The organism is Algoriphagus sp. (genome assembly GCF_039969895.1).
GTDB lineage: Bacteria > Bacteroidota > Bacteroidia > Cytophagales > Cyclobacteriaceae > Algoriphagus.
Map to the genome: position 1 here is coordinate 173,014 of NZ_JBDVMZ010000003.1, position 57,671 is coordinate 230,684.

Sequence of the window (57,671 nt, forward strand, 5' to 3'; positions counted from 1 at the left end):
CCTAAAATCTCACAAAGGCCCATTATTTCTAGTAAGTCCCACGACAGATTTGATTGAAGGCTTTGGCGGAATGAAAAGCCAGGAACTCGAAAGAGCCTACAGAAACGCAGTACCGCTTACCTCAAACGAGCGACACATTTTAGCGGATATGTGGGATATCTACAAGCGAGGAGATGTGTCGGAGGCCATGACCCTATCCTATCAAGTTCAGCCTGAAATGCCCTTTTTGTATCCTGCAGTGGTGGCCTGGAAGGAATCAATTCCTCGAGGCAGCAACCCTGGAAAACCAAAAGTGGCACTGAAGGAAATCGCAGAACAACTCGACACCGATGATTTTGGCAAAATATTCCGGGCTTTTCACATCAAATATCCCATCTATGGATATGGGGATTTACAAGTCAAGCGACTTTGGGAGGAACTGAAAAAAGAAGAATTGGAAAATTAAAGATAAAGGAGCTGCTCAACACAGCTCCTTTTCATTTACTCCATTTCTTGAAGCATTTTTTCAGAAGAAGCGATTACTTTTTTATATTTTTTCAGCACCCAACGACTCAGTACATACATCAATACCGGACCTGTGGGGATAAAAATAATCCAAAACAAAGGATCTGAGACACTATCCGAACCAGTCAATTCCGCATAAGGTGGCAACATGGTGAACATAAGAATTGCTCCGAAGATGATGGCATAGTGCTGTGATTTGAGAAAGCGAATTTTACTATCCGTAAACTTTTGCAACAAAACCTTCGGTGGATGCAAATCCAGACGCAATCTCCTCATATGTCTGATCGCAGTAAGACTAGACACAGGAAGTACTATCATGATGAGCACACTTATCAATGCAAAAATCTGATTGTACCAAAGCTCCAACTCCGAAAAATGTGACAACAAATACATTGCGTAACCTATACAGACTAGTGAGCCTATAATTTCAGGAATCCTTATCCCATCTAACTTATTCCTGAATTTCTGCTTAGTGATCTGCAACAGAATTTCCTTTTGAATTTTATCTTGTTTTTCGACTTGCACACTGAGATCTGCCCAGAGGGATTTCATTTCATCGAGTTCCATATTCCATTGATTTAGGATTCATTTCTGATTTAAGTTTTTGCCTGATTCTGGACATTCTTGTTCCTACATTGCTCACCGAGATTCCGGATATCTCAGCGATCTCTTCGTAGGATTTATCTTCCAGAAAGAGAAAAATGATGCCTCGATCCAACAGATTCAGTTTCCTGATCTGGGTGTAAAGCAGTTGGATTTTCTCTTCAAGTTCAGAATCAGTTGACTCGGAAAACTGTATAGTCACCTGGTCAAAAGGCAGGGTATTCAACTGTTTCTTGGATTTATTCAAATGAGTAATAGCCGTATTCATCCCTACCCTATAGAGCCAGGTGCTTGGCTTGGAAGCTTTCTTGAAATGATCAAAAGACTTCCAGGTCTGATACACGATCTCCTGATACAGATCATCCTGTTCGGCTTTTTCCTTCGCATAGATCGTGGCGACTTTATAGATCAGCCCTTGATTGGCATGGATTAGATTGACGAACTCTTCCTCTTTACTCATTTGATTTCATTTAGCTCATTAGTCTCTGATCTAGGAGAAAAATCACAGAATTGCCGGAAAATTTTTATAAAAGTTGACAAAAATAGCGGATTAGCCGTTCGTGATGACATAAACGACGGCAAAGCACTGTAGCCTATCCTATTCTATTGCTAAAGTGCAGCTTATGGAGGGACAGAACAGCTACATAGCTATTTTAGACAAATACAAAAAGGACTGCTGTAGGCTCTGCGAATTCCTCCGTACACATTGCGGTAAGAAGATCATTCGATCACAAATTGTTAATTTCGGGGATGCAATGGTCCACCGAATTCACGATTCCAGAATCCAACTTCCCTATCTCCCATCAAAGCAAAATTCTAAGTATGGGTTCCTGTTTTGCGCAGATGATAGGTCAAAAAATGATAGACACAAAGTTCGACTGCCTGGTCAATCCATTCGGCACGATCTTTCATCCTATGATTCTCGGCGACCTGTTGGACCATGCACTTTTTCAAGACAGCATCGAAGAAGATGGAATACTAGAGCGCGACGGTTTGTTTTATTATTTAGGTGCCCATTCTGACCTTTATGCTACTTCACCTGAGGAGCTGGCCCAAAAATATGCTACCCAATTAGCCAAAATAAAAGACTACCTGGATAATGGCACTCACTTGATTTTGACCTTAGGAACTTCGTGGATTTACGAAACTGAGGAATTTGGAAGAGTTGCCAATTGCCACAAACTTCCGCAAAGGCACTTTAGTAAAAAACTCGTTTCTCTGGAAGATATGTACCAGCACTTTAGCCACATTTTTGGCAATTTCTCGCGAGTTTATCCAAACTTAAAAATCATCCTGACTGTCAGTCCTGTCCGACATATCAAAGATGGAATTCCGGAAAATCAACTCAGCAAAAGCCAACTTCGGGTGCTTTGCAGTCAACTGGAAGGTCGTTTCCCTGCCGTTTCGTACTTCCCAGCCTACGAGGTGATGATGGACGAATTACGTGATTACCGTTTTTATAAAAAGGATTTAATCCATCCATCCGAAGAAGCCGAAGATTATATCTGGGAAAAATGGAAAAAGTCATATTTCAGTAAAGAAACACAAACCAAAACGGAAGAACTTCGAAAAATCAAACTCGAACTAACCCATAAACCATTAAATACTCGAAGTGAAAGCCACAGGAAATTTCAACAGAATCTTCTACAGAAGCTGGAACGATTGAACCGAGAATTTGATTTTTCAGAAGAGATCGAGATGGTTCAAAAACAATTTGAAATGTGATCTATTTTCGATTTACGACTTAAAGCTTAGCATTGTCCACAACTTATACCGTCTGCCATTTCTAGCCTAAAAACCTGTGTCTTGCTGAATAAGACTTTACAACCTTGCCACTTTCCAACTGTTCTACAATCCTTTTATAATTTTTCAATCTTCAAATTTTAAAATATTCCAATAAAAAATGTCCAACCGCCTCCTACACTCCCAATCTCCCTACTTACTCCAGCACGCTCACAATCCCGTGGATTGGTTTCCATGGGGAACTGAAGCTCTGGAGAAAGCCAAAACCGAGAACAAGCCGATTTTGGTATCTATTGGCTATTCGGCTTGTCACTGGTGTCACGTGATGGAGCGAGAGAGTTTTGAGGATGAAGCCACTGCAAAAATCATGAATGCACACTTCGTATGTATCAAGATCGACCGAGAAGAGCGTCCTGACATCGATAATATCTACATGGAAGCCGTGCAGGCCATGGGATTGCAAGGTGGATGGCCGCTGAATGTATTCCTGATGCCTAATCAAAAGCCATTTTATGGAGGAACTTATTTTCCGAATCAACAATGGAAGGGACTCTTATCAAACATCGCAGATGCCTTCGAAAAGCATGAGGATCAATTGGCTGAAAGCGCAGAAGGCTTTGGTACAAGTCTGAACAGAAAGGAAACCGATAAATATGGAATCTTAGCCGGGAATCGGGAATTGGATCCAGATGAACTGGCAGAGATTGCTACTAAAGTTATTTCTCAATTCGACAGTGAATGGGGTGGAATGAATCGGGTTCCTAAATTTCCCATGCCTGCGATCTGGCATTTTATGCTTGACTATGCCGTCCTAAGCAAAAATAATGGAATGATGGAAAAAGTCTTTTTCACCTTGAAAAAGATTGGAATGGGTGGAATCTACGATCAGTTGCGAGGTGGATTTGCTCGATATTCGGTGGATGGTGAATGGTTTGCACCGCACTTCGAAAAGATGCTATACGATAATGGGCAGTTGCTTGAATTGTATGCAAAAGCTTATCAACTAAGTGGAGATGAGTTCTTCAAAGAAAAAGTAACCGAAACGGTCGCATGGCTGGAGGCTGAAATGCTCAACGGCGAAGGAGGTTTTCATTCAGCTCAAGACGCAGATTCGGAAGGTGTGGAAGGAAAATTCTACGTTTGGACCTATGAGGAGTTGAAGGATTTGATACCAAATGAAATGCCTTGGTTGAGTAAACTTTACAACCTCAAACCTAGTGGGAACTGGGAAGATGGAGTGAATATTTTGTTTCAAACTGAGCCCGACCAAGCTATTGCTGAAGAATTTGGGATGAACGATGAAGACTTTAAAATAAAGCTGAGAGGAATAAAAAACCTTCTTTTGGAAGTTAGAAACAAGCGAATTTATCCTGGAAAAGACGATAAAATTCTCAGTGGTTGGAATGGGTTAATGAGCGCTGGGTTGATTCAGGCTTATTATGCCACTGGCGAAAAAAGCATGTTGAATTTGGCAATAAAAAACCTGGAATTTCTTGAAGACAGGCTTCTAATTAACGGCGTTTTGCACCGCGCTTATAAAAACGGAAGCGCCTATACTCCTGGGTTTTTAGAAGATTATGCTGCAGTGATTCGAGCGTCTTTGATGGCTTTTGAAGCCACGGGGAATGCCAGATGGTTAGATTTGGCGAGATCACTTACTGACTTCTGCCTGGCAGAATTTTATGATGGATCAGATGGTTTTTTCTTCTTCAATAATCCAAAGGCTGAAAAACTGATCGCGAATAAAAAAGAGCTTTTTGATAATGTAATTCCTGCTTCAAATTCGATCATGGCGAGAAATCTTCACCGGCTATCGCTAGTTACTTACGAGGAAAAATACACGGAAATTGCCAGCAAAATGCTAGGAGGCATGAAGGAACTGATCATTAAAGAACCCGGCTTCCTATGCAATTGGGCGAGTTTATTCATGGAGAAACTAGTCCCAACAGCTGAAATTGCCATAGTTGGAAAGGGGGCTGAGGAAATGGTTAAAAAATTCCAACAGAACTACTCCCCCAATAGGATCTTGGCCTTTTCAGAAAATTTGACAGAAAATGCCCCAATTCTTTCAGACAAGACACCTGATGCGACTGGAAATGCCTTAATTTATGTATGTTTTGACCATGCTTGCAGAAAGCCAGTCAGCACCTACGAAGAAGCCATTTCACAACTCCCCTATTTAGCCTAGTCCTTGGAAAGCCTTTTTTCAGATCAAGATTTATATTCATCCCGAAGCGGAAACAATTTCGCAGATATCATACTGCCCGTTCCCATTCCACGCATGTTTACCTATAGCATCCCCTACTCTATGCAGTCGGAGATCAATCTTGGTGCACGGGTGATTGTGCAGTTTGGAAAGAAAAAAGTCCTCACTGGAATTATAGGGAAAGTTCATAACAAGCCGCCGCAGGCTTATCAAGCCAAGCCAATTCTCGAAGTGCTAGATGATACCCCGAGTGTGAATCCTCTTCAAATCCGCTTTTGGGTATGGATGGCCGAGTACTACTTCTGTCATATCGGAGAAGTGATGCATGCAGCGCTGCCTTCTGGTCTTCGCCTGAGTAGTGAAAGCAAGGTGCAGCTCAATCCCAATTTCGATAGAGAAACAAGTAAATATCCACTGGATGATCGGGAGATTCTGGTTTTAGATGCGTTGGAATCCAAACCTGAGATGTCCTACGATGACTGCGAAAAAGTGCTGTCAATCAAAAGTATTCACCCAATTCTCAAAAGTCTGGTAAAGAAAGAAGCCATCCTGATTTTTGAAAAAGTTCAAGAGAAATATACTCCGAAAGTAGAAACTAGAATCCGCCTAAAGCTTGAAATAGCAAGTGATAAAAATGCTCTACAGGGACTTTTTGAAGGGTTGGCTGGCAAACCAAAACAGGAATCCATCCTACTGAAATACCTCCGCGACGTGCCAGTCTTGAAGTTGCCTAAGTCCAACATCCATGGCGTGGATAAAGCGCGACTTTTAGAAGAAGGCGACTCTGAAAGTTCACTGAAAACGCTGATCAAAAACGAGATTTTCGAATCCTTCAAAGTCGTCGTGAATCGGATCCCAGAAGAAGAACCTGAGTCCGAACGTGCTACACTTTCCACGAGTCAGCAGGCTGCTTTTGAAGAAATCAAGCATCAATTTGAGAACAAGCAATCCGTGCTACTTCATGGTGTCACAGGCAGTGGGAAGACTGAGATTTACATTCAGATGATTCAGGAAGTAATGGATTCTGGTTCTCAGGTCTTGCTTCTTTTACCCGAAATCGCCCTAACTACACAAATTGTTTCCAGGCTGAAAAAGGTTTTTGGTAGCAAAATGGGCGTGTATCATTCGAAGTATTCGGATAATGAACGCGTGGAAGTTTGGAATGGAGTTTTGAGTGGAAGATTCTCTTTTGTAATAGGCGTGAGGTCTTCGATTTTCCTACCGTTTGATAGTTTGGGGCTGATTATCGTGGATGAGGAGCATGAGTCCAGCTATAAGCAATTTGATCCGGCACCGAGATTTCAAGCGAGAGATGCAGCAATTATGCTCGCCTATTTTCATCAGGCCAGGACCTTGTTAGGGTCGGCGACTCCTTCGTTTGAATCCTATTTCAATGCCAGTCAGGGGAAATTCGGATATGTGGAATTGACACACCGATTTGGAGATGCGAGCATGCCTCAGTTTCATTTGGCAGATTTAGCGGGTGACAAACGTAAAAACCTACTCAAATTAGACACTACCCGAGTTTTGCGCGAGCGAATTCAAGAAGCACTTTCTAAGCAAGAGCAGATTTTGATCTTTCAAAACAGAAGAGGCTATTCACCCTACATTCAATGCGAAGACTGTGGCTGGACCGGCCAATGCGTACAATGCGATGTCAGCTTGACTTATCATCAGTTTTCCGAAGAACTCCGCTGTCACTATTGTGGATACAAAGAAAAATCTCCTAGTGCCTGTCCTGCTTGTGGAAGCACGCAACTGACCACGATGGGCATGGGGACTGAGCGAATTGAGGAATCGCTAAGTTTGCTTTTTCCAGAAGCCAGAATCGGCCGAATGGATCTGGATACTACTAGAAACAAACATGGCTATCAGCGTTTGTTGGATGAGTTTGGTTCAGGGAATCTGGATATTTTAGTAGGGACTCAGATGATCACCAAAGGGCTAGATTTTGGTAGAGTCACCGTGGTTGGAATTTGGGATGGAGACCGGATTATGAATTTCCCTGACTTCCGAGCTGGAGAAAGAGCCTACCAACAAATAACGCAAGTGGCTGGACGAGCAGGAAGACGAGAGGCTCAGGGTCAGGTAATTTTGCAGACAAGAGATCCCGAAACGTCCCTTTACAGGCAAGTGATAAAGGGCGACTACTTCGAGTTTTTTAATCAGGAGATTCATGATAGAAAGAAATTCTATTATCCTCCTTTTGTGAAACTGGTGAAAATCACTACCCGACACACCGACTACAAAGTGGCGGAAAAAGCTGCACTCAATCTTCATCATGGAATGGCAGAAATCCCGATCAAGAAAATTGTTTTAGGTCCAGAAAAAGGCATCATCGCAAGAATCAAAAACCAATATCAATTTGAGAGTTTGATCAAGCTAGACCGTGGGAGCAACACCGGGGTGGTCTTCAAGGAAAATCTCTGGAAAATAACTGAGGAGCTTAAATCTAGACCAGAGTTCAGATCAGTGAGATTCGTGGTGGATGTAGATCCGAGTTGATTTTAAATTGGAAGATTGAAAAATTGGAAGATTAGGCGGAAATATCAAAGCTATGTAACCTCATTATATTCATGCGTATAATTTGAATTTCATGCGCATAGAATTATGAAGAAGCGACTCAATATTACGATCGAAGAAAACTTATTAGACAAAGTCAAAACTTACGCGATTCAGAATGAAACAAGCATTTCTAGTCTGGTTGAAGAACATTTTGAGGCATTAGTTAAGCCAAAGCCTAAGTTAAAAAACGGGATGAGTTTGGTGGAATACATGAAATCATTGCCGAAATCAAAAGTAGAATATCCAGAAGGATATGACTGGAAAGAGGAGTATCAAAAGGCAAAAGCATTAAAAATGGGCTATGAAGATCTTCTTTGATGTCGATATTTTACTCGATTTTTTCTTGGAAAGAAGTCCAAAACAGGAGTTAATAAATTCGATTTTTGAGAAATTAGACACGAATCAATTTCAAGGGTATGTGACCATTTCAGTTATTCAGACTTGCGCATATTATCTTAAACAAGCCAAAGAACTGGCTGTTTCTAAAGAAATAATTAGTGTGATTTGTGAGAAATTCACTTTGATTGAGGGAGATGCCAATTCTGTTATTTCAGCAATTCATTCCAATCATACAGACATTGAGGATTCCATTCATTATTACATTTGCCTGAATCATCACATGGATGGCATCCTCACATCAGACAAAGATTTCCTTAAACTCTCCAACCACTATCTGCCAGTGATTACTCCTGAAGAGTTGATAAACAGAATCTAGCACTAATAAATCAGCGCCCATCCGCATATTTTTTAGCGAGAATCTGCGGGAAAACACACCCTCAAATCAATTCTCCTCAATAAACCCCAACACATCCTTATACACTTTTCCTGGTGTCCACAGAAACTGCGTGATCATCGGAATATGCTTCTTCTTAGGGTAAATTTTCACCGTCACGTCTTCTATCCCTTTTTCTTCCACACGCTTCATAAATCGCTCCCGACTGCTTCGAATGCTAGGATAGGTCCGCTCGCCTTCCAAAATCAACATAGGAGCTAATGCATCTGTGAGATAATACATCGCTGAATATTCCTTCCAAATAGCAGGATCATTGGTAAAAGCATCTGTGTACTTTTTACCTTCTCCCTCACTAGTTTCTTGCAAATAGCTATACATATCCAAGCCAGCTGCATCTATCAAAATCGACCCAGCCAACTTTTTATCATTCTTTGAAGGCTCCAACTCATCTTCCTTCACAGCAATCAGAGAAGCCAAATGCCCACCAGCAGAATGCCCTGAAACGAAGATCCGATCTGGATCACCTCCGTATTGCTTGACTTGGTCTTTTGTCCAGTTGACAGCTTCCAAAGCAGCGGCCTGCATGGCTGGAACTTGGTAATCAGGTGACAAGGGATAATCTGCTATGACCACAATTACATCTCTTCTAGCCAATCTATTTCCCAGGAAATGATAGGTCTTCTTTGCGCCGCTTTTCCAACTTCCCCCATAGAAAAAAACCAACACCGGGAGATTCTCAGCTTTTTTGGGTGCATATACATCCAGCTGTTTAAGTGGTAAATCTGCATTGGAATCGGTATAGGTGATGTTTTTGCTTCGATGAACTGATCGAAAAGCACAGCTGCTTGCTGTAAAAAAAATGGCAAGGAAAAGGAATAATTTGCTCATAGAAATCTTGTTTACCCAAGAAACGAAGCTAAAGCCGTAATAGACCAAAACCTAAGGAAATAAACCTAAGGTTATGTTGAAAAGTAGCCGTTCTGTTTAGTCTCATTCCTGAAATCTAGTTAGCAGTTTGCCGAAAAAGTGCTATGGCTAAAAACCCAAGATGCTTTCATGCCATTGCGAGAGAAATCCTTTAATTTCGCAGCAACCCACCAAAATCGCTACCCTTGAAACGACTCGCAATCTTAGCCTCAGGTTCTGGCAGTAATGCAGATAAAATCATGGCACATTTTCAACAGTCAGAAAAAGCTAAAATTGCCTTGGTTGCATCCAATAAGGCTGATGCTTTTGTATTGGAGCGCGCAAAAAAATTCGAGGTTCCGACCTATACCTTCTCCCGAAAGGATATGGAAGCTGGGGTTTTGCTGGAGAAACTAAAAGCAGAAAACATCGATTGGGTAATCCTAGCAGGCTTTTTACTGAAAATCCCCGTAGCGCTCACCAGAGCTTTTCCAGATCGAATGGTCAATATACACCCAGCTCTTTTACCTAAATACGGCGGAAAAGGAATGTACGGAAGCCATGTCCACGAGGCAGTCAAAGCGGCTGGCGAAACCGAAACAGGCATCACCATTCACTTAGTCAATGAAAATTATGACGAAGGAAAGATCGTTTTTCAAGCCTCCACTCCACTCACTTCTGAAGACACACCTGATTCTATTGCGGAGAAAGTGCATGCCTTAGAGCACAAGCATTTTCCAGAAGTGATCGAAGGATTGCTTTAAGCTCTGATAAACTCGCAAATCCTACCTTGTGGACCTGAACTAAGGAAAGACATGTCTAAGAACGTTTTAGCCAAACATATCAACCTATGACTAGCACCAGCCACCACGATGAGAAAATAGCTAAAATGACTTTCGCCTCGGTCTATCCGCACTATGTCACGAAAGTCGAGCGAAAAGGAAGAACAATCGAAGAACTGCATCAAGTCATTACTTGGCTGACTGGATTTGATGAGTCAGAAATACGTCATCAGATCGAAGCAAAGTCAAGCTTTGAACAATTTTTTGCGGAAGCAAAGCTACACCCCAACGCTAGCCTAATTACTGGTTCCATCTGTGGCTATAAGGTGCAGGAAATAGAAAATAAACTAACTCAGAAAGTACGCTACCTCGATAAAGTCGTAGATGAATTAGCGCAAGGCCGCAAAATAGAGAAGATTCTCAGGGAGGGCTAAAATTAACGACGAACACCTAGAGGTCTTTCTATTGATTTCCTTCTCTAAACTCACTTTCACGAATAGGCTTGGTAAGGTGTCACGAGCTATAAGGCGTATTGAGTTTCAAAAAATATTGGTATTTGCGAAGCCAGTCTTTGCCTCTTCAAAACTCTCACGATAACCTTCTGTGTTAACTCTAGCCGAATATAATGCACATTTTTTTATCTCTTGAAGCAGTATCTCACCCCTCAGGTGGGCATTTTTCTATCCCGATTCAAAAATCTATTGACCTTAATTAGATAAAATTGGTATCTTTTTGATATTCAACTCAAACGCAAATTTTTATGTACGTAAAGCGGTATTATAGTTTTTGGATGACTGTTCGCTGGTCAAAATACTCTTTGATTTATGGGCTACTTTATTCATTTATTATAGTTGTCCTCTATGAGCTTACGTCTATCCCATTCTCTCTTCCCTGGCAACCTATATCCGTAATTGGTATTGCAGTTGCTTTTTTTCTTGGCTTCAAAAACAACAGTTCCTACGACAGAACTTGGGAAGCACGAAAAATTTGGGGAGCCATCGTCAATGACAGCAGAACTTTTGCGACAGGGATACTCAGCCTTCCCAGTTCCAATATGCCTTTTGAACGTAAAAAGAGAATAATCTACAGACATTTAGCTTGGCTATTGGCGCTCAAGCATGTGATGCGAAACGAAAAGTCCTGGGAACATAATCTCCCGGTACACAAATTGAATTTTATCCCAAATTTCATCAAAGAATATTCTGATGGGATGTTTGCAGAAATCGAAAAATACCTTTCCCAAGAAGAAATAGCCAGCGTAAAGGAGCTCACTAACATTCCTTCCCAACTACTCAAAAACCAAAGTCAGGAAATAGCCAAGCTGTATGAGCAGCAGTTTATTACCGATTATAAGCAGGTAAGACTTCATGAGTTGATTGGGAAGCTGTACACCAACCAAGGGATGAGTGAACGAATTAAAAATTTCCCCTTCCCCCGGCAATATGCCTCCACAGGACTTTGGATTACCTATATTTTTTGTGCGCTGATCCCATTTGGCTTACTTGATATTTTTGCGCAGAGTACTGCGCTGCATTATTGGTTGACTATCCCTTTTTCGGCGATTATTATCTGGACATTCTTTGTAGTGGATAGAATCGGTGATTATTCTGAGAACCCTTTTGAAGGGGGATACAATGATGTGCCTATATCCTCTATTGCCCGCGCTGTAGAAATTGATTTACTCGAAATGCTGGAGGTAGAGAATGTCCCTGCTCCCTATCAAACAGAAAATGGGTTCTTGATGTAAGGAAGTTGAGAGGTAGGAAAGCGGGAAGGTATAGTGCATTATTCAAGAACTTCAGTTTATCCTTTGATTGAAAAAATCGAATAAAAAAATCCCTCAAACGTTCGCTTGAGGGACAAGAATAAGACTGAGTTCTCTTATCTTTTTGTAATGCTGCTGGAGCCAGAAGTTCTGATATTGCCTAGCTGGGGTGAACCCGTGTACGTCACATCTCCAGATCCTGAAGAGCTCACAGATAATTTACCTAGATCACCCACATTAGTATCGCCAGAGCCAGACTTGCCCACGACTAATTCACCAATTGCAAATTTCTCACCCTCGAAATCCCCCGATCCTGACTGCTTGATCTCCGCTTGGTCAGCTGAACCACTTTTGATCTCCAGATCTGCCGAACCAGAAATTCCAACCGATAGCTTCTTTACTTCCAGGTTTTCCATAAGTATATCTCCAGACCCTGAAATTGCTGCATAAAATGAATCCGTAGCTACCGGTGAAGTAACTTCAATAGTCCCAGAACCAGAGCACTTTATCCCCTCTAGTTTTTTATAGGTGATATGAAATTTCAAGCTCACGTTGTTGTAGTTACCCTTCACCAAGCCTACACTGAGCACGTCTCCGTCTATCTCCGTTTTGACTTTGCTTAGCTCCACTCCTTTCGCCTCGATGAGCACTTCTTCTTTATCACCTTCGGTCAAAATCACTTCCCAGCTTCCGCCAGAGTGTACTTTGGTAAAGTGTCCGATAGATCTTGTCTCTGAAGATTGTGCCTGTACGCAAGATGACATTATGAATGCGGTGAGGGCGAATGTTAGGATTTTAATGTGCGTTTTCATGTTGTTGAAGATTGAAAGATTGTAAAATTATAGGATTGGAAGATTCGGTAGTTGGCAAATTCAATGATGGTAAAGCTGTAAACTGTCAATGTAATCAAATTCAAGCCTCCATTAGTAGATGTAGAAAACGTTCAAATGGTTGCACTTGAAAATTTTAAATCTTGATTCTTGATACTTTCTACGTGCTACTTCCTATTTACTACTTGCGACTTTACTCGTAAAACTCTCTTTATCACTCACTCTTTATACTCTTGACCGGATCCGCCCAGGCGGCTTTTAGAGATTGAGCTGTGACTGTGAATGCAGCGATAGCTCCGGCTATCAAGCCAGCCCACAAAAATACTGTCCAGCTGATCCCTGCGGTATAAGCAAAGTCCGCTAGCCAGCTTGACATCCCAAGCCAAGAAATAGGAATGGCGATGAGAAATCCGATTAGTACTAGTTTTAAAAAGTCTTTTCCTAACAAAATCAAAATGCTAGCTGTCTCCGCTCCCATTACCTTTCGAATGCCAATTTCACGCGTACGCTGGGCTGTCGCAAATGTAACCAAACCTAGTAACCCTAAAACTGAGATCAAAACTGCCAATGCTGAGAAGAAGGTGAAAATGGTTTTGACGCGTTGCTCTGCAGCATATTGCTCGTTGAATCCTTGATCTACAAACCTTGGCTCGAAAGGAAATCCTGGTCTTAGTGCCGCCCACTCATCTTTTAAATAAGCCATCGTTTGATTCCTATTCTCAGCGTCAATTTTGATGCTCATTACATTATTGCCAACATTATTCCCATTTGAATTAATCTCAAAAAGGAGAGGAACGATAGGCTGATGTAGATTTTCGAAGTGAAAATCTTTCATCACTCCTGTTACAAATCCTCGCTTAGCTCCGTAGAGAAATTGCTTTCCTATAGCAGCCTCAGGACTTTCCCAGCCTATTTCTCGGATAGCTGTCTCATTCAGAATAAAAGCTTCTGTGGAATCACTCGCGCGAAGCACATCAAAATCTCGTCCTGCAGACAGAGGAATTCCATACGTTTTTAAAAAATTATGACCGACATAAATATTGGCAATCCGAATTTCAAGCTGGGTAAGTTCTCCGTTGATTTCCACAGAAGTGCCTTGATTATCCAGCAATCGGCCAGAGGGAGCTCTGCTAGAAACGGTTACTGCCTGGATTCCTGGCTGATTCTCCAGCCGGTCTTTGATGATCTCATAATTTTGCTCTATAGCCGGACTTGTAGGTAAAAGTACCACATCCTCCTTTTGGAAGCCCAAATCCTTGCTTTGCATGAAATCTAACTGATTCACAACCACCAATACGGCTACAATCAGCACAACAGAAATCGCAAACTGCCCCACCACCAAAACAGAGCGGAAATGCTCATGGTTTTTTCCTGCTTTAAATACACCTTTCAGGACTTTTCCAGGCTGAAAACCTGATAGAAAGAGCGCAGGATAACTTCCGGAAATAAGTCCAACTACTATGACCAAGCCTACTATTCCCAACAAAAACTCTGGGTTTTCGAGAAAATTAAGCGTGAGTTGCTTTTCGGAGAAATCCGAAAAAGTAGGGAGAAACAAATAGACCAACAGCAGAGCAATTCCCATCGATAGGATAGTCAACATAAATGATTCTCCCATAAACTGACGGATCAAACTACCTTTATCAGCACCCATCACTTTGCGCAAGCCGACTTCCATAGATCTCAAGGATGACCTGGCGGTAGAAAGATTCATGAAATTGATACAGGCGATAAGCAGGATAAATAAAGCCACTGCCAAGTAGATATAGACGTAGCCAATGTCGCCGTTAGCTTCGATTTCAGTGTCCAGATTGGAATACAGGTGGATATCTTCGAGCGGCCATAGATACAACTTCGTTCCTTCTGACATGGGCTGTCCAGCTTGGGTTTGACCCATGTATTTATCGATGAGGTTTGGCAGTTTTTCTTCGAAAGCCAATCGATCAACGCCCTCGTTCAGAAGCAAATAGGTAGAAAAACTATTACTTCCATAATTGCTCATAATGGCATCAGGACCTCCATAAAACATCACCACAGGCATCATTGATGCGAAAAAAGTAGGGTGAAAATGAGAGTTGTCCGGAAAATCTTCGAATACTCCTCGGACTTGAAAAGTGAACTTTTGACCGCTAAGTTCTATCAAAAGCTCTTCACCTAATGGTGAACTATCACCGAAATACTTCAATGCAGATGACTGAGAAATAACCACACCATCATTTTGACTCATTGCTTTTTTGGCATCACCTTCTATTACATTGATAGAGAAAATATCAAAAATCTCTGGATCGGCGAAGGTGAAATTATCTTCAATAAACTTAGTGTCGCCCTTGGCTACCAATGGATTTGATTCCAACATTCTAGCAGAATAAGCCACTTCATCTGGATAGTCAGACTTGATCAGCGGCCCAAAAGGTGGTGCAGTATGCCCTAGATGAAGACTTGTCTCTCCATCTGGATTGAACCAGGCTCTGGAAACTCTCACAATTCTTTCGGCATTCTCATGATAGCTGTCGTAGCTAAATTCGTGCTGCACAAACAAAAATATCAACATACTCACAGCCATCCCTACCGCCAAACCAAACACGTTAATAAACATGTAAAGCGGGTTTTTGCGAGTAGTTCGCAGAAGTATTTTAAAGTAGTTCTTGAGCATGATTTGATATTTTTGAATTAAAATTTGTGACTTACAGCCCCTTTGAAAGTGGAAGGCCATTGCGACACTTTTGATCCTTACCTGAGCAAATAGGAATGTCAGGTATTTTTACTATCGGACATTGGTCATCCAACATCCCGCAACAGGACTACTTCTTAATAACTTTCGTGGACCCAAGACTTCCATTATTGATATCAGTAGGGTTTCCACTGTAATACACATTTCCTGAGCCTACAGACCCCACGGTGAGTTCTCCTTCTACGCCAATATGGATATCGCCGGAGCCGGCTTTGCCTATTTTCACATCTCCAGCCATCAGGTCAATTCCTTTGAAATCACCTGAACCTACCTGACCAATGTTCACATCTTTAGCTTTTCCACCTGAAATATTAACTTTTCCAGATCCACTCATTCCTACATTGAGATTTTCTGCTTCCAGATACTCCAGCTCAATATTCCCTGAGCCTGCCAGTCCAACATTAAAGTCTTTGGAAGTCACATCGGACCGAACGATCAAATTCCCAGAGCCAGCTAATCCCAGGCTAGTTAGATTCTTGATGGTGACATAAACCGTAAAATCTCTGTTGTCATCATCGTCATCTTTGAGTTCTATTTCCAGTTTGCCATCTTCCACCTCGGTGATGACTTCACTCAGATCAAATCCTTTTGAGACCAATTTGACTTCGTCTTTAGATCCAGTCGTAATGATTACATCCCATGCCCCTTCGGAATTGACGCCTGTAAATTTCCCGAGGTTTCTGATTTCTGTTTGAGCTTGCGCGGTAGTGCCTAATAGAAAGAGAAAAAAGATGTAGGCAGTGATTTTTGAAAATGTCATAGCGAATTGGGTTAGGTAATTTTTCATTACTTCTTTTCAGAGATTGTGCCAAGGGTAATTGTGCCTTTAAAGCTGTTTTAACACGATTTCAACTACTTATCCTGTCCGAGCTTGACGGTTTTTTGTTCGGAATTGGACATTAAAATCAAAAAATTCAAGCTACTAAACGAAAAATCCCCCACCTGATTAATAGAAAAATATCAGTAATTAATTGGGTTTTATTGATCACCAGAACTGTATTTTTATTTTTAAAATTTGATTTTCAGCCATTCAGGTGCATATTTACCCATTCTTCTCACCACTGCTATAGAGTTATTTTCCTTTTAAAAACCACCTATGCTACCTCACTTCCTGGTTTGGTTGTTCCCAGTTTTGCTTACAGTCCAACAGACGCCAACAGACAGTCTAAGAAACGTAATAGCAAAAACTGATAATGATTCTATCAAAGCTACTACCCTGTTAAATCTAAGTAAACATTATTATCCCTACAATCAGGACACGGCTATCCTTTACGCCAAAGAAGCTATAGAATTGGCAAATGAAAGGGGTTTTACGAGGGTAGAAGCTAATGCTCTTAATATTATAGGGGTTTGTTACTTGATCAAATCTGATTTTGAGAAATCGCTAAGTACTCATTTGAAAGCACTAGATATTAGGGAAACTCTGCAGGACACCGTAGGTATCATCGAATCCACCATGAACCTGGGAAATATCTATTATCGACTTCAAAAACTGGAAAAGGCTGTAGTCCAATATGAAAAATCCTTAAGTCTGGCGCTGTTGATCAATCATGAACGAGCGATGAGCTTGCTATACAATAACCTTGGAAGTTATTATCTCGATCGATGGCTTTCTTTGAAAAAAGAAGAAGATTTCACCAAAACCAAAGATTATCTGGAAAAATCAAAAGCAATCAAAGAAAATCTTAACGATAAACTCAACCTAACCAGCACCTTGGTTCAACTGGGTGAGCTTTATTATGAATCTGGGGATAAACAGAAAGGAATCAGCCTGCTTACCCAAGCACTTGAATTAGCTGAGGAAATGAATGACTGGGAAGGTCGCCTCTCCTCGCTAGGTACTTTGTCAGATTATCATAGAGACAATGGCTCCTTGGAAAAAGCATTGGAATATGCTGCTATGGCTTTTGAATTGGCGCAGCAAACCAGATCGAACTTCCAAATAGGTATAGCAGCCAGTAAAATGGCTAACCTCTCTGCACTGAATAAAGATTTTGAAAAAGCCTATGAATACCAGCTTATAAATGAGGCAAGTAACGACTCCATCTTCAATGATTCTCGGGAAAAAATCCGTGCTGAACTGGAAATCCAATATGAAAGTGAGAAAAAAGAACTTGAAAATCAGAAACTAATCAAAGATCAGGAACTGGCAGAACTATCGATTACCAGGAAAAATGAGTTGCTGATCATCTTTATCATCGTAGCTATTCTGCTGATTGGACTTGCATGGTACCAATTGAAAATCAACCGAAAATTGAGTGCTGCCCACAGAGAACTCAAGGAAACAAACTCAAAAGTACAAGCTCAATATCAGCAAATCCAACAGCAAGCAGCAGAATTGAATAGCACCAATCATGAACTAAAACAAGCCAATAGCTTCAGAGACAAGCTTTTTTCAATTATTTCGCATGACTTGAGAGCACCATTTTCTTCACTTATCACCTCATTGGAGCTGTGGAAATCCGGTGACCTGAGCAAGGAGGAAATAGATTTTGTGCTTTCCTCTATTGCCTCAGATGCAAATGCCGCCTCTAATCTCCTTTCTAACTTACTCACCTGGGCTCGAACGCAGATGAGTTCAGATAAAGTGAAAAAGACAACATTTGAACTTTCAGAACTTATTTCAGAAAACCAAAGCTTATTTGCCAAACAACTTGAGCAGAAAAATCTGAGGATAGAGAACAATATTCCATTTACACTGAAGATCTTTTCGGATAGAGATCGTCTAGATTTCATCATTCGAAATATCCTATCTAACTCGATCAAATTCACTCCAGCGGGTGGCAAAATCACCGTGGATTCCGATCCTTCAAACCCATCTACACTTGTGATCAGTGATAGCGGGATAGGCATGAGTCCTGATCAGCAAGCAAACCTTTTCAATAAAAAACAACACTCCACCTCAGGGACCAATGGTGAAAAAGGGACAGGAATTGGTCTGATGCTATCCAAAGACTTTGCTGACAGCATCGGTGCTGATATTTCCGTCAAAAGCGAAAAAGGTAAATGCACCTCATTTAGAATAGAGTTATAAAAATTTGCCAAAAAGAGAGTTGAAAGCCATACTTTTTGCAATCATCTAATGCCAGATATTTTAATTTAAGTAACTTGAGCTTATTCGAAAATATTAAAAAAGAATTTAACCTGCTCTACTCTTGAATACTTCCAAACTTTCGCTTTTTGCCCTACTTCTCGCTCTTCTAAGTTGCTCTGCTCCAGAAAAGGGAGAGGATTCCGCGCAATCTGATTCCTACACCAATCCTAATCCGGTGATTATGGCCTATTACGTCCCTGAACGCGATTATCAGCCTGAGAAAATACCGGTGGAAAAACTAACTCATATCATTTACTCCTTCACCAAGGTGATCGACGGGGAAATGAAATTCAGTAATGAGGAAGCTGCTGGGCCAAAACTTGAAGCACTGGTAAATCAAAAGGAAAGAAACCCAGACTTAAAGGTGATGATTGCATGCGGTGGATGGGGTGCAGATGGGTTCTCGGATATGGCGCTTACAGAAGAGAGCAGAGCCAAATTCATCAAAAGTGCTTCTGAATTTATCACCAAATACAAACTGGATGGAATGGATATGGACTGGGAATATCCTGGCATATCCGGCGCTGGCACGATGGCTCGTCCTGAGGATACCGCGAATTTTACTGCTTTGATGAAAGGTCTGAGAGAAATGCTGGATAAGTTTGACTCTCCAAAAGTCTTGACTTTTGCCTCTGCTGGCTGGAAACGATATTATGATTTTGTGGATATGGATGAGGTCATGAAGTATGCTGATTACACCAATGTGATGACTTACGATCAGGTTTCAGGTGTATCCATTTACACCGGGCATCACACACCGCTTGGCGATGTGAGCAATGCAGAGATTGCAGGAACTCCCTTTCAGGCACATCTGGATAGCTTATTTGCAAATGGTGACAATCAAGATTCAGATCCCAGATCTGCACAGAAAATCGTTGATTTCCTGATTGAGGAAGGGGTAAACCCAGAACAGATTGTCATTGGCGGAGCATTCTATGGCCGTGTTTGGGCAGGCGTTCCGCCCGTTAATAAGGGTTTGCATCAATTAAGTCGCGGACTTCACATAGGATGGATGGCCTATCACCAGATTCGAGAGAAGTATGAAAAAGACAGCAACTTCGAGCGATTTTGGGATGAAAAAGCAGAGGCGCCTTATATGTATAATGCGGCCGATAGCCTTTTTGTCTCCTACGATGACACGATTTCTGTAGCCCTTAAAACCAAATACGTCATGGAAAAAGGCTTGGGTGGTATCATGTTTTGGGAATTGGGGAACGACACCAAAGAAGAAGGAAGTTTGCTTGATGCTATCTATAAGGCTGCAAACTAAAAGGTTTTTAACATCTCCTTATCCTTTGAAGTAAATGGAATTCGTATTTCGTAAATCAAATTTCTTCTACCTCCCTTCCAAGCAAATTTCTTACCTTTGCCGCTTGCTAAGTTTTCAAACCAACCCATTTCCAAATGGCTACAAAAAAAATAAAATCCGCGTTAATCTCTGTCTTTTATAAAGACAACCTCGAACCAATCATAGCCCTGTTGAAAAAGCATGATGTCACCATTTATTCTACCGGTGGTACTCAGAAGTTTATCGAGGAGCAAGGCGCGGAAGTAACCCCTGTGGAAGAGTTGACCAGCTATCCCTCTATTTTTGGTGGCAGAGTAAAAACTCTTCATCCAAAAGTTTTTGGAGGTATTCTTTACCGAAGAGACAATGAAGGGGATCTTTCCCAAGCTGGAGAATACGACATCCCGGCCATAGATTTGGTGATTGTAGATTTATATCCATTTGAGGAAACTGTAGCTTCTGGAGCATCTGAAGCTGATATTATCGAGAAAATCGACATCGGAGGAATTTCGTTGATTCGTGCTGCCGCCAAAAACTTCAAGGATGTGACCATTATTGCTTCCAAAGATCAGTACACTGAACTGGAAGGAAGACTTACTGCTCAAGAAGGAGCCACTACCCTAGCTGATCGTCGCTATTTCGCGGCTCAGGCTTTCCAGGTTTCTTCCAATTACGACACGCATATTTTCAATTACTTCAACCAGGAGGAGAATATTCCTGCCTTAAAAGTATCTGAAACCAAAGCAAAAGCCCTTCGCTACGGAGAAAATCCACATCAAAACGCCCACTTCTACGGAGACATGGAAGCACTTTTTGATCAGTTGAACGGAAAAGAACTTTCCTATAACAACCTAGTCGATGTGGATGCAGCTGTAAACTTGATCGCAGAATTCAAAGGAGAAACAGCCTTTGCTATCTTGAAGCACACCAATGCCTGCGGCGTAGCTTTGGCTTCAACGGTGAAGGAAGCTTATCAGAAAGCATTTGCGGCAGATACGACTTCAGCTTTCGGAGGTGTATTGATCACTAACCAAACTGTGGATAAAGACGCAGCTGAAGAAATGCATTCCTTGTTTTTTGAAGTGCTCATCGCTCCAGACTTCACAGAGGAGGCTTTGGAAGTCTTGATGGGTAAGAAAAATAGAATTTTGCTAAAGCAGAAAATGGATCTTCCTGGTACTAAGATGATCAAAACGTTATTAAATGGCGTGATCGAGCAAGACAAGGATTTGGCGACAGAAACAAAAGCTGACTTCACCGTTGCTACCAAAAAAGCTCCAACAGAAGCTGAGCAAAATGCCTTGGTATTCGCCGCCAAAATCTGCAAGCACACTAAATCTAACACCATCATCCTTTCCAACGACAACCAAATGTTCTCCAGCGGAGTTGGTCAAACTTCCCGTGTGGACGCATTGCTTCAGGCAATCGAGAAAGCAAAGGCTTTTGGCTTTGATTTGAATGGAGCGGTGATGGCATCGGATGCTTTCTTCCCTTTCCCAGACTGTGTAGAAATCGCTGGAAAAGCCGGAATCACTGCTGTAGTTCAGCCAGGAGGATCTATCAAAGATCAGTTAAGCGTAGATTACTGTGACGCAAATGGCATCGCGATGGTGATGACAGGTGTGAGACATTTTAAACATTAAAATTTGACTAACCTTTGGGGTCTTTTTTAGACCCTGAAGGTTTCAATGGTTTTCACAATCAATACCTTCGAGGTTGAAAGACCTCCAGGGAGACAAAATATCAAGACCTTCGGAATTCAAATTTTCGAAGGTTTTTTTTACATGATTTAAGTTATTGTCAAACCCTTAGAGAACCTGGATTTTTGTAGTTATTCCAGATCCGAAGCACATAAAATTTTGCCCCGTCAATTTTGTAGTATAAAGAAATATGCCTTCTTACAACTGCCTTCCTAACCAATGGAATCTCACAAATTGGGAAAAGGTCATAATTTGTTTGGATCAATTCAATTACTGAATCTATCTCTGCGATTAGATTTCTTGCAGACTTTTCTGACCACTCATTTATTAGATAATTGACATTGCCTACTAAATCAGATTCAGCGTCAACTGTCCATATGATTTCCATAAATTATTCAAAAAGTACCAGAAAAGTCTCTCTAAGGGAACGCATCACTGATTCATGGGACTTAACATTACCTTCTTCAATTTGCTTAAGGCCTTTTTCTATGGCTCTTTTCTCATTTGAACTAAGAGGGTTTACCTCAGACTCTTCATTTTCAATCTGAATAGCTTTAAGCTGATTGATCACTTTAGTGTCATTAATCTTTGACAACCAATGAATCAAATTTATTTTTTCTGCCTGTATATCCATGACTTAAAACGTTTATTCAAAATAACAATTTTTACTGATGTTTTGTGCTAAATCCAGCAAATTTACATGCAAAGATCAATAGAACACGTTAGTAAGAAACTCTGTGATCTACGAGGTAAAAAAGTGAATATTCCAGAAATTTATTGCAGGAAAGAAAGATAAACCTACCCTGTAGAGTTGAGTTTATAAGACCAAGAATCAATTCCCTGGAGGAATCCACCTTTATCCATCTGCAGTCAGAACGAGTTTGAAATCCTGAGGAAATAATTTTCGGGAACTCAAAATACCAGACACTTTTTTAACATTAATATTTCACTATTTCCTATTTTTATAATCTTGATTTTAAAACACTTAGCATATGAATAATACTCTAAAGTCCTTTTTCGCTTTTGGTGTAATTTTATTACTTGCTAGTTGTGAGGTTGGTCCAAAAGAGGAAGATTTTTTGGAAGCCAAAATAGAACCATACTATTCCTTGGAACAACTATTACTAAAAGCTGTTCCGTCAGAGAATAAGCCCAATCGGGTCACTCATTATCAGCTGGAAAGTTTTATTAATCATAATGACATCTATTATGACTCCGAGGATAATGAGCTATTGAATGTTAACCTCAACGAATCATTAGACACCACCGGGATAGTTCTTTTCGTTTATTCAGACGGGTTACTCTTGGAAAAAAATGCCTATCCAAAAGACGATAGCGGGTATGAATTGACAGAAACCTTCAAATACCATTATAACTCAGATGGAAGCTTACATCAAATAACAAGAAATGGGGGAATCCACATGCTTTATAATTATAATGATGAGGCACTTGTCAGTGAAATCATTTTTGGACCCAATACAAATCTTTCGGAGGGCTATTACTTTTATTACGACGAATCAGGTAGAATTACGCGCCAAATCTGGGGTGTTTCTGATCAGCTAGAATCTCCTATCAGAGATTGGCATTATATCTACAACGAAAGTGGGAAACTCATATCCAAATCTATTCCTGTTTCCAGCCTTGATAATTTAGAGCCCATGTTTGTCTATTCTTATGATAATCAAGGTAGAATGACAGAAGAATTGGAGCTTAATCCGGAATATGGCTTTTCACCTTATTTTAAAACTATATATAGCTACAGCCAGTCGAATTGAATGGTATACAAGCTAAATTTAATTCCCTTTCATTTCCCCACTCGAATCCCCTATTTTGCAGCCTGAATCAATTTCGGGCCAGATCCGTTGTTGGTTTTTGATACTTAGTACAGATTCTACCAATGAAGTCGAATAATCTCAAATTATACAATACTCTTTCACGCCAGAAAGAGGAGTTTCAACCCATCAACCCGCCTTTCGTAGGCATGTATGTCTGCGGACCAACCGTTTACGGAGATGCACATCTTGGACACGGACGACCTGCTATCACCTTTGATACTGTTAATCGCTACCTGACCCATTTGGGATTCAGGGTTCGCTACGTTCGCAACATCACGGACGTAGGTCACTTGCAAGGTGATGCCGATGAAGGAGAAGATAAAATTGCCAAGAAAGCTAAGTTGGAACAACTAGAACCAATGGAAGTTGCCCAACAATATACTGACAGCTACCATAGAGATATGGCGCTTTTAAATACTTGGAAACCGAGCATCGAGCCTCGAGCAACAGGTCATATACCAGAGCAGATTGCCTTAGTTGAAGCGATTTTGAAAGAAGGATTGGCATACGAAATCAATGGATCTGTTTATTTCGATGTTTTGAAATACAACGAGACCAGCAACTATGGCAAGCTTTCCGGGCGTGATTTGGAAAATCTCTTGAGTGGTAGCCGCACACTAGATGGCCAAGATGAAAAGCGTAACCCTGTAGATTTTGCACTTTGGAAAAATGCCTCACCCGAGCACCTGATGAAGTGGGATTCTCCCTGGGGCGTTGGTTTTCCAGGCTGGCATCTTGAATGTACAGCCATGAGTTCCAAGTATCTGGGCAAGCAATTTGACATACATGGAGGCGGAATGGATCTACTTTTCCCTCACCACGAATGTGAAATCGCTCAAGGAAACGCTTGCAATCATCAGGATCCTGCGAAGTATTGGATGCACAATAACATGATCACCATCAATGGTCAGAAGATGGGTAAGTCTCTGGGCAATTTCATAAACCTTCAGGAGCTTTTTACCGGAAATCATAAACTTCTGGATCAGGCGTACAGCCCAATGACTATCCGTTATTTTATCCTGACGGCGCATTACCGCTCCACCTTGGATTTCTCCAACGAGGCACTTCAGGCTGCGCAAAAAGGCTACAAAAAGCTGATCAATGGACTGAGAATTGCAAAAGCACTCAACTACGAAGCAAGTGATGAAAAGCAAGATGAGGAACAAATCAAACAGGTGGAGCAACTAATTTCCAATGCTTACCGAGCGATGGATGATGATTTCAACACGGCGCAGGCAATTGGTCATCTCTTCAATTTGCTGAAGAAAATCAACTCCATATACACCGGACAATTGAAGTCATCAGTATTTGGCGAGGAGGCTTTCAACATTCTGATTAATACATACAGCACTTTCGTATCAGATATTTTAGGATTGATAGAAGAGAAATCAGATGCACAAAATGAAATGCTGAAGTTGCTTTTGGATCTGTATGCTCAAGCGAAAACTGCTCGGGATTATGCTAAAGTAGATGAAATCAGAGCGGGATTAAAGGCCTTGGGTTTTGTAGTAAAAGACATGAAAGATAAAATTGATTGGGCATATGAAGAATAGATTTTGGTTGGTTGGTTTGCTTGCCTTTGCTTGGGCATGTAGCAATCCTGAGCAAAAAACAGAGACAGTTGAGCAAGCTCCGGCTAAGCCTTACCCTACATTTAACCCGGATTCTGCCTATGCCTTTGTGCAAAAGCAGGTTGATTTTGGCCCAAGAGTACCAGAAACAGAAGCCCATACAGCCACAAAAAACTGGTTACTTTCAAAGTTTGAGAGTTATGGATTTGCGGTTCAAACTCAAGACTTCGAAGCCAAAACCTATGATGGCTTATCTTGGGATTTGAGCAACATCATTGCTTCCTACAATCCTAAGGCTACCAAGCGGATTCTGCTGGCAGCGCACTGGGACACCCGTAGAATTGCGGACAAAGATACCGAACGAATGGACGAGCCTATCGACGGTGCCAATGATGGAGGAAGTGGCGTGGGTGTTCTGCTAGAAATCGCTCGCGTGATAGGATCGCAGGAACTCAAGCCAGAAGTTGGAATCGACATCATCCTATTCGATGGAGAAGATGACGGCGAGCCTGAATTAGCCACCGATCGAGATAACAGTCAAATCTGGTGGTGTCTAGGTTCTCAGTATTGGTCCAAAAATAAGCATAAGCCAAATTACGCTGCCTACTATGGCATCCTGGTAGATCTGGTCGGTGCAAAAGGCGCGCGTTTCTACAGAGAAGGCTATTCACGCCAATATGCCTCAGGAATTTTGAAAAAAGTATGGGATAATGCGCATCAGATTGGTCAGGGAGACTTTTTTATCTATAAGGACTCCCCAGAAATCTTGGATGATCATGCCTTTGTAAATGAATTTGCAAAGATTCCAATGATAGACATCATCGAGTTTTCACCAGATTTTGGTTTTGCTCAGTATCATCACAAACACAGTGACAACATGGACATCATTGACCGCAGAACTTTACAAGCGGTGGGAGAAACGGTTTTATTTACGATTTACCAAGAGTAAAGCTTATCTTACCGACTATAATCATTCAGTATTAGGTGATTTTAGCGAGGTGGATTCAATCTCTCGTAATTAGCTGAAGACAAATTAGTCGATTAGATCTAATGGTCAATCCAAAAGCCAAATTTTGAAATGCCGCTGAAAGACAAATGATAAACTTATGAAAAAAGGTCATCAGGTCACGATGAAAGAAATCGCCAAGAAGTTGGGTTTTTCTGTATCGACTATTTCCAGAGCACTCAAGGATTCCCCAGAACTTCATCCCGATACGAAGAAGCGAATAGTGGAAATGGCTAAGGAAATGAATTACCAGCCTAATCTCCTTGCTCAAAGCCTCAGAATTAGTCGCACCAACATCATAGGCGTAATCGTCCCGGAGATCACTTCCCATTTCTTTGCTTCCTGTGTATCCGGTATCCAAGATCAGGCAAACAAGCGGGGGTACAACGTGATGATTTGCCAATCCAATGAGACATTAGACCTTGAAAAGGCGAACATCAGAGCGTTAGTTTCCTCTCAGGTAGATGGATTGCTTATCTCCTTAAGTCGGGAAACCAATAAATACGAACACCTCCTGGATCTATACAATAGAGAGATTCCATTCTTACTTTTTGATCGGGTCAATGAAGACATCCCTGTATCCCGTGTGACATTTAACGATGAAGGCGGAGCATACCAAGTGACCAAACACTTACTTGAAACTGGTTGCAAGCGTATCATGTACGTATCAGGGCCAGAGGACCTGTATATCAGCAAAAAACGCAAGGAAGGTTATCTCCACGCATTGAATGAATTTGGAATTAGCCCAGAGCCTGAGCTGATCAAAATTTCTGACTTAACTACTGACGGAAATATCAAAATAGCTCAGGAGATAGCTGAAATGGCATCTCGACCTGATGGGGTATTTTGCATGATAGACCCGGTGGCATTGGATATTTTGACTTTTTGGAAATCCATCGGAATAAAAGTACCGGCAGACATGGCGTTGGCGGGATTTACGAATAATCCTACAGCTGCTGTGGTAGAACCACCTCTGACTACCGTAGCCCAGCCTGGGTACGAAATGGGCAAGCTGGCTGTGAGTCATCTACTCGATCAGCTAGAAGGATTAGCTTCTGATGACCCCATTTCCATCGTACTTGAAACCACCTTAGTTCCACGTCAATCGACCAAAGCGTTGACCAAAAATGAAAAATAAAGTTGCCAGTACCTTCGAGCGTATTTTTGAAAGTAAACCAATTTTGGCTTTCGCCCCCGGAAGAATTAATTTAATAGGTGAACATACAGATTACCAAGAGGGCTTAGTTTTTCCAGCCGCGATTGAACAAGGGATCTGGGTGGCGATCCAAAAAAATAACAGTATATCCTGCCAACTTTTCTCTGAAGATTATCAGCAGGAATTCGTCTTTGACATCAACTCATTTTCCCCAAAAAAAGGCCATTGGGCAAACTACATCATGGGTGTAGCCTCCCAATTCCAGCAGGCTGGATATGTATTGACCGGGTTTGATTTAGTGATAGGAGGAAATATTCCTGCTTCTGGACTTTCCTCTTCCGCGGCACTTTCTGTGGCTGTGGGCACGGCATTGAGTGAGTTATTCAATCTCAAAATCCCTAAAAAATCAATCGTCCTTTATGCCCAAAAAGCCGAGCATCTATTCGCAGGGGTCAAATGCGGCATCATGGACCCTTATGCCTCTGCCTTTGGGGTAAAAGATCGAGCACTTTTATTAGACTGTAGATCAACTACACATGTTGACGTGAAAGCCGATTTTGGCGATTATTCCTTGCTCTTGGTCAATTCCAAAGTGAAGCATAGTCTGGCAGATTCTGCCTACAACAAACGAAGAGAGGCCTGTGAGGAAAGTGTCCGGATATTACAGCCAACTTTTCAAAAAGCTACAACGCTGAGAGACATCCCTTCAAATGACCTAGCTCAGGTCCAACACATCCTTCCTTCTCCTCTTTTCCCGAAGGCAAAACACGTCATCACCGAAATCGAGCGCGTCAGACTAGCTTCTAAAGCACTTGAAGCAAATGATTTAAACCATTTTGGGGAATTGCTGAAAGCATCTCACAAAAGTTTGAGTGATGACTTCGAAGTGAGCTGTGCTGAACTTGATTTTCTTGCAAACGAATCCTGGAAATTGCCTGGCGTACTAGGGTCAAGAATGATGGGAGGAGGCTTTGGAGGTTGCACTATTAATTTGATCTCCAGATCAAGTATGGAACAGTTTCAATCAGAAATTTACAGCAAATACAAGAGCCAGTTTGATATTGAAGCTGAGTTTATTCCTGTCAATATTTCTGAGGGGGCTAGAATCTTAGAATAATTCACCGCTTAAACCAGCTATTGTTTCAAAATGACAATAGCTTGAAATTATCTAAAAAAAATCACCAATTTGTAAGCTCAACGCACAACTGAGTAGCACTACCCATATACCCAATAATAAAAAACCTATGTATTTCTCAAAAAACCTAAGAAGCCTACTGCTGATTGGACTCATTGCGAGCGTGGGATTCTGGAGTTGTAACACACGCTCCGGAAAACCAAAAGTGCTCGTTTTTAGCAAAACAGCAGGATTTCATCATGAATCTATTCCTCAGGGAATTGAAGCAATCACCAAGCTGGGAGCTGAAAATGACTTTGAAGTGGATACTACCACGCAAGGATCCAGCTTCAACGAGCAAAACCTTTCGCAGTATGCAGCTGTAATTTTCCTAAGCACCACTGGAGACGTGCTTGACCCAAATCAAGAAGTAGAGTTTGAGCGCTACATTCAAGCCGGTGGCGGATATGTCGGCATACACGCCGCAGCGGATACAGAATATGAGTGGAGCTGGTACAACAAACTCGTGGGCGGCTACTTTTCCGATCATCCAGGCATCAACGATCCTCACCCGAATGTACAACCTGGAAAAATTACCGTTGTTGACACCAAACACCCTTCTACCTCATTCCTTCCATCACCTTGGGAGCGTACAGACGAATGGTACTCCTACCAAAAAATGAATCCGGACGTGAATATTTTATTGACATTGGATGAGAGCTCGTATCAAGGTGGACTAGATATGGGCGAGCACCCTATCGCCTGGTATCATGACTACGATGGAGGCCGTGCTTTCTACACTGGCGGTGGCCACACCAACGAATCGTTTACTGAGGAACTTTATCTTACCCACTTATTAGCCGGAATTGAGTATGCGATGGGTGGCAATAAAAAGCTGGATCTATCGAAAGCCAAGAGCAAAAGAATTCCAGAAGAAAATAGATTTACCAAAACTCCACTAGCCATGGGCGCTTTCACTGAGCCTACGGAAATGACCATTCTTCCTAATCTGGATATCCTGGTAGTACAGAGGAGAGGGGAAATCTTATTTTTTGACAATGAGACTGAGGAGCTAAAAGAAGTGGGTAAACTGGATGTTTACTGGAAAACAGATGTAAAAGGGGTAAATGCAGAAGAAGGCTTGATGGGGATTCAGAAGGACCCAAATTTCGCTAAAAACGGGCACGTATTTGTTTATTATGCACCTACAGGAGCAGCAGAAATCAATAGACTATCCCGATTTACCTTCAAAAATGACACCTGGGATATGGCTTCTGAAGTGGTTATCCTTGATGTACCTTCTGACCGTGGTATTTGCTGTCATACGGGTGGATCTATCGCTTTTGATAAAGACGGAAATTTATTCCTTTCTCTAGGCGACAACTCCACTCCTTTCAATCAACCGGATTCAAAATTCACTAATAACGGGTATGCTCCTCTAGATCAGAGACCAGGAAACGAGCAATATGATGCACGTAGATCATCCGGAAATGCAAATGACCTAAGAGGTAAAATCCTCCGAATTAAAGTTCAAGAAGATGGATCCTACACTATTCCTGAAGGTAATCTTTACCCAGAAGGAACTGAAGGAACTAGACCTGAGATCTATGTGCAGGGAAACAGAAACCCATATAGAATCTCTGTAGATCAGAAAAATGGATTTTTGTATTGGGGGGAAGTTGGTCCTGATGCGAATGGCGACAGTCTTGACACTCGAGGCCCAAGAGGCTATGATGAGTTGAATCAAGCCAGAAAAGCAGGCAATTTTGGATGGCCATTTTTCGTGGGCAATAACTATGCTTACCGTGAATTCGACTATGTGACAGGAGAGTCAGGCGCTGCTTTTGATCCAAACGGACCTAAAAACACCTCGGTAAATAATACTGGCAAAACGGACTTGCCAGCTTTGGCCCCTGCATTCATCTGGTATCCTTATGGTGAATCAGCCGAGTTTCCACAGCTAGGATCCGGAGGTAGAAATGCCATGGCTGGACCGGTTTATTATTCTGACCTATACACCGCAGATACAAAGTTTCCTGATTATTACGATGGCAAAATCTTCATTTACGATTGGATTAGAGGTTGGGTAAAAGCAGTTACAATGAATGAAAATGGTGATTTTGAAAAAATGGAGTCATTCATGCCAAACACTAAATTCAACGCTATCATTGACATGGAAATGGGTCCAGATGGAAGAATCTACATTCTGGAATATGGCAATGGCTGGTTTTCTAAAAATCCTGATGCTGGACTTTCCCGAATTGATTTCAACGGAGGAAACAGGGCTCCTTCGGTTTCTCAAATTTCTGCAGACAAAACCTCAGGATCTAATCCTTTGACTGTCACATTCACTGCTACTTCTTCAGATCCTGAAAATGATCCAATGACATACGTTTGGGATCTAGGGAACGGCGAGACAAAAACAACGGAGGTTCCAAGCCTGACGCATACCTTCAACACCATTGGTGAATACGAGGTAAAAGTCACCGCTAAAGACCCTGCAGGTTTGACAGGAACTAGTTCCATTGCAAGCGTTTACTCTGGAAACATAGCACCGGAAGTGGCTATAGCTATCAACGGTAATCAAACCTTTTATTTCCCAGGCAAGAAAGTAAACTACTCTGTGTCCATTTCGGATGCTGATAATCCTGATGCTGCTTCTGATCTGAGTACGCTCTACATTTCTGCTGACTACATCGAAGGCTTAGACAAAGCTGAATCAGACATGGGACACAAGGTCATGACTGAAGCGATGTTGGGCAAATCCCTGTTCACTACCTTGACTTGTAAAACTTGTCACAAAGAGGCGGAAGCTTCTGTGGGTCCATCTTATTTGGATGTTGCCAAAAAATACAGTGAGAAAGACATAGACTACCTAAAGAATAAAATCAAAAATGGTGGCGGAGGAGTTTGGGGAGAAACAGCCATGCCTGCCAACCCAGACATGAAAGACTCTGACCTGAATGCATTGGTAGCTTATATTCTTTCTCTGGATCAAGTAACGACACCTTCGCTACCTGCTTCAGGATCTGTAGATGCTACCGCTGGGAAGAACCCAACTACTTCGGGAGTCTTGATGTTAACTGCTTCCTACACAGATCAAGGAGGCGAAAACATAAAACCTCTAACAGGCTCAACTACGGTACTTCTAAGGAATAACACCATAGATATGGGAACAACTGGGGAATATACCGGCGGCTACAGCAGCATGAATTACGATGGTAACAACCTAGTGGTGGTTCCAAAAAATGAAGCCTCCTTTGCTATCAAATCAATAGACCTAACCGACATCACTTCTGTGACTTCCACAGCTGTGACCATAGGTGATCTTGGTGATGAATATGTATTTGAACTTAGACTAGACAGTCCAACTGGCGAATTATTAGGCTCCACAACCTTCGTTCAGTCATCTGCTAATGGATCTGCAAATGCACCTAGCTATAGCCAATTTACCATCCCACTAGCAGGACAGACTGATGGAAAACCACATTCATTATTCGTAGTGACAAAGCCTAAAAACACAGGCGGAAGCGGAACATTTGTCGTGGCCGGAATGACCTTTAATTCAAAATAAAAGCATCTTAAAATCAAAAAATCCAACCTTGAACGATCAAGGTTGGATTTTTTTTGTCGATTATTTATTAGGATTAGTGAATTGTCTTTCGGCTCCTCCCACCGACTGAATTCAGAAATAGTATATTCCTATCCGGCTTTGCCGAGGATTATAAATCGTATCAATCCTTCGGATCTTTGTCCAACTCCTAATTATGGAAATGCTATAGAGATGTATTTTAAGTTTTCTACCAGTAAAGTGGAATAAGCAATGTAGCAAATGTTAAACTTAAGAATTGAGGCCGCTTCGGTCATCGGTCTTCCAACCAGATAAGCAAGGAATATAAGCTGACTGGCATTATTGCGGATAATCCTATTCACTTATTTCATAGGAGAAAAAGGCAAGGTCTTCAAGAAAACAGCATCTACTTTCTCTACAATTTTTCCATCAGCCTCAGAAGCATCCCGAGCTTTAGCCCATGCGGGATCTTTGATAAAGTTCTGAAAATCTCTTTCGAAAGAAGCCTGGTCCTTATCCCCTAGCAAATAAATAAGTTTTGGCTGTGAACCATCTTTCTCCACAGTCACCCAATACGGATAGTTTTTCAGACCCTGCTTTTCAAACAATTCCTGGGTATGATCCCTGAACCTTCTCAGCAAATTATCCAAGCGTCCATCTAAAGCGGTGTAAGTTCTCATTTGAAAAACCCCGCTAGCCTGAGGTTTCGGTGTATCATTAAGGCCTTGCGCAAGTTTCATAAAAGTCTGCTCCACACTTTTTACCAGCCCACCGTTCACTTCAGACTCCTTCTTAGCTATTTGCCAAGCTGGGTCATTGGCAAACTTCTCCCACATCCGATCTCGTGATTTTTCATCTGGATAACCCAAGATGTAGGTCAGCGAATTATCCGTAGTGTCAACAGGCAGGAAATAAGCGATATTTTCCATACCACTTTTCTCAAAAAGTGCCATCGTATGGTCCTGGAAGCGCTTGATCAAATCCTGAAGCTTGCCTTCGCTTGCGTAATATTTTCTTACCTCAAAATAGGTAGAACTACTTCCGCTGAGCTGCTGCGCAAATCCGCTGAAGGAAAAAAGTAAGGCTAGAATACTGAGAACTGCTATTTTCATGGTTATTGGGTTTGAGTGAAAATGTTGTGTGTAATAAAAGCTAGTGATGCTGCCACTAATATAGATTAGGCGGGTGTCTTCCAGGCTTTCCAGAGTGCTGGACTCAATACCAAAGCGATAATAAGCAATCCGAACGTTTCTCGTGCCTCCTCCATTTGCGGAGTTTTCATCGTAAGGTCATGTTGCTCTATTTCCTGTGTTATCCAATCCCCAATGCCCCCGGGGTAAAAATAAATGGCACCTACTACACAAATCACCACCACTACTGTAAGGGGTATTTTCGGAAAAACACCTCGTGTACCCAGTAAACAGAAAATCATAGCTACCGCATAAATACTTACCCAAACCTCAGGATCTGGATCATTGAATTGCCAATAAGCAAACAGCGCGAAAATGAAAATCCAGAGTCCAAAATAAATTTTATTAAACTTCATGATATTTTTACGTTTTGATCAAAACTACAGAAAACAATGAAAATTACTTGCTTTATTCGCAGGTGATTCAATCACAAAATCCAACAAATCTCCACTAATCAGACCAAATAAGGGCGACTATGAGTGATCTAACCATGCAACTCAAGAAACAGGCTTATAATCTCCTGCTCAGTATTTGTTGCGTTTTCACATTTTCATCAGCTCTTTTTGCACAGCAAATAGAAGCCGACACGCTCGCTGATTCCCGTCCACAGCTTCAAGCCCAGAAATTTCCAGTAGTATTTTTCTCAGACACTATATTTTACATCGGGGAAAAGCTGGGTCCTTTCTCTGCTGCAGAGCGAGCTGAAAATCAAAGTAAAAAGCTGAAGCTGCTGATTGAAAATGATGAGCTGGATACCGCATTGCTAAGTATCAATGTAGGTGAAATGGATATAGAAATCATCCACGGCGAGCAGGTATTAAGCAGCATTACCCAGGCTGATGCGACCTTGCTGGGCAAGGACAAAACCGTCCTTGCTGAAGAGTATGTTGCGGCCTTGAAAAGAAGCTACACCACCCACTCAGGTGAAAACACCTTCAGTAAAAACCTGACTAGAGCTGGTTTATTGGTATTGATATTCGCAGTCCTCTTTATCCTGGTGAAGTTTATCAACAAAGGGTTTAATAAGTTGATTGATTTAATCTTAAGGAAATGGCATCATTTCTTCAAAGGAATCAAGTTCAAAAACATAGAAATATTATCTGCAGAGCGAGAGGAAAAAATGTTTTTTCTAGTGATGCGAGGGATCAAGATCTTCCTGATTTTTCTGCTACTCTACCTTTCGCTGCCTATCATCTTCAGCATTTTCCCAGCTACCAAAGGCTTAGCCACTACGCTTCTTACGTACATTACTTCGCCGGTGAAGGCTATTGTATCTGCTTTCATAGGATATCTACCCGAGCTATTTATGATTCTTGTGGTGATGTTTATCACTTTTTACATCGTGAAGGGAATCAATTTTATCTCTGGAGAAGTTCAGCGTGGAAATCTTAGCATCCCTGGTTTCTATCCTGAATGGGCCAAACCAACTTTTAATCTTTTTAAGATTATCATCATTGCTTTTTCCTTTATCGTCATTTTCCCTTACCTACCGGGATCTGACTCCCCTGCCTTTCAGGGCGTAAGTGTGTTTTTAGGATTGTTGATTTCACTGGGTTCCTCTTCAGCCATAGCAAATATTATTGCTGGATTAGTAATTATCTACATGCGGGCATTTAAGATCGGAGACCGGGTGAAGATCGGTGATACGGTAGGTGATGTAATTGAAAAAACCATGCTGGTGACACGCTTACGCACAATCAAAAATGAAGAAGTAACTATCCCTAATGCTTTTATCCTGGCAGGTAAGACGATCAATTATACGCTAGAAGCAAATTCACCAGCTTTGATTCTTCACACCACTATCACCATCGGCTATGATGTGCCATGGAGACAGGTTCATGAACTTCTCATCGGAGCGGCTTTGGCAACTGACAAAATACTCCAAGAACCTGCGCCTTTTGTGCTACAAACTAGTTTGGATGATTTCTATGTGAGCTATCAAATCAATGCTTACACCGCTACGCCATCCAAAGCTGCGGTCATTTATTCGGATCTTCACGCCATCATACAGGATGCATTTAATGAAGCCGGAGTGGAAATCATGTCTCCACACTACCGCGCCGCGCGGGATGGAAATCATGTTACTATTCCGCCCACTTATTTACCTGAAGACTACAGCAGTCCGGCTTTTAAAGTAAATACCAGCGCAGAGAAGTATAAATAAACTTTCCTCTGAAGTACGTTTACCTCCAGGTCCGATCACCTTATCAGCCACCAGAACAGCTGCTCGTTTTAATTCCAGGCGCCTGTGCCAGATTGCTGTTCCTTAGTTTATTTTGATTCGCATCAGAAAGGCGTCTGCAGTCATATACAGATACTTTTCCTCACTATCGAAAGTGCAGTTCGAAGTACCCTGCCCTGTCAAAATCGTTCCTAGGTGTGCTCCTGCTGAACTGATCACCCAGATACCTCCAGGTCCTGAAGCAAAAATAGTCCCTGAGCTATGAACAGCTAGCCCATCAGGCAATCCTGGGCCAGATTCTCCTACGGCTGCAGTAGCATCCAATAACACCTTTCCATCAGTCACACTCCCATCTTCATCCAATTCAAAAGCAAAATACCTTGCTTTTTGGGCATCGGATTGTGCCACGTAAAGTGTTCTCTGATCTGGACTCAGCCCTATCCCATTGGGGCGATTCAAACTATCCAAAAGCAAATGCAAGCTTCCATCCGTATCCAATCGATAGACTCCTTGAAAATCCAATTCCTTCGTATCCCAATCATCCAAACCGTAGGGAGGATCGGTAAAAAAAATCTGCCCAGACTTGTTGAGAACCAAATCATTAGGACTATTGAATTTCTTACCCTGATAGTCTGACACCAAAGCCGTAAAATCAGCTGTAGGTGAGGAAAGCGAAGCGTTCAGCCTGGCAATTCTTCTTTCGCCATGTTGGCAAAGAATCAAATTTCCAGCTGCATCTAATGCCAATCCATTTGCACCTGGCTCTTTCTTAGTTGCCTCTGTACCCAAATATCCGGAGGGCTCCAAAAACAAACTCAGACTATCTTCTTCAGTCCATTTCCAGATCTTATTGGTAGGCACATCAGTGAAAATCAATGCTTTCTGATCCGCTAACCAAAGAGGTCCTTCCGCCCATTCAAAACCGGATGCTAGCACCTCTATTTCTGCTCCTTCGGCTATAAAGGTGTTGATCTCTGACGTCAACCTCTCTACAGATCCTACGGTAGCATAGCGAGATTCCTCTTCTGATATCTCAGCAGTTGACTTTGTTTCATCGCATGCAAAAGCTGATACAAGGAGAAACATAAGGACAAAATTTTTCATGACTATTAATTTCATTGATCCGTTTTCTAACTGGACAATACTTATAAGCTAATGATTTATTATGACTTAAGCAGGATAGACAAGGATGCTGCGCTACTGTCTCTGTTCTATATTCAGATATTCAAAAACATTACAATAGATAGATTGGGTATGAAAAGGCGGGGCTTGTTCTCCGTCTTTTCTCATTTAAAAGCAAGTAGAAATTTAATTACGCTCGGCTGGAAGCAATCCGAAAATCGGATTTGGAGTATGTGATGAATTCATCAACTTTTCAAGCTCAGCCACTTTCTCTGGATTTTGTGCAGCAAGATCATTCTCCTCTCCTATGTCCACGCTTAAATCATAGAGCTCTATCGTAGGTTGATCACTGCCAAATACCTGGAGTTTTACGGCTTTCCATTTTCCTTGTCTCACAGCCTGCTTACCTCCCTGCTCGTGAAATTCCCAGTAGAGATACTCATGTTTTGGCTGATCATTCTGGGACAGCATGGCAGGCAAAAAGGAAATCCCATCAATATCCGTTGGGATATCAGCACCAGCTACCTCAGCAAAAGTTGGGAGTAAATCCCAAAAGGCAGAAACATGATCACTCTTCGAACCTGCCTTGATCTTGCCCGGCCACCACGCAATCATAGGCGTACGGATTCCACCTTCATACAAGTCGCGCTTATGACCCCTGAAAGGACCATTGCTATCAAAAAAATCTGGATCTGCGCCGCCTTCTTGGTGAGCCCCGTTATCCGAAGCAAAGATGATCAGCGTGTTTTCTGTCAATCCCAACTCATCCAGCTTGGCCATTACCTCGCCTACATAGAGGTCCAGTCTCTCCACCATAGCTGCGAAAGCCGCGTGAGGTGTGGGATGCGACTGATATGCAGAAATATTCATGTCCGGCCCATATTCGGAGTTTTTGCGCGCTGGATGGGGTTTTTCATCACCGAATTTGGCTCTGTACTTTTGGATAATCTCATCTTCTGGAGCAGCCAATTCCGCATGAGGCATGACGATGGGCATAAAAAGGAAAAAGGAATTGTCTTTATTGCTTTCTATAAATGTGATGGTTTCTTTTTGAATGACATCTGGAGCGTAAGTGGTTTTTTCTACCCAGCCATTTCCTTCCAAAACAATTTTGTCACTGTTGTGCCAAAGGTGCGCTGGATAATATCGATGCGCGTAGCGCTGACAGTTGTAGCCATAGAATTGCTCAAAACCCTGCTGATTTGGATCGCCAGTTGTCCCTACAAATCCCAACCCCCATTTGCCAAAAGCCCCGGTTTTATAGCCTACGCCTTCCAGCACTTTAGCCACAGTAGTCACAGAATCTGGCATGGGGAATTGACCCTCTGGCTGAACTTCACTATTGCCTCTGATAGGTGTGTGACCGGTGTGTAGCCCGGTTAAAAACGAAGATCTGGATGGAGCACAAACTGTCGCCCCAGAATAATGATCCGTGAAGAACATCCCTTCCCTTGCAAGCCGATCAATGTTTGGTGTCTCTATATAGTGTTGACCTAGAAAACCCAGATCCCCATACCCAAGATCATCTGCCAGTATGAAAATAATATTTGGCTTCTTAGCAAGCTCATCGGTTTTCTTTTCTTTGGCTTCGCAACTGAAGAATAAAGCAGCAGCAAAAACTGCTAAAAGCTGGAGAATATTGTGTTTTAACATGCCCCAAGATACTAAGATTTGATTCTGACTAAAAAATGGTAGGATGGGATTTTCGACCTCTATCCTGAACCAGTTTATTGCGGATCATCAAAACCCTATACGCCTCTAAAGGTTCTACCACCCCTCCTGCACGAACCCTCGCTTCACAAACTAAGGGTCTCACATCAGTCAAATAGGCCCGTTGTAAAATTTCCTGTGCTCGAGATTCCTCTCTGCTTTGCTGACATTCTTTCAATTTTTCCCTATCTACCAAGAGTGCCTTGGTGTAGGCAATCGTAATTGTCTCAAGCGCCTGAATCAAATCGACCAGCGGATCTTGCGTATTATAGCTCGCGTCGATCATCCATGAAATACTATCCCAAGCCTGTGCACCATCTTTGTCTCCACTGATCAGTTCACAGAAAATGAGAAAGAGCTGATAGGGTTTGATACTTCCCGGATTGTGTTCATCATCTCCATATTTACTGTCGTTGAAGTGGAAACCTGCCAGAAGATTTTGGTACATCAGTGTGGCTACTATTTGCTCAATATTAGTTTTGGGCAAATGATGTCCGAGGTCAACAAGTACTTTTGCACGTTCCCCCAAACGCTTGGCAAGCATGGATGATGTCCCCCAGTCAGGGACCACCGTGTGGTAGCAATTGGGTTCAAAAGGTTTGTATTCAAGCATAAGCCTCCAGTCTGAAGGCATAAATTCGTAGATTTCGCGAAGTGATTCCTCCGTCCAACCAAGCGTACTTCGAAAGTCCGATTGTCCGGGGTAATTGCTCCCGTCAGCCATCCAAACAGTCAGCCCCTTACTTCCCAGCTTTTTGCCAATGCTGATCACCTCTTCGTTATGAGCAATTGCCTCATCTCGAATTGCCTTGTTGAGATTACCCAGAGAACCTAGTTTAGCATATTCTTTTTGATCTTTGGAACTAGTACTATTCATGGTATCAAAGTCCAACTTGAGCTCATTCGCCAGCTCTTTTACCTCTGCAAAATCCTCTGGCATATCCTGCGGAATATAGACAGAAACTGAATTTGTCCTACAGGTCAGTTGCTGCAAAAGCCCTATATCCTCTAGCTTTTCACTCAAATCCCTAGGCTCACCACCCGTCCTGGATTTCTTCTTGCTACCATTTCCCAAAGCTGCACTAGGAATAGCGATCTGAAATTCCTGAATCTTGCGGATGATTCTCTCAAAATCTATGTGATGATTGGAGAATTGCTCACGCAAAAGTTCCAAGGATCGAAAATGAAATCCGGTGAAAGAAAATGAGGCTAATTGATCTTCTGAAATTCTCATGTGTAGGCTAAGACTGTTTACTTTTTACTCATTTTGGTTAAAAAAAGAACATACTAAAAGAAAGGATATTTTGACAAAAACTCCCTTGTTTACCCAGTAAGTGGCTCATTGGAATAAGCCTTCGCTTGATTTAGTCTCCTTGTTTTTTTCCATACTTCACTTTCCACGTTTCCAGGATCTTTTCTTTTTCCCTTGCCAACATGCTCGGTAAGGCAAATGAAATGGGTTATTGAAACTCTTTTCCGTGACCTGGTTGTCAATGACTGTTGAAAATCTTTTCAGAAATGAGTGTTACGTAGGCTAGTGTGAAAAACCAGATGACTCACGAGCTAGGTGTTATAAAACAAACATTTAACCAAAAAACTTTCTGCTCTCGGATGCTGATTTGGTACTTGACTGAGTGTAAGGGCAGATATCAAATCCCGATCAGTAGAATCATGACCAAAAAGGTCTCGCTATGATTCTCAGGCATTCTGCATTTAACTTTTTAGATTAGAGTATCTATTTGAATCTAGGAAAACTAAAATTTATATATATAATTATCCGCAATAATGCCAGTCACCTTATTTTCCTTGCTTATCTGGTTGGAAGACCGATGACCGAAGCGGCCTCAATTCTTAAGTTTAACATTTGCTACATTGCTTATTCCACCTTACTGGTAGAAAAGCGGATAATCATATAAATGTAGAACCGCTTTGTTACCTGCAACGGACCGCAAGCAGTGTAGAGTTTGTTGAATCTTAATAAACTTCTGGGAATAGTGGCCAATATAGACTTCGGTCCTGATAAACGAAGGAATTTTGGATACTGGTAAGCTTGCAGATTAGTATAAAAATTAATTCTTCTATTCAAAAAATCATCCTTTTACCCTACACCACGCACTTGCACAAAACAGAATATAATTCCAAAACAACCTTAAAAACATTCTATAAAAAAATCAATTAAGGACATCACAAAATTTAAACTTGAATTACAAGACATTAGGTAAATAAAAATTTTCAAGGAAGTCAAGACAGCACAGGATACCTGACGTGATCTTTTCACCCATATTCACCATCAGAACAATCTGCTAAACGCAATGAGCATAACAACACAAAAATTTAAGCATGTAAGTTACCTCTGGGATGATGCCGTAGCATCAAAACTTGAGGGAAAAGAAGTTGATCTTCTAATATATCGTTCAAATATCCTTGGAGCTGATCTAAGAATCACCAATTACGGTGGCGGAAACACCAGCTGCAAAACCTACGAAGCAGACCCATTGACAAATGAGCAGGTAGAAATCATGTGGGTCAAAGGTTCAGGTGGAGACATAGGAACTTTAAAAAAGTCGGGGCTGGCGGGTTTATACGTTGACAAACTTCGTGCATTGAAAGGTATCTACCGAGGTTTGGAATTTGAAGATGAGATGGTGGAGCTATTCAATCACTGCATCTATGACCTCAACTCTAAAGCTCCATCAATCGACACGCCTTTACATTCGTTTTTACCTTTCAAGCATATAGATCACCTTCATCCGGATGCAGCGATTGCTATTGCTGCCGCAAAAGATGGAGAGCAGATCACACAAGATCTATGGAAAGGCCAGATCGCTTGGGTACCTTGGCAAAAGCCAGGCTTCGATCTTGGACTTCAACTGAAGCAAGCATTGGATGAAAACCCTGGAATCCGCGGCATTATGCTCGGAGGTCACGGACTTTTCACCTGGGGTGATACTGCGTATGAGTGCTACATCAATAGCTTGGAAGTAATCGAAACTGCTTCTGAATACCTAGCTCAGAATTATGGCAAAAAGCGTCCTATTTTCGGTGGTGAGAAAGTACAATCTCTGCCTACAGATCAGAGAAAAAGCCAAGCTGCTAAACTCGCTCCCGTTTTGAGAGGCCTTGCTTCCTCGGAAAATCTAATGGTCGGTACTTTCACCGATGCTCCAGAAGTGCTTCAATTCATCAATAGTCATGATTTGAGCAAATTGGCTCCCATGGGAACAAGCTGCCCAGATCACTTTTTGAGAACTAAGATTTCTCCGCTCGTAATGGACATCGCAGCGGATGCTGACCTCTCAGACCTTTCTGCCATCAAAATGCAACTGGAAAAAGCCTTCCAAGCATATCGTGAAATGTATGCTGACTATTACCAAAAGCACAAGCATGCCAATAGCCCAGCGATGCGTGACCCGAATCCGGTGATCCTAATCTGGCCTGGAGTCGGAATGTTCAGCTATGCTAAAAACAAGCAGACCAGCCGGGTGGCCAGCGAATTCTACATCAATGCTATTAACGTGATGCGTGGTGCAGAAGCAGTTTCCGAATACGTTTCTTTGCCTCTGCAGGAAGCATTTAACATAGAATACTGGCTACTTGAAGAAGCAAAACTTCAGCGTATGCCTAAAGAGCAGCCACTTTCCAGAAAAGTAGCCTTGGTAACAGGAAGCGCGGGAGGAATTGGCCTGGCTATAGCTGAGAAATTTATCCAAGAAGGCGCCTGCGTGGTCGTGACTGACATTGATAGTGATAGACTTCAGCAGACTGGCGATGAACTTTTGAAAAAATACGGCAAAGATGCATTTCTCACTGTCAAGTTAGATGTGACAAATGGGGAAAGCTTGGCATCAGCCATGGAAGCTACTTGTCTTCAGTTTGGGGGAGTGGATATCATGGTGAATAATGCTGGGATTTCCATCAGCAAAGGGTTCGAAGATCATACCGATCAGGACTGGGATCGACTGAACGACATCTTGGTCATGGGCCAATATCACATCTCCAAAGCTGGTGTGAAAATCATGAAGCTGCAGGGCCATGGTGGAGATATTGTCAACATCGCTAGTAAAAATGGCTTGGTTGCTGGCCCTAAGAATGTGGCCTATGGCACTGCCAAAGCCGCTCAACTGCACATGTCTCGCCTGATGGCAGCTGAATTGGCTGAGGACAAAATCAAAGTCAACGTAGTAAATCCTGACGCAGTAATCGAAAACTCCAACATCTGGGAAGGTGGATGGGGCGAAAATCGCGCGAAAGCCTATGGTATAGAAGTGAAAGATTTGCCTCAGTTTTACGCCAACCGAACCTTATTAAAAGAAAGCGTGAAAACCAGTGATATCGCAAACGCAGCATTTGTCTTCGTCAGTGGCCAACTGAGCAAATCCACTGGAAATATGCTAAATGTGGATGGTGGCCTCGCTGCCGCATTCCCAAGATAGCAGATGAAATAATAAACCTCGATTACACTTAGTACCCCCAAATAACCCCAAAATACTATGTTAGTTGACAAATCGGAAAGAATTCACACGGATTCACGAACCCCAAAATACATGCAGGTGGTCAATCTTATCTTGGACGACCTGGACAGCGGAAAACTCAAAATCGGAGATAGAATTCCTTCTATCAATGAGACAAGTTTTGATTTTCTCCTCTCCAGAGACACGGTAGAAAAAGCCTACAATGAACTGCGGGATCGTGGAATCATCACTTCGGTGAGGGGCAAAGGCTTTTACGTGAGCTCTACGAATATGACTAACAAGTTAAAGGTGTTATTGATTTTCAACAAACTCAGCTCTTACAAGAAGATTATCTATTATTCTATCGTGGAGACGTTAGGTGATCAAGCAACGGTAGATCTGCAGATTCACCACTACAATCGTACGATTTTCGAAAATCTGCTGGAGAGAAACTTAGGACATTACAATTACTATGTCTTGGCACCGCATTTCTTCGATGAAAACACGCATCCAGAAACCTGCTACGACTTAATCCAACAAATCCCAAAAGACAAACTCCTTATCATGGACCGTGATGTAAAAGGTCACGAAAATGAATTCCCTGGAGTCTATCAGGATTTTGCCAGAGATATTATGGAAGCTCTGGAGTCAGGAATTACCCATTTGAGAAAGTACACTAGGTTAATCTTGGTATTTCCTAAAGGCGATATGTACCCTGTGGAGATCATCGATGGGTTCAAGCGCTTTTGCTTTTTCCATAACTTCAACAATCTGATCTTGGACGGTATCGATGACGAGCAACTTTATGAAGGCGATTCTTTTATCGTGTTGGCAGAGACAGACCTTGCCAATATCGTGAAGAAATCCCGGGAGCAATCCTTTCAGCTCGGCACAGACATCGGACTAATTTCTTACAATGAAACTCCGCTAAAAGAAATATTGGCTGATGGAATCACTACGATCTCCACGGACTTCATCAAGATGGGAACAGCTATAGCCAATCAAATCCTGGGAACTGAAGACAAAATTCCCCTCAAGAGCCCTTTCAAAATGATCATCAGAAAATCGCTCTGACAGCGTAGCTATGAGTAAAATTCCAGTAACGGCTGTTTTTGATATCGGCAAAACGAATAAGAAGTTTTTCCTTTTTGACGAAAACCTAACCGAAGTACACAGTTCTTACATACGTCTGGATCCAATTCCCGATGAGGACAATTTCCCAAGTGAACCCTTGGCTCCTCTAGAAGAATGGATGCTAAAGACTTTCAAGGAAGCACTACAGCATACAGCTTACCAGATTCAGCGATTGAACTTCTCTTGTCACGGAGCGTCTTTTGTCCACGTTGATAAAGATGGAATTCCATGTACTCCCTTATATGATTACTTGAAGCCTTTCCCGGAAGATCTCTTGGCTAGGTTTTATGAGGAAAACGGAGGAAAAATGACCTTCTGTCGAGCCACTTCCTCTCCCCCATTGGCGATGCTCAATTCTGGTTTACAGCTTTATTTCATCAAATACGCCAAACCAGATTTCTTCAAAAAAATCGCTCATTCCTTCCATTTTCCGCAATACCTAAGTTTTCTTTTTACGGGAGAAAAAGTATCCGATTACACCAGCATAGGGTGTCATACCGGACTCTGGGACTATGAAGCAAACGATTACCATAGCTGGGTAGATCGAGAAGATATTAGAAAATTGCTACCTCCAATAGTTCCTGGGAATACACTCCTGAAAACTAAGCCTGAACTTGGAAATATTCCCTGTGGCATAGGAGTTCATGATTCCTCGGCTGCTTTGCTCCCTTATATTCAGCAAGAATCCGAACCATTCGCCTTGCTTTCTACTGGCACTTGGGCGATAGGTATAAATCCATCAAATAAAACTCCTTTGACCAAAAAAGAGCTGAAGCAGGATTGCTTACAGTTTCTTAGTATCAAAGGTGATCCGATCAAAATCTCCCGCTTATTTATCGGCGAGGAACATAAATATCAGGTCGAGAAGATGTACGAGCACTTTCAGATGCCAATGGGTACTTATAAAAAACTGAAATTCAATGCTACACTATTTGAAAAAATTAGAGATTTCAGAAGCAAGCGCATACACTTCCACTACCTCAAGCCCGAGGATTATGGAATAGAACAGGCCATATCCAATGATTGGTCAAGATTTTCCGAGTTCAACGAGGCTTATTATACCTTCATTCATGAACTCACCGACTTGCAGCTTGCAGCTCTACAACTTGTTTTGGATGGTGCTCCTGTAGCCAAGCTTTACATAGACGGGGGCTTCCAGGCTAATGATATTTTCGTAGGTATGCTTCGCAAAAAGCTTCCGGAATTAACAATCATTCCAAGTGATTTTCCAAATGGTTCTGCATTAGGGGCAGCCATGCTGGTTAATTAGAAAAATCACTGCTCTAACTTGCTTTTGTATTTAATATGCTTAGCAAACTGTGAGATACTTCACCTGTAAGAAAGAACCTGACAAGGTTCAAAAAAACTGTCAGGTCTCTTGATTTTAAAACTTAGGTATTCCCACATAGTATAAATCAAATCCTCCTAAGCCACCTGGGCGATTGGAAGAGAAAATCATTAAGCGATTGGAGAACCCTGGATTTTCTGATACTATAGGTCGATATTCATCCTTGTCAGAATTGATATTTGGCCCGAAATTCACAGGCTCAGACCACCCAGAATCCGTCTTGAAAGAATAGTATAGATCATACCCTCCATATCCTCCTGCTCTATCAGAGGCAAAAACTAATAAATCACCATATACAAATGGCATGTGATCATTTGCAGTGGAATTAATAGAAATTTTTAAAAAGGGTTTAGCGCTGGTTCCTAATAAATAATCTAAAGGAGAAATATCACTTGGTAAGTCCAATTCATAAATATCAAACACTCCTTCCCGATCTGATGACATCAGAAATTTTTCAGGTTTCCCCTGACTTGAAATATCTGACCCTTTCAGATAATTCTCACCGTAAAAGCTTGGATACATTTCGCTGACTGACTCTTCAAAGAGTTGAAAGCTTTGATTCGTTCGAGCATTTGGAGCTACTGAAGGTATTTCTGGCTCAGCATAGATGGAATAAATCCCTTGGTCATCATCTCGACTAAATAACATGGTTTTATCATTCTCCGAATCTACAAAGCTGTAAGGCCCTTTCTCATTGTATGTTGATTCAGTCCTTCTGACCCAATCAAGTAGGCTATTATCGAAAAGTGAGTTACCCTTACCTACACTTAGGAAACCTTCAGATCTATCCCAGTAAAACACCAAATTGAACCCGACAAGATTAAAATGGTTTGGTTGAGATCCTATGCGATTGGAAGAAAACACAAGTTTAAACTCATGATTTACAGTCGGCATATCCGAATTGATATCATCAAATGCCGAATTTATTATGCCCAAATTGGTCGCCGTCTCTGGGAATACGCCAACGTTATATTTATTTTGATTACAAGACTGAATCAAAATTATAGGGAAAATACACCATAGCAGCTTTCTCATCTTATTCCAGTTATCATTTTTAAACTATTATTATAATTAGACCCACCCGATCCATATGGTGCAAAGACTCCACTTGAAAACCATCCATTTTGGCTACCATTCCAACCCCAATTCATGAAATACCAAGTATATGACCATTCCATACACCCATCCAAATCACAATCGTAAGCTTTATAATTATGCGTTTTATAACCATCACTAGTCCAAATATGCCATTCGAGTAGTGAATCTCTACCATAAAATATTGCTGGATACCCTTGTGCTAACTCATTCTTGAGCGTAGATGGATTGAAATTAGATGAATTCCCCCCATTTTGGAGTCCCATGGATTTGAGAGCAGGGCTTATTCTACCTGGAAGAGTCATCCCATTGCAGGTGGTTCCAAAATTGAAATCTGTATTTGCAGCTAAAGCAGAATTATACATTAATAACGCCAAGCTAATTTGTCCAGATGTAGCAGGAGCACAGGGTGAATTGGAAGTCTGAGGCATCAAATTATACGCGTTAGCCGAGCCAGGTTTAAAATACCATAAGGTTTGAGCAATAGCTACTCCACCACATCCGATAGGGCTTCTATCATTGCATCCACAATCATGAAAAAGGTTTGTAGGTGCCATGTGATTCGAAATTCCTGACTGTCCCCACTTAACTCCAATAGATAAAGGATCAGAAGGATCATAACTGTATAGAGGTTTCCTTTGAGATACTGTCATATAAGGATTACACATAAACTGGCCATATTGGTACCACTCATAGCAGTTGGAGTTAGGATTGTAAGCCACTGCATTATCCCAAATTCTTCCATTAGGATCGTATTTTTCTGTGTACTTCTTCCACTCGTTATAGACAATTGGGTGAACTTCTTCAATCCCTTTTAACTCCTGATCAATCTGTAGCATAGTCTCTTGATACCAAACTTTCAATCCATTCACATCTTGTAAGTTTTTTGCTGTCAATTCACCTTCCGAGGAATATGCCAAAATAGGCATAACTCTAGAGTCCCCCGATATCATCACAAATCCTTCTAATTCATTAATTACAAATGCTTCAAAATCCAACGTGTCTGAGAGGGCTACTCTGGCTATATCTTTAATTTTGGGAGAGCTTTTTATTTTCCTCCCAGCAATATAACTTGAATCAGTCGCAAAAAACCCCAAGGCTATTTCTTTAGCTAGATCTTGAGATACTTTATAAGAAACTTCGACTTCAGCCAAAATGTCCACTGGCTCATCAGAAAAATCGGGTTCTGACCGGCAACTAGCTAAAAGAAAAAATAGTATTCCAAGCAATTTTAAGCTTTGATTGTTTGATTGTTTGATTGTTTGATTGTTTTCATAAAAATTTTGTTTAAAAGTGATCAAAATCTAAATAGTAGTTTTCACTTTCACAAGCGACTTTGAAAAAAAACTAAAAAATTAACATTTGAGTAATTCCCTCAAATTCAACGCCTGATGATCAACCATCTTCATTGAAATCTATTTCCTGTTCCCAGACAAGACCTTCATAAAATTTAAAGTGACATCTAAAATCGCATGTATATTCTAACCTGTAGCTCAAAATAACCGACACTAAAGGATAGAACTCAAAGCCAAATGAAATAACTTAGGTTTTGTTCCAAGATCACCCCAATAAGCATAAGATTGTTTAAGTCCAACTAGTTTGACTTTCAAATGAACTGAATGACTTACGAATTCCCGATGAAAAATAACCCAAGCCCGCATATAGGCCTATTTATCCCTTGCTACATTGATCAGTTTTATCCAAAAGTAGCAATCGCTACACTTGAATTACTAGAGAAATTAGGCTGTAAAGTTACCTATCCGATGGGCCAAACGTGCTGCGGTCAACCCATGTCGAATGCAGGTTTTGAATCCAGCACGGAGCATACCACCTCAAAATTCATCCGTGATTTTGCCGGATTTGACTACATAGTAGCTCCCTCTGGCAGCTGTGTATTGCATGTAAAAGATCACTCTCCAAAAATAGAAAAGCTCCAAAAAAACCAAGAATACGTTCAATCAAACATCTACGAACTCAGCGAATTCATCACTGACGTGCTAAAAGTAGGTTCTATCAAGGGAAGTTTCCCTCATAAAATTGGCTTTCATGCATCCTGTCACGGTCTTCGCGGGCTTAGACTAGCGAGTGATTCGGAGCGAAACGAACCTAAATTCAACAAAACCCTTCAATTGATGAAGGATTTGGAAGGATTGGAGGTAGTGGAGTTAACCAGAAAAGATGAATGCTGTGGATTTGGTGGGACATTCGCAGTAAGTGAAGAAGCCATCTCCGTGCAAATGGGCAAGGACCGAATCGCGGATCATGTGGACAAAGAAGTAGAAATCATCGTGGGGGGAGATATGTCCTGCATCATGCACATGCAGGGAATCGCAACCCGAGACCAGGAAAAAATCAAGTTCATGCACTTTGCAGAAATTCTTAACCAAGTCATCTCATGAGTCATCCACAGCATGCAACGGTATTTTTGAAAGATCAGGAGCGCGCCAAATGGCATGATGAGACACTTTGGATCGTGCGAGAAAAACGGGATGCCACCATCCATCAAATTCCAGAATGGGAGCAACTACGTGAACTAGCTTCACAAATTAAGGATCATACGCTTTCCAAACTGGACCACTACCTCGAAGAATTAGAGAAGAATGCTACCGCAAATGGTATCATAGTACACTGGGCAGAGAATGCTGAGGAGCACAATCAGATCATCGGAAAGATCCTAGAGGAAAAGAATTGCAAAGCGATCGTCAAGAGTAAATCTATCCTGACGGAAGAATGTCATTTGAATCCGTTTCTGGAAGAAAAAGGCATTGAAGTCGTAGATACCGATTTGGGGGAGCGCATTATTCAGTTTCTCAAGCAGCCCCCGAGTCATATCGTAATGCCGGCTATTCACCTCAAGAAGTCAGATATCTCAGCTATTTTTCACGAAAAACTCCAAACCGAAAAAGACAATATCGACCCAGTTTACCTCACGCATGCCGCACGACTACATCTCCGAGAAAAATTCCTGCAAGCTAAAGTGGCCATCACAGGAGTGAATTTCGCAGTGGCAGAAACAGGCGAATTCGTTGTCTGCACTAATGAAGGAAATGCCGATATGGGTGTTCACTTAGCAGATACGCACATCGCTTGTATGGGTATAGAGAAGTTGATTCCTCGTAGAAAAGATCTTGGCGTGTTCCTTCGTCTTCTAGCCAGATCGGCTACAGGCCAATCCATCACCAATTACAACTCGCACTTCCGCAGTCCATCTCCAGGCAAAGAGCTCCATCTGATCCTAGTGAACAATGGCCGCACCAAGCAGCTCGGCAGGGAGAAGTTTCGCAACTCCCTGAAATGCATACGCTGCGGAGCCTGCATGAACACCTGTCCTATTTATCGCCGAAGTGGAGGATTCAGCTATGGAAGTACCGTTCCCGGCCCTATAGGGTCTATCCTGTCACCAGGAATAGATCTCAAGAAACACAGTACCTTACCTTTTGCCTCTACGCTCTGCGGTAGCTGCTCTGATGTATGCCCGGTGAAAATCAATATCCACGAACAGCTCTACGAGTGGAGACAGGAAATCACCAAGGCACATGGCTCGTCGTTGAAAGGCCTTTCTATGAAATTGGCCAATGGGATTTTCAAAAGCCCAATGGCCTACCGTATTTCCGGGCAATTGATGCGTGCTTCGCTTAAAACTTTACCGGATAGTATTATTTACAATCCGCTGAATGCATGGGGAAAAGGCAGAAACTTACCTGATTTGCCAGCAGAATCTTTCAAAACCTGGTACAAAAAGAATAGATCATGAGTAGCAAAACATCCATACTTTCAGCCATCAAAGGATTACACATGGAAGAAAAACCTCTTCCTGAGATCCCCGACTTCGCTATCGCTGAAGACCTAGTCGCCACATATACAGCGGCATTAAGTGGCAATAAAGGCTCAGTTGTAACTAAAGAGGAGCTGGAGCAGCTACTTGACGAAACTAACTTCGGAAAAATCTACAGCGCTTCTCCCACTTTTTCATCCTATACCACCTGCGATTTACCAAGCCACCCCGCAGGTTTTGCAGATTTGGATCTGGCCATTATCGAGGGGCAATTCGCTTCCGCTGAGAATGGAGCGATTTGGCTGGATGAAAGCAACTTAGATCTCAGAGCGCTACCCTTCATCACTGCCCACCTAGTGATTGTGATCAAAAAGGAAAATATCGTGGGAAACATGCATCAAGCCTATGAGCTCATAGGGTCTAGCAGCTCTGGTTTTGGCGTATTTATCGCCGGTCCATCCAAAACGGCAGACATCGAACAGTCGCTCGTAGTGGGTGCTCATGGAGCCATGAGCTTGAAAGTGGTGATTCTTTAAACCAACTTTTTGGTGAGCGTGAAACTGTTTTGCTTGTCGTTAGTGGAAGAGTAAGTAAGCTCAAAACGTATCTTATCCGCAATTCTTTTGCAAAGCGGAAGCCCGACGCCAGTTCCTTTTTCTTTTTTGGTACCGTAAGAAGTTCTGGCTCGGAAGGCAAACAAGTCCTTTTGATCTAAAGCAGAAATTAGTGCTCCTTGATTTCGAACAGTCCAGCTTAATTTGTCCTTACTCACTTTAAGGTCTAGGTTGATCACAGAATTCAAGGGGGAAAACTTAATGGCATTATCCAGCAAGTTTTTTAGAATTATCTTGATCTCATTGATTTCCAACGATATATTCTGGTCTTCTCCTTCAAAAGAAACCTCAACTTTCTGATTTTTTTCTGCAGCCTGTACCTGCATCATAGTTTGCATCTCATGAGTCAAGACCATCAAACTTATCTCATGCAGTTGTACAGGTTTGTCCTCCAATTCCGTCATTACCCAGCTTAAGGTATTGTTCAGTACCTTATTCAGATGGAAACTTTGGCCCTTCAGATTGCTAAGTATTTGCTCCATTTCTCCTGGTTCAAAAGCATCCTTCTCCACTAGTCCAAGGGTGGTGTGGAGCATACCTATAGGATTTTTAAGATCATGGGATAATATCGCAATCAACTTATTTTTCTGCTCATTGAGCATTTTCACCTCCCGAAGCGTGGCATCTTGCCTTACCTTAATGGAGTTCAGAATATTATTCTGATTTTGATAACTTTTTACAAAAAAATGCAGCAGCACAAAAATAAAAAGACTGATCCAGAGAATCGTAACGGCGTGATCTACAAACACTTCTTCTGGAGTACTATAAAAGTGTACTACTTCCAAATACCCGAAAGCTTCAGCATAAAATAGAATGAAAAATATAGAAAACGAAAGTAAAAACCAGCCCAACTTTTGCCAACCCGGCACCAGCAAGGTGTACATCACTAGCATAAGAAAGAAGGCATAAATCGTAGGACCATCACTTCCATCATTATAAATAAAGTTGAAAGCAACAACCAAATGCCCTAATAAGAGCAAAATATGAATTGCAATCCGTGTTTTTCCGAATTTTGAAACCAGAAAATAAGTCCCAAGAAAAGGGAATGCAATGCCAATTTTAAGAAATACAATCACAGGTGACATTCCTAAAATCGCATCTGAAACACCCAAAACTAGCAAAAGCACGAAGGTCAAAAATGTAAAAGTCAGAGTAATTCGCTTATGGAAATCCTCCATATTATCAAAATTCTCTTCAGAAACCTTTAATCCTTTGGTTAGCCACATAAAAATCCCCTTAAACTAAGTTGAACAGCAAATTATAAAAACTTACCCGGTACCAAAGACTAGGACACAAAATTACCCAAAAAAAACTTAGATAAAGTCAATATAAACTCAGTCTAGACCATCGAGTGGAGTGCTATTCTGTTTCCTTCAGAATCCAAAAAAACGCCCATATATCCAATATCCGGAGCTATCAATCTCTTCGGAATTTGAATTTCACCACCTGCAGCCTCTACTCTACCCAATTCAATGGCGCAATCTTCTGAATTGAAATAAATCAATGCTCCGGCATGTCCACTAGGTTCATAGAACTTTTTGTGAAACACTAAGCTTCCCCCTGCTCCTGTACCGTCAGCACCTCCAGGAAACCAAGCCATCTGAAAATCTCCCAATTCCTGCTTATTGAGCTTGCATTCAAAGACTTTTTGATAAAAATCTACGGCTCGATCCAGGTCATTCACGGGAATTTCAAACCAACCTACAGCTACTCTTTTCATAATTGCTCCTAGTTAACTTTTACTTAGTATCAGTACAAATAACCTCCAAGGTTCTCAGCCGGCACTTTCTAGGTGGAAGTACTACACTCTAACCAGCTTGATTGGATAAGTTTTGCCTGCGTTCCATTGGCATACATAGATATTTTCATCCTGATCTATACACACATCATGGCAATGCTTGAAGATCGATTCAGATTGAACCATCAGCTGAAGCTTGCCATCTCTATAGTCAGGAGCCGTGCCTCCAGGATTGGAGACCACCTTATTGTTCTTGTCCAAAATAGTAACAAAACCCGAATCCGGAGTTTGCTCCAAATACCTCAACCTGGACCAGCAAACGCCAGCATAAAGATTGTCTCCATGAATAACCGGTCGGCACACAAATGCTCCCGGCAAAAAGATGGTCTCTAGGTACTCTCCATCCATGGTAAAACGCTTGAAGGAATTATGTCCACGAGAAGTACAAAGCAAGGTTGGTGCTTGTCCTCCACGCTGATCTACCGTGATCCCATGTGCCGTGCTGAATTGAGCGTCAGCAGATCCACTTCCTCCGAATTTGCGGATGAACTTGCCGTTTCTGTCATACTGAAGAAAAAACTGAGAACCATAGCCATCCGCCACATAGAGATCCCCATTGGGAGCTACAGTCGTTTCGGTGGGCACATAGGACATTTTTTCCGTATAGATACCTTCTGTAACTGGCGCGGCAATCTCCGCCACAATCGCTCCATCGACGGTAGTTTTCACCACTCTACCTGCATTATCCGAAATCCACAGGTATTCTGCATCACCCTCATCCACCAAGGTGAGCCCATGAGCTCTATCCATTCCCAAAGTCCAGGCCTTTAAAAATTTCCCGGATTGATCGTAGATGATGACATTGTTTTTTGGTTCGTCAGTCACCATGATCATACGGCCTTTGCGATCCATTACCATCTCGTGACAGTTATTCACTGGAACTTTGCTAGGATCTAGCATCCCCCATTTTTGATCTACTTGATATTGAAAATCCCCGTGTCCGATGATCATATCTCGGTTTCTAGCAAAAGTAAAAGATGGTGCAATTGATAGTGCAAGTCCGGCAAGGGTGGCGTTTTGTATAAATTTTCTTCGGTCTGAATTCATAGCGTTAAGCAAAGCTTGAATTTAAGGATTACTATCGAAAACTGAAGAATTATTGATATTTTGGGTCAACCCTAATCTAAAAAACCATGAAAAATCCATTCAGAATTCTTCTCCTTTTCCTAATAATAACTTCGCCAGCTCTGCAAGTTCAAGCTCAGGAAGTGGCTCTTCAGCTCTATTCTCTTCGGAATGAAATGAAGCAAGATCCTGCAAAATACCATCAGCTGATATCAGAATGGGGAATCTCAGCCTTGGAAGGAGGTGGAGGATACGGAATGTCCGATACCGAATACGCAAAGCTACTTGCTGACAATAACTTACGCATCATCGGAGTGGGTGCGGACTACAATCAACTCACTCGCGATCTACAACCTATAATCGATCAGGCGAAAAAATATGGCGCCCAGTATGCCACTTGCTATTGGATCCCCCACGCAGACGGCCCAATTTCTATTGAAGAGATCAAAATCGCTACGGCACTTTTCAACGCGGTAGGTGCTGAATTGAAAAAGGAAGGAATTACGTTTCTCTACCACCCGCATGGGTATGAGTTTGCGAAGTATGGAAAAAAACGAGTCGTACTGGACTACATGCTAGAGCATGCCGAAAATTTCGCCTTCAACATGGATGTCTTTTGGGTAAAAATGGGAGGTGGAGACCCGCTTGCAATCATGAAGAAATACCCGGGCAAATTCCCAATGCTGCATCTTAAAGATCGTAAAGTAGGCACTCCAGGAACCAAGGACGGCAAAGGCAATGTAGAAACCAACGTAGTGCTAGGCACCGGAGACATCGATATCGCAGGTATCATCCAAGAGGCTAAAAAGCAAGGAACTGTTTACCTAAGTATAGAAGATGAAAGCTCCAGGTCTGTGACTCAGATCCCCAAAAGTGTAGCTTTTATCAAAAAAGAGTTGAATAAGTAACCGTCAGGGTTTCCCGATTAAGTCGAAAAGTTCGAGATTGGTGCCAGGAGACAAGAGATTGTCAAAAAGTAGAAAATTACCAGAAAGTGGGGGCTTTGCTTCCACTTTTCTAGTTTCTTTACAGCTAGATTCTAAACACATTTTCGACCCAAGTATGAATTTTTACGAAGTAGCGATAATAGGAAGTGGGCCTTCTGGAGCTCTGGCGGCCTATTATTTGGCAAAGGCTGGGATTTCCACCGTCATTATTGAGAAAGAAAATCTACCCCGATACAAAACCTGCGGCGGAGGCTTAGTGTATCGAGGACGACGCAGACTACCTTTTGATATTTCCTCGGTCGTAGAGCGTGAGTACGCCCAGATGAATGTCTATATGGAAGGTGAACAAAAAATGTTGAGCTCGCATAGAGATCTGCCCGTGATCAGTATGGTGATGCGAGACAAATTCGACAATCTCCTAATCGAAAAAGCGGTGGAAGTAGGCGCAGAACTCAAGGAAAGGCACAAACTCACCCACATTACCTTTGGCCAGAACCTCACGCTGCATACAAGCGAAGGTGACATCCAAACGACCTTTGTGATTGCCGCAGATGGTGCCCTCAGTCCCACCGCCAAACTTGCGGGGTGGAAAGAAACCAGAAAACTCATTCCAGCACTAGAGTATGAGGTAGAAGTAAATGAGGAGGATTTCGAGCGACTTTCCAAAGAAGTTCGATTCGATATGGACAGCGTTCCAGCTGGATATGCCTGGAGTTTTCCTAAGAAAAATCACCTCTCGCTGGGTATTGCATCCACCAAAAGGACTCGCATAGATCTCAAAGCGTACTACAAAAAGTATCTTGAAAAACTTGAAATCACAGAGGTCTTGAATGAAAAAGCCCATGGTTTTCAAATCCCGATTTCGCCTCGGACGGATGGTTTTTCCAGAAAAAATGTATTCCTGGTGGGAGATGCCGCTGGATTTGCAGATGCAGTGACGGCAGAGGGAATTTCCAACTCGATGTGGAGTGGTGAATTGGCCGCTAAAGCCATCTTAGAGGCTAAGTTGCATCCTGAGCAGGCGGCGATTCTGTATCAACAAAAGCTCGACCAAGAACTACTTCCTGAACTCAACACCTCGCTGAAGGCCGCCAAATGGTTTTACACCTTCAGAATCATTAGAAATATGCTCCTTCGAAAGTATGGCGACTATGCGATCAATTTCATGACAGATCTCTACACCGGAGAACGAGGCTATCCAAAAAATTTGATGAAAACGATCAAGGCAAAAATTCTAGAGTCCAAGCTATCTTGAACCAGGATGTCTTCCTTTTCCATAAATAGAACTAACTTTCCAATCTTTTATAAATCCAAAACAACTTAGTCATGAAAAACAACAAACTCTTTTTATCGGCATTTGCCCTTGTACTCTTCTTCTCATTTTCTACCATCTCTTTTGCGCAGCTTCAAGCCCCTGCTCCTAGCCCAGCGGCGCATGTATCACAGGTAGTAGGTTTCACCAAAATTAGCATTGACTACTCCTCTCCGGCGGTGAAAGGAAGAAAAGTATTCGGTGAGCTAGTGCCATTTGGTACTTCCTGGAGAGCTGGTGCAAATAACCCTACCATCATCGAATTCAGCACAGGAGTGAGTATTGGAGGCAAAAATATCGGTCCGGGCAAGTATTCTATTTTCATTACTCCTCAAGCTTCTGGCGAATGGACAGTTCACTTGAATGGCAAAGGAAATGCAGTCTATGCTTATACCAAAGATGGAAAAGTCGATGAAGCGGCATTAGCAAAGGACGATGCAGTGGCGGTCAAAGTAACTCCGGTAGCTGCTCCTGAAAGCTTCGAAAGACTGGCTTACTTCATCTCAGCAGAAGACAATAAAGTGGCTACAGTGACTTTCATGTGGGCAGATACGATGCTGTGGTTCGAAGTAGATACTCAGGTAGCTCAGAAAATGGAGCAATTCAAAGGAGTGTTTTAAAACTTCTTTTTTCCAAAAGTTAACCTAAGCCCGGATTGTAGATTCGGGCTTTTTTTTACTAAATTTTTAGCCTAAGACTTCGAAGTTTAACCCATTTCCAACTCACCATTAAAACCTAAAAGGAACCTTAAGATTCGTAGCTATTGGCTGGTTATCGTCCACTTGTGCAGGAATAAACTTAGGCAAGGAACTCATCACACGAATCGCTTCCGCCTCTAGTGCTTCACCGTCTGCAACTGTCTCCATCACCGTCACCTCACTCACTTCACCAGATTCATCAATGCGCACGTTCAAGAGAATTCTCCCCTTTACTGTGGATTGGGGTGACTTGAGATTTTCTCTGATATGCTGCGATATCTTTGCGTTGGTGCATTTTTCAATCTCCTGTGAAGTACCAAAATTCTCGCAGCCGTAAGCGATAAAACTCCTTTCGTTCACCTTTCTATCGGGTTTGATATAGGAAAAAGGCTGTCCATTTACATTTAGCCCAATCATTCCTAAGCCTTTTTTGTAATACAAAGTATAGACTGTTCCTTCGCGCTCGGAGCTTTCAGTTTTCACTTCCAAGAGATCTGAAAATTCACAAAACGGAGTCAGATACGTACTAGTCAAGCTTAGGATTTCATAGGTCCATACTTTATCTGTGCTGATCCATTTTGAACCAACTTCAACGTTTGAAGGAAGTTCCAAAGATTCTATCCCTTTCTCCTGATCCAAGCTGAATACCGCACCATTTTCTTCTCTCCAGAATCTAGTTTTCACCTCACCGGTGCTGTATTTCTGAGTTTCTTTGAAGTAATATTTGCCTTCAAATTCCAGACTGTCGCCTTCAAAAGTCGATACGTATGAATTGTTGCCGTAAGTAAGGTTTTTTTGTAAACCTACCCTGACGGGCCAATACAAGCCAGTTGAATTTTCAAAGCAGTTACTTTCTTGTCCAAAAATTTGAGCTAACGAGAGAAAGAAGAATGCTATAGATAAGGTGAACTTCATGGTTTTAGTCTAGTAAGGTTACTTTCCTTGACGAGAAAGCACACCTATTTTCTATTTTAGAGTGCCTTTGATTCAAGCCGGCACTAAACTAATAATACTCGGTCAGATAAAGCATTGGTGGATGATGTGCATCTTACAAATTTCATTGAATGCAAAATGCCCCCTCTTAAATTTAATCCATGAAGGAATTCTCCTTTTTATGATGTAGAAAATCTAGAAAAAACGAAACTAGTACATCTACAGATAAGCCATCAGCATTAAAAATCCAGCAGGTTTAGATTTCAATTTCATGTAATACATTCAAGATTTGGGGTACTCAAAAAATCATAGTTGAACCTTAAGCACCATTAGTAAAACCTAAGTATTAGTAGGTTAAAAAGTGATTTTCGTCAGGTAGTAAGGAACACCCTGTAGATACCTTTGCCAAACTTTCACCCACATTTAGAAATCCTATGAAGACTTGGCTTACTACTTGGGAACCAGAAAACGAAACCTTCTGGAATTCAAAAGGAAAACACATCGCTTGGCGAACCTTGATCATCACTACCATTTCTCTGACGCTTTCTTTTGCCACTTGGTTTATGGTGAGTGCGATCGTCACTAGGTTAGATG

At 41.8% G+C, this 57,671-nt stretch carries 47 protein-coding genes (2 of these 47 only partly in view); 29 read left to right on the plus strand and 18 right to left on the minus strand.

Features of this window, described 5'->3' with window-relative positions; all coding sequences use genetic code 11:
* Positions 1-445 carry the 3' portion of a DUF1835 domain-containing protein gene (locus ABJH64_RS00775; RefSeq protein ID WP_348275172.1) on the plus strand. It extends 305 nt beyond the left edge of the window, so only the last 445 of its 750 coding nucleotides appear in the window; the start codon falls outside the window, past its left edge; it ends in the stop codon at positions 443-445.
* A gap of 35 nt (positions 446-480) precedes the next feature.
* On the opposite strand, the gene ABJH64_RS00780 is transcribed toward ABJH64_RS00775, so the two are convergent.
* The gene (locus ABJH64_RS00780; RefSeq protein ID WP_348275171.1) at positions 481-1,071 is read right to left on the minus strand and encodes a hypothetical protein; all 591 of its coding nucleotides are present in this window, start codon (positions 1,069-1,071) and stop codon (positions 481-483) included.
* Positions 1,058-1,567, minus strand: coding sequence for a sigma-70 family RNA polymerase sigma factor (locus tag ABJH64_RS00785; RefSeq protein ID WP_348275170.1), 510 nt, complete (start codon positions 1,565-1,567; stop codon positions 1,058-1,060). Before ABJH64_RS00785 ends, ABJH64_RS00780 begins: the two co-directional genes overlap by 14 nt.
* A gap of 290 nt (positions 1,568-1,857) precedes the next feature.
* Between ABJH64_RS00785 and ABJH64_RS00790 the strand changes: the two genes are divergently transcribed.
* The 5 genes from ABJH64_RS00790 (at position 1,858) to ABJH64_RS00810 (ending at position 8,336) form a co-directional block, all read left to right on the plus strand.
* Positions 1,858-2,832 (plus strand): GSCFA domain-containing protein, encoded by a 975-nt coding sequence (locus ABJH64_RS00790; protein ID WP_348275169.1) that lies wholly within the window; start codon positions 1,858-1,860, stop codon positions 2,830-2,832.
* 178 nt (positions 2,833-3,010) lie between these two features.
* The gene (locus ABJH64_RS00795; protein ID WP_348275168.1) at positions 3,011-5,038 is read left to right on the plus strand and encodes a thioredoxin domain-containing protein; all 2,028 of its coding nucleotides are present in this window, start codon (positions 3,011-3,013) and stop codon (positions 5,036-5,038) included.
* A 3-nt stretch (positions 5,039-5,041) separates the two neighbouring features.
* A complete protein-coding gene (gene priA / locus ABJH64_RS00800; RefSeq protein ID WP_348275167.1) occupies positions 5,042-7,561 on the plus strand; it encodes a primosomal protein N' in 2,520 nt (839 codons plus the stop codon).
* A gap of 105 nt (positions 7,562-7,666) precedes the next feature.
* Complete coding sequence (locus tag ABJH64_RS00805) at positions 7,667-7,939, plus strand: DUF6364 family protein (RefSeq protein ID WP_348275166.1); 273 nt, start codon at positions 7,667-7,669, stop codon at positions 7,937-7,939.
* Positions 7,923-8,336: a PIN domain-containing protein gene (locus ABJH64_RS00810; RefSeq protein WP_348275165.1), complete on the plus strand. Its 414-nt coding sequence runs from the start codon at positions 7,923-7,925 to the stop codon at positions 8,334-8,336. The genes ABJH64_RS00805 and ABJH64_RS00810 overlap by 17 nt, the downstream gene beginning before the upstream one ends.
* A 66-nt stretch (positions 8,337-8,402) precedes the next feature.
* Here ABJH64_RS00810 and ABJH64_RS00815 read toward each other — a convergent pair whose 3' ends face one another.
* Positions 8,403-9,242: an alpha/beta hydrolase gene (locus ABJH64_RS00815; protein ID WP_348275164.1), complete on the minus strand. Its 840-nt coding sequence runs from the start codon at positions 9,240-9,242 to the stop codon at positions 8,403-8,405.
* Positions 9,243-9,466: 224 nt separating this feature from the next.
* Between ABJH64_RS00815 and purN the strand changes: the two genes are divergently transcribed.
* The 3 genes from purN (at position 9,467) to ABJH64_RS00830 (ending at position 11,789) form a co-directional block, all read left to right on the plus strand.
* The gene (gene purN, locus ABJH64_RS00820) at positions 9,467-10,024 is read left to right on the plus strand and encodes a phosphoribosylglycinamide formyltransferase (RefSeq protein WP_348275163.1); all 558 of its coding nucleotides are present in this window, start codon (positions 9,467-9,469) and stop codon (positions 10,022-10,024) included.
* 86 nt (positions 10,025-10,110) lie between these two features.
* Positions 10,111-10,476 carry a DUF2200 domain-containing protein gene (locus tag ABJH64_RS00825; RefSeq protein ID WP_348275162.1) on the plus strand — a complete coding sequence of 122 codons (366 nt, stop codon included), beginning with the start codon at positions 10,111-10,113 and terminating at the stop codon, positions 10,474-10,476.
* A 326-nt stretch (positions 10,477-10,802) separates the two neighbouring features.
* Positions 10,803-11,789, plus strand: coding sequence for a bestrophin family ion channel (locus ABJH64_RS00830; protein WP_348275161.1), 987 nt, complete (start codon positions 10,803-10,805; stop codon positions 11,787-11,789).
* A 134-nt stretch (positions 11,790-11,923) separates the two neighbouring features.
* Here the strand turns inward: ABJH64_RS00830 and ABJH64_RS00835 are convergent, their stop codons facing one another.
* From ABJH64_RS00835 to ABJH64_RS00845, 3 genes are all read right to left on the minus strand, one after another.
* A complete protein-coding gene (locus ABJH64_RS00835) occupies positions 11,924-12,619 on the minus strand; it encodes a head GIN domain-containing protein (protein ID WP_348275160.1) in 696 nt (231 codons plus the stop codon).
* 232 nt (positions 12,620-12,851) lie between these two features.
* Entirely contained in the window at positions 12,852-15,290 is a 2,439-nt protein-coding gene (locus ABJH64_RS00840) for an FtsX-like permease family protein (RefSeq protein ID WP_348275159.1), read from the minus strand.
* Between the two features lie 148 nt (positions 15,291-15,438).
* Positions 15,439-16,128, minus strand: coding sequence for a head GIN domain-containing protein (locus ABJH64_RS00845; RefSeq protein ID WP_348275158.1), 690 nt, complete (start codon positions 16,126-16,128; stop codon positions 15,439-15,441).
* A gap of 336 nt (positions 16,129-16,464) precedes the next feature.
* Between ABJH64_RS00845 and ABJH64_RS00850 the strand changes: the two genes are divergently transcribed.
* The 3 genes from ABJH64_RS00850 (at position 16,465) to purH (ending at position 21,393) form a co-directional block, all read left to right on the plus strand.
* A complete protein-coding gene (locus ABJH64_RS00850) occupies positions 16,465-18,402 on the plus strand; it encodes a tetratricopeptide repeat protein (RefSeq protein WP_348275157.1) in 1,938 nt (645 codons plus the stop codon).
* A gap of 121 nt (positions 18,403-18,523) precedes the next feature.
* A complete protein-coding gene (locus ABJH64_RS00855) occupies positions 18,524-19,732 on the plus strand; it encodes a glycoside hydrolase family 18 protein (protein WP_348275156.1) in 1,209 nt (402 codons plus the stop codon).
* A gap of 134 nt (positions 19,733-19,866) precedes the next feature.
* Positions 19,867-21,393 (plus strand): bifunctional phosphoribosylaminoimidazolecarboxamide formyltransferase/IMP cyclohydrolase, encoded by a 1,527-nt coding sequence (gene purH / locus ABJH64_RS00860; RefSeq protein ID WP_348275155.1) that lies wholly within the window; start codon positions 19,867-19,869, stop codon positions 21,391-21,393.
* Between the two features lie 448 nt (positions 21,394-21,841).
* Here purH and ABJH64_RS00865 read toward each other — a convergent pair whose 3' ends face one another.
* Complete coding sequence (locus ABJH64_RS00865) at positions 21,842-22,084, minus strand: hypothetical protein (RefSeq protein ID WP_348275153.1); 243 nt, start codon at positions 22,082-22,084, stop codon at positions 21,842-21,844.
* A gap of 358 nt (positions 22,085-22,442) precedes the next feature.
* On the opposite strand from ABJH64_RS00865, the gene ABJH64_RS00870 reads away from it, so the two are divergent.
* The 6 genes from ABJH64_RS00870 (at position 22,443) to ABJH64_RS00895 (ending at position 31,706) form a co-directional block, all read left to right on the plus strand.
* Positions 22,443-23,225 carry a hypothetical protein gene (locus tag ABJH64_RS00870; RefSeq protein ID WP_348275152.1) on the plus strand — a complete coding sequence of 261 codons (783 nt, stop codon included), beginning with the start codon at positions 22,443-22,445 and terminating at the stop codon, positions 23,223-23,225.
* Positions 23,226-23,347: 122 nt separating this feature from the next.
* Positions 23,348-24,838: a cysteine--tRNA ligase gene (cysS, locus tag ABJH64_RS00875; protein WP_348275151.1), complete on the plus strand. Its 1,491-nt coding sequence runs from the start codon at positions 23,348-23,350 to the stop codon at positions 24,836-24,838.
* The gene (locus tag ABJH64_RS00880; protein ID WP_348275150.1) at positions 24,828-25,805 is read left to right on the plus strand and encodes a M28 family peptidase; all 978 of its coding nucleotides are present in this window, start codon (positions 24,828-24,830) and stop codon (positions 25,803-25,805) included. Before cysS ends, ABJH64_RS00880 begins: the two co-directional genes overlap by 11 nt.
* A 157-nt stretch (positions 25,806-25,962) precedes the next feature.
* Positions 25,963-27,000: a LacI family DNA-binding transcriptional regulator gene (locus tag ABJH64_RS00885; RefSeq protein WP_348275149.1), complete on the plus strand. Its 1,038-nt coding sequence runs from the start codon at positions 25,963-25,965 to the stop codon at positions 26,998-27,000.
* Positions 26,990-28,135 (plus strand): galactokinase, encoded by a 1,146-nt coding sequence (gene galK, locus ABJH64_RS00890; protein ID WP_348275148.1) that lies wholly within the window; start codon positions 26,990-26,992, stop codon positions 28,133-28,135. The genes ABJH64_RS00885 and galK overlap by 11 nt, the downstream gene beginning before the upstream one ends.
* 127 nt (positions 28,136-28,262) lie before the next feature.
* Positions 28,263-31,706 (plus strand): ThuA domain-containing protein, encoded by a 3,444-nt coding sequence (locus ABJH64_RS00895; RefSeq protein ID WP_348299228.1) that lies wholly within the window; start codon positions 28,263-28,265, stop codon positions 31,704-31,706.
* A 359-nt stretch (positions 31,707-32,065) separates the two neighbouring features.
* Here ABJH64_RS00895 and ABJH64_RS00900 read toward each other — a convergent pair whose 3' ends face one another.
* Both ABJH64_RS00900 and ABJH64_RS00905 read right to left on the minus strand, forming a co-directional pair.
* Positions 32,066-32,815 (minus strand): NIPSNAP family protein, encoded by a 750-nt coding sequence (locus ABJH64_RS00900; RefSeq protein WP_348276014.1) that lies wholly within the window; start codon positions 32,813-32,815, stop codon positions 32,066-32,068.
* Positions 32,816-32,880: 65 nt separating this feature from the next.
* Positions 32,881-33,249, minus strand: a complete 369-nt coding sequence (locus ABJH64_RS00905; protein WP_348276015.1) for a transmembrane 220 family protein — start codon at positions 33,247-33,249, stop codon at positions 32,881-32,883.
* A gap of 119 nt (positions 33,250-33,368) precedes the next feature.
* Here ABJH64_RS00905 and ABJH64_RS00910 point away from each other — a divergent pair, with 119 nt between their 5' ends.
* Positions 33,369-35,057, plus strand: a complete 1,689-nt coding sequence (locus ABJH64_RS00910; RefSeq protein ID WP_348276016.1) for a mechanosensitive ion channel family protein — start codon at positions 33,369-33,371, stop codon at positions 35,055-35,057.
* A gap of 102 nt (positions 35,058-35,159) precedes the next feature.
* Here the strand turns inward: ABJH64_RS00910 and ABJH64_RS00915 are convergent, their stop codons facing one another.
* From ABJH64_RS00915 to ABJH64_RS00925, 3 genes are all read right to left on the minus strand, one after another.
* The gene (locus ABJH64_RS00915) at positions 35,160-36,161 is read right to left on the minus strand and encodes an SMP-30/gluconolactonase/LRE family protein (protein WP_348299230.1); all 1,002 of its coding nucleotides are present in this window, start codon (positions 36,159-36,161) and stop codon (positions 35,160-35,162) included.
* Between the two features lie 222 nt (positions 36,162-36,383).
* Entirely contained in the window at positions 36,384-37,850 is a 1,467-nt protein-coding gene (locus ABJH64_RS00920; RefSeq protein WP_348276018.1) for an arylsulfatase, read from the minus strand.
* A 28-nt stretch (positions 37,851-37,878) separates the two neighbouring features.
* A complete protein-coding gene (locus ABJH64_RS00925) occupies positions 37,879-39,141 on the minus strand; it encodes a TIM barrel protein (protein WP_348276019.1) in 1,263 nt (420 codons plus the stop codon).
* 1,078 nt (positions 39,142-40,219) lie between these two features.
* On the opposite strand from ABJH64_RS00925, the gene ABJH64_RS00930 reads away from it, so the two are divergent.
* From ABJH64_RS00930 to ABJH64_RS00940, 3 genes are read left to right on the plus strand one after another with little or no spacing between them, the layout of a single operon-like run.
* Positions 40,220-42,340, plus strand: a complete 2,121-nt coding sequence (locus ABJH64_RS00930; protein WP_348276020.1) for a bifunctional aldolase/short-chain dehydrogenase — start codon at positions 40,220-40,222, stop codon at positions 42,338-42,340.
* 57 nt (positions 42,341-42,397) lie between these two features.
* On the plus strand, positions 42,398-43,432 hold the full coding sequence (locus ABJH64_RS00935; RefSeq protein WP_348276021.1) for a GntR family transcriptional regulator: 1,035 nt from the start codon (positions 42,398-42,400) through the stop codon (positions 43,430-43,432).
* 10 nt (positions 43,433-43,442) lie between these two features.
* Positions 43,443-44,762 carry an FGGY family carbohydrate kinase gene (locus tag ABJH64_RS00940; protein ID WP_348276022.1) on the plus strand — a complete coding sequence of 440 codons (1,320 nt, stop codon included), beginning with the start codon at positions 43,443-43,445 and terminating at the stop codon, positions 44,760-44,762.
* 114 nt (positions 44,763-44,876) lie between these two features.
* On the opposite strand, the gene ABJH64_RS00945 is transcribed toward ABJH64_RS00940, so the two are convergent.
* Together ABJH64_RS00945 and ABJH64_RS00950 are read right to left on the minus strand one after the other, a co-directional pair.
* Entirely contained in the window at positions 44,877-45,875 is a 999-nt protein-coding gene (locus tag ABJH64_RS00945; protein WP_348276023.1) for a hypothetical protein, read from the minus strand.
* The gene (locus tag ABJH64_RS00950) at positions 45,872-47,236 is read right to left on the minus strand and encodes a C10 family peptidase (protein ID WP_348276024.1); all 1,365 of its coding nucleotides are present in this window, start codon (positions 47,234-47,236) and stop codon (positions 45,872-45,874) included. The genes ABJH64_RS00945 and ABJH64_RS00950 overlap by 4 nt, the downstream gene beginning before the upstream one ends.
* Before the next feature lie 318 nt (positions 47,237-47,554).
* Here ABJH64_RS00950 and ABJH64_RS00955 point away from each other — a divergent pair, with 318 nt between their 5' ends.
* Genes ABJH64_RS00955 through ABJH64_RS00965 form a run of 3 tightly spaced genes read left to right on the plus strand, consistent with a single transcriptional unit; the run spans position 47,555 to position 50,246 of the window.
* Complete coding sequence (locus tag ABJH64_RS00955) at positions 47,555-48,334, plus strand: (Fe-S)-binding protein (protein WP_348276025.1); 780 nt, start codon at positions 47,555-47,557, stop codon at positions 48,332-48,334.
* On the plus strand, positions 48,331-49,689 hold the full coding sequence (locus ABJH64_RS00960; RefSeq protein WP_348276026.1) for a lactate utilization protein B: 1,359 nt from the start codon (positions 48,331-48,333) through the stop codon (positions 49,687-49,689). Before ABJH64_RS00955 ends, ABJH64_RS00960 begins: the two co-directional genes overlap by 4 nt.
* Positions 49,686-50,246, plus strand: coding sequence for an LUD domain-containing protein (locus ABJH64_RS00965; RefSeq protein WP_348276027.1), 561 nt, complete (start codon positions 49,686-49,688; stop codon positions 50,244-50,246). The genes ABJH64_RS00960 and ABJH64_RS00965 overlap by 4 nt, the downstream gene beginning before the upstream one ends.
* On the opposite strand, the gene ABJH64_RS00970 is transcribed toward ABJH64_RS00965, so the two are convergent.
* The 3 genes from ABJH64_RS00970 to ABJH64_RS00980 all read right to left on the minus strand — a co-directional run bounded on the left by ABJH64_RS00970 (position 50,243) and on the right by ABJH64_RS00980 (position 53,169).
* Complete coding sequence (locus ABJH64_RS00970) at positions 50,243-51,550, minus strand: HAMP domain-containing sensor histidine kinase (protein ID WP_348276028.1); 1,308 nt, start codon at positions 51,548-51,550, stop codon at positions 50,243-50,245. The two genes, ABJH64_RS00965 and ABJH64_RS00970, sit on opposite strands and share 4 nt — an antisense overlap.
* Positions 51,551-51,663: 113 nt before the next feature.
* Entirely contained in the window at positions 51,664-52,044 is a 381-nt protein-coding gene (locus ABJH64_RS00975; RefSeq protein WP_348276029.1) for a VOC family protein, read from the minus strand.
* Between the two features lie 81 nt (positions 52,045-52,125).
* Positions 52,126-53,169: a 6-bladed beta-propeller gene (locus ABJH64_RS00980; protein ID WP_348276030.1), complete on the minus strand. Its 1,044-nt coding sequence runs from the start codon at positions 53,167-53,169 to the stop codon at positions 52,126-52,128.
* 86 nt (positions 53,170-53,255) lie between these two features.
* On the opposite strand from ABJH64_RS00980, the gene ABJH64_RS00985 reads away from it, so the two are divergent.
* From ABJH64_RS00985 to ABJH64_RS00995, 3 genes are all read left to right on the plus strand, one after another.
* Complete coding sequence (locus ABJH64_RS00985; RefSeq protein WP_348276031.1) at positions 53,256-54,095, plus strand: sugar phosphate isomerase/epimerase; 840 nt, start codon at positions 53,256-53,258, stop codon at positions 54,093-54,095.
* Positions 54,096-54,249: 154 nt separating this feature from the next.
* Positions 54,250-55,389, plus strand: a complete 1,140-nt coding sequence (locus ABJH64_RS00990) for a geranylgeranyl reductase family protein (protein WP_348276032.1) — start codon at positions 54,250-54,252, stop codon at positions 55,387-55,389.
* A 71-nt stretch (positions 55,390-55,460) separates the two neighbouring features.
* Positions 55,461-56,066, plus strand: coding sequence for a DUF2911 domain-containing protein (locus ABJH64_RS00995; protein ID WP_348276033.1), 606 nt, complete (start codon positions 55,461-55,463; stop codon positions 56,064-56,066).
* A 108-nt stretch (positions 56,067-56,174) separates the two neighbouring features.
* On the opposite strand, the gene ABJH64_RS01000 is transcribed toward ABJH64_RS00995, so the two are convergent.
* Entirely contained in the window at positions 56,175-57,059 is an 885-nt protein-coding gene (locus tag ABJH64_RS01000) for an energy transducer TonB (RefSeq protein WP_348276034.1), read from the minus strand.
* Between the two features lie 452 nt (positions 57,060-57,511).
* Between ABJH64_RS01000 and ABJH64_RS01005 the strand changes: the two genes are divergently transcribed.
* On the plus strand, positions 57,512-57,671 hold the start of the coding sequence (locus ABJH64_RS01005; RefSeq protein ID WP_348276035.1) for an MFS transporter. Its footprint extends 1,178 nt past the window's final position; only the first 160 of its 1,338 coding nucleotides appear in the window; the start codon lies at positions 57,512-57,514; its stop codon lies off the right edge, out of view.

What these genes read in the sequence shown, in the direction of transcription:
- ABJH64_RS00900 (WP_348276014.1), bottom strand. Translation starts at nt 32,815, where the DNA reads ATGAAAATAGCAGTTCTCAGTATTCTAGCCTTACTTTTTTCCTTCAGC.
- ABJH64_RS00955 (WP_348276025.1), top strand. Translation starts at nt 47,555, where the DNA reads ATGACTTACGAATTCCCGATGAAAAATAACCCAAGCCCGCATATAGGC.
- ABJH64_RS01000 (WP_348276034.1), bottom strand. Translation starts at nt 57,059, where the DNA reads ATGAAGTTCACCTTATCTATAGCATTCTTCTTTCTCTCGTTAGCTCAA.
- ABJH64_RS00790 (WP_348275169.1), top strand. Translation starts at nt 1,858, where the DNA reads ATGCAATGGTCCACCGAATTCACGATTCCAGAATCCAACTTCCCTATC.
- ABJH64_RS00935 (WP_348276021.1), top strand. Translation starts at nt 42,398, where the DNA reads ATGTTAGTTGACAAATCGGAAAGAATTCACACGGATTCACGAACCCCA.
- ABJH64_RS00980 (WP_348276030.1), bottom strand. Translation starts at nt 53,169, where the DNA reads ATGAATTCAGACCGAAGAAAATTTATACAAAACGCCACCCTTGCCGGA.
- ABJH64_RS00975 (WP_348276029.1), bottom strand. Translation starts at nt 52,044, where the DNA reads ATGAAAAGAGTAGCTGTAGGTTGGTTTGAAATTCCCGTGAATGACCTG.
- ABJH64_RS00970 (WP_348276028.1), bottom strand. Translation starts at nt 51,550, where the DNA reads ATGTGGCTAACCAAAGGATTAAAGGTTTCTGAAGAGAATTTTGATAAT.
- ABJH64_RS00780 (WP_348275171.1), bottom strand. Translation starts at nt 1,071, where the DNA reads ATGGAACTCGATGAAATGAAATCCCTCTGGGCAGATCTCAGTGTGCAA.
- ABJH64_RS00805 (WP_348275166.1), top strand. Translation starts at nt 7,667, where the DNA reads ATGAAGAAGCGACTCAATATTACGATCGAAGAAAACTTATTAGACAAA.
- ABJH64_RS00870 (WP_348275152.1), top strand. Translation starts at nt 22,443, where the DNA reads ATGAATAATACTCTAAAGTCCTTTTTCGCTTTTGGTGTAATTTTATTA.
- ABJH64_RS00925 (WP_348276019.1), bottom strand. Translation starts at nt 39,141, where the DNA reads ATGAGAATTTCAGAAGATCAATTAGCCTCATTTTCTTTCACCGGATTT.
- ABJH64_RS00960 (WP_348276026.1), top strand. Translation starts at nt 48,331, where the DNA reads ATGAGTCATCCACAGCATGCAACGGTATTTTTGAAAGATCAGGAGCGC.
- ABJH64_RS00810 (WP_348275165.1), top strand. Translation starts at nt 7,923, where the DNA reads ATGAAGATCTTCTTTGATGTCGATATTTTACTCGATTTTTTCTTGGAA.
- ABJH64_RS00845 (WP_348275158.1), bottom strand. Translation starts at nt 16,128, where the DNA reads ATGACATTTTCAAAAATCACTGCCTACATCTTTTTTCTCTTTCTATTA.
- ABJH64_RS00880 (WP_348275150.1), top strand. Translation starts at nt 24,828, where the DNA reads ATGAAGAATAGATTTTGGTTGGTTGGTTTGCTTGCCTTTGCTTGGGCA.
- ABJH64_RS00940 (WP_348276022.1), top strand. Translation starts at nt 43,443, where the DNA reads ATGAGTAAAATTCCAGTAACGGCTGTTTTTGATATCGGCAAAACGAAT.
- ABJH64_RS00865 (WP_348275153.1), bottom strand. Translation starts at nt 22,084, where the DNA reads ATGGATATACAGGCAGAAAAAATAAATTTGATTCATTGGTTGTCAAAG.
- ABJH64_RS00910 (WP_348276016.1), top strand. Translation starts at nt 33,369, where the DNA reads ATGAGTGATCTAACCATGCAACTCAAGAAACAGGCTTATAATCTCCTG.
- ABJH64_RS00920 (WP_348276018.1), bottom strand. Translation starts at nt 37,850, where the DNA reads ATGTTAAAACACAATATTCTCCAGCTTTTAGCAGTTTTTGCTGCTGCT.
- ABJH64_RS00915 (WP_348299230.1), bottom strand. Translation starts at nt 36,161, where the DNA reads ATGTTTCTCCTTGTATCAGCTTTTGCATGCGATGAAACAAAGTCAACT.
- ABJH64_RS00905 (WP_348276015.1), bottom strand. Translation starts at nt 33,249, where the DNA reads ATGAAGTTTAATAAAATTTATTTTGGACTCTGGATTTTCATTTTCGCG.
- ABJH64_RS00930 (WP_348276020.1), top strand. Translation starts at nt 40,220, where the DNA reads ATGAGCATAACAACACAAAAATTTAAGCATGTAAGTTACCTCTGGGAT.
- ABJH64_RS00850 (WP_348275157.1), top strand. Translation starts at nt 16,465, where the DNA reads ATGCTACCTCACTTCCTGGTTTGGTTGTTCCCAGTTTTGCTTACAGTC.
- ABJH64_RS00885 (WP_348275149.1), top strand. Translation starts at nt 25,963, where the DNA reads ATGAAAAAAGGTCATCAGGTCACGATGAAAGAAATCGCCAAGAAGTTG.
- ABJH64_RS00985 (WP_348276031.1), top strand. Translation starts at nt 53,256, where the DNA reads ATGAAAAATCCATTCAGAATTCTTCTCCTTTTCCTAATAATAACTTCG.
- ABJH64_RS00815 (WP_348275164.1), bottom strand. Translation starts at nt 9,242, where the DNA reads ATGAGCAAATTATTCCTTTTCCTTGCCATTTTTTTTACAGCAAGCAGC.
- purH (WP_348275155.1), top strand. Translation starts at nt 19,867, where the DNA reads ATGGCTACAAAAAAAATAAAATCCGCGTTAATCTCTGTCTTTTATAAA.
- ABJH64_RS00990 (WP_348276032.1), top strand. Translation starts at nt 54,250, where the DNA reads ATGAATTTTTACGAAGTAGCGATAATAGGAAGTGGGCCTTCTGGAGCT.
- ABJH64_RS00795 (WP_348275168.1), top strand. Translation starts at nt 3,011, where the DNA reads ATGTCCAACCGCCTCCTACACTCCCAATCTCCCTACTTACTCCAGCAC.
- galK (WP_348275148.1), top strand. Translation starts at nt 26,990, where the DNA reads ATGAAAAATAAAGTTGCCAGTACCTTCGAGCGTATTTTTGAAAGTAAA.
- ABJH64_RS00995 (WP_348276033.1), top strand. Translation starts at nt 55,461, where the DNA reads ATGAAAAACAACAAACTCTTTTTATCGGCATTTGCCCTTGTACTCTTC.
- ABJH64_RS00945 (WP_348276023.1), bottom strand. Translation starts at nt 45,875, where the DNA reads ATGAGAAAGCTGCTATGGTGTATTTTCCCTATAATTTTGATTCAGTCT.
- ABJH64_RS00895 (WP_348299228.1), top strand. Translation starts at nt 28,263, where the DNA reads ATGTATTTCTCAAAAAACCTAAGAAGCCTACTGCTGATTGGACTCATT.
- ABJH64_RS00840 (WP_348275159.1), bottom strand. Translation starts at nt 15,290, where the DNA reads ATGCTCAAGAACTACTTTAAAATACTTCTGCGAACTACTCGCAAAAAC.
- ABJH64_RS00825 (WP_348275162.1), top strand. Translation starts at nt 10,111, where the DNA reads ATGACTAGCACCAGCCACCACGATGAGAAAATAGCTAAAATGACTTTC.
- ABJH64_RS00830 (WP_348275161.1), top strand. Translation starts at nt 10,803, where the DNA reads ATGTACGTAAAGCGGTATTATAGTTTTTGGATGACTGTTCGCTGGTCA.
- ABJH64_RS00835 (WP_348275160.1), bottom strand. Translation starts at nt 12,619, where the DNA reads ATGAAAACGCACATTAAAATCCTAACATTCGCCCTCACCGCATTCATA.
- ABJH64_RS00965 (WP_348276027.1), top strand. Translation starts at nt 49,686, where the DNA reads ATGAGTAGCAAAACATCCATACTTTCAGCCATCAAAGGATTACACATG.
- cysS (WP_348275151.1), top strand. Translation starts at nt 23,348, where the DNA reads ATGAAGTCGAATAATCTCAAATTATACAATACTCTTTCACGCCAGAAA.
- ABJH64_RS00785 (WP_348275170.1), bottom strand. Translation starts at nt 1,567, where the DNA reads ATGAGTAAAGAGGAAGAGTTCGTCAATCTAATCCATGCCAATCAAGGG.